This window comes from Nocardia vaccinii NBRC 15922, assembly GCF_001613305.1.
Taxonomy (GTDB): Bacteria; Actinomycetota; Actinomycetes; order Mycobacteriales; family Mycobacteriaceae; genus Nocardia; species Nocardia vaccinii.
Map to the genome: position 1 here is coordinate 1 of NZ_BDCC01000020.1, position 57671 is coordinate 57671.

The window sequence follows — 57671 nt, forward strand, 5'->3', positions numbered from 1 at the left end:
TCCTGCTCAAGGAGTTGCAGGCGTTGTGCCTGAACGTGGAGGTGCTCTCCACCGACGGTTCCGCGGTCGAATTGCACCATGACGACGACGATCTCGATCGTACCGCCGCCAATCTCGGAATCACGCTGTCCCGCAACGAATCCGCGACGATCGACGACCTGTCGAGCTGATCGGGCAGGATCGCCGCGCACCCGGTTCTCCGGTGCGCGGCGTTTCCGGCGCTCGACTACCTTACTCGGATTCGATGCGGCCCCAACGGGTTGCGGCTCTCCGTCGGCCTCTGCGCGTCGCCGGCCGGCGGGAACTTTCGATCTCCGGCGCGGGACGAAGGTATGCCCGCGTGAGATGCCGGATCAGTGCCGGTGTGCGCATGGCCGAGAAATCCGGGTCCGCGACGTTCTGTTCGTCGCTCGCGATGACTGCGGCGGCTCGGGCGGCGAGGATCGCGGCCTTCTCGACCAGCGCACCGTAGGCGGCGGGCTTGTGTGCGGGTGGCGGTCGGCCCGGACACGACGCGCGGCCGTCGGCCGGACTGCTGATCGCCGGACTGCGCCGAGTGGACCGAGTACCGGGTCGGGCCGAGCGGCCGGCCGGAAAACGTCGACGGCGGCCTCCGCGTGGGAGACCGCCGTCGACGTCGGTTCGACAGACTGTGTCGTCAGCCGGCCGGGCTGATCACCAGGATCTGAGCCCAGCGGGTGGCCTCTTCGGGGCCGAGCAACGGCAACAGGTAGTCGTAGACGATGGACGACATACGGTACGGAACTCCTCATGTTTCGGCAGTGCGGTATCGCATTCGGACATAGTGGGGCAGACAGGGCGGCCCCGCGAATACCTGCGCCACAGTAACAGCGCGCAGCCGTCCGTGCAGAAAGGTGCTGGAATCGGGTGGGAAATAGCTGATTTCGGCAGCGAAGAGCGTCCGGACTGTATGGTCTGTTCTTCTGGCCGGTGATATCGATCGGCTCTCGCGGACGAGGGCGCCGCCGCGGGCGCCACGCCGATCCGGCCGTCCCGTATGCGACGGCGCGCCGCTCGGCCGCACGGCCTCGGACCGAGGCGGGGAAATGTGACCGGAAGTCACTGGGAATGTGCCGAACTCGCAGGCACCTGAGGCTGTGTGGTTCGAACGAATGCGCGAAACTCCGGATTCGGGACGTCCCGAATCCGGCGGATCGGGCCGATATTCGATCGTTATCGGCGTGTCTGGCGCGGCGATCCGCTCTGAACTGGCCGGAACCGTGACTGACGTCATAAAGTGTTCCGCGTTGGATGTTTCCCCGTAGGGGGTGGCGGTGAAATCAAAGGGTGTCAACGAACGTCGGAAAGCAGGTTCTGTTTATATGCGTGTAGTTCGCAAGTTGGTGGCCGGTGCATTGATCGCCGGGGCCGCTTCGGTATTGGCCGTGATGGGCGCGGGGTCCGCCTCCGCATTCGCGCTCACGCCGCTACCCGGTGGGGTCCAGGTGGACCTCACCCCGGGTGACACCCAGTGGGTGCACCAGACCCACATCGGGCAGACGATCGGGATTCTTCCCCATCCGTCCGCGGCCTCCTTCGGTCAGGCGCTCGATTCGGCGGCGGATCTGTCATCGCAGTATCCGGACGGGCGGGTCGTGTTCACCGTCTACGGGCCGATGGATCAACTCAACGGTTCCATGCTGGCATTGCAGTAAGCACGAACCGAATTCGGGCCGACCTCGGACCACTGGTCCCGGGTCGGCCCGAAAGGTTCGGGACGTCGTCAACCCTTGTCTCGCTGCCGGACGAAATCGGCTGCGGCGGAATATTGTTCGAGGGCCTTTCGGGCCGCCACCGCCTCGCATTCGTAGAGGTGGTCGAAGGGGGAAGTATCGGGGGCTCCGGAGTGGTCAGCGGCGGCCCGGATGGCCGCCATGGCCTCGACGGCATCGCGGTGATCGCCGAGCACCGACTGTAATTTCTTGGCGCGCAAGGCCAATTCGGCCGCGGGACCGCCGAGTACGTCGGCGGCTGCCTCGGAGCAGTAGCGTAATCGCTTGGCGGACTTGCGGATCTCATGCAGGTGCTCGATGCGCTCGTCCTCGCTGATCGCCGGATCGGCACGCATCGTCGTTTCCCGGTCGACCAGCAGACGCAGTTGCTCGAAGTCGGCGCGCAGCACCTTGCCGAACGCCCGGCTCGCCTCGGCGTCGGCGTGGGCCGCCACCAGCGGGGGAGTGCTGCGCAGGTCCAGCAGCGCCTGACGCAGGCTCGCGTACCGGTCACCGTCGAGTTCGCGCAGTACGGCCGCGTGTGCGGCGGTGTAGGCGGCGCGTTCGTTCGCGACGAGTTCGGACACCGTGCGCCGCAGGGCCGCGGTCGGGTCGTCCGGTCGGTCCGCGTCCGGCGTGCTGCGGTGCTGTTCGAGCAGGGCCGCGAAACGGTCACCGCGGACCTCGGCATCCCGGGCGACCCCGAGAACCCCTGCAAGCCAGCGTAATTCGTCTCGCAGCTCGCGGACGCGACCGGACTCGAGGAGTTTGCGATAGGACCGCAGCACACTGCGCAGTCGACGGGTGGACACCCGCATCGCGTGCACCGAATCCGGTGCGTCCCGGCGTACCGCCGGTTCGGCGCGCAACAGACGCTCGACGTCGTCGTCGAGAACGGTGGTGAGAGCGGAACCGGCGGTGCCGACCATCAGACCCCCCGAAACTTGTCGGTGGCTTCGATGAGGTGATGGGCTATCCCCGGCTCGCTGGCCGCGTGACCGGCGTCGGCGACGATGTGCAGTTGTGAACCCGGCCAGGCCCGGTGCAGATCCCAGGCGCTCACCGCCGGACAGACGATGTCGTGACGACCCTGCACGATGACGCCGGGAATATCGGCGATGCGGTCGACATCGCGCAACAGCTGTCCCTCGTCGAAGAATCCGCCGTTCACGAAATAGTGGTTCTCGATGCGGGCGAACGCCAGCGCGAACCGCGGCTCGGCGGTCTCGGCGACCCGATCCGGTTGCGGCAGCAGCGCGCTGGTGGAGCTCTCCCAGGTGGTCCAGGCGATCGCGGCGGCGGTGGCCACGGCCTCGTCGGGGGAGTGCAGCAAGCGGTGGTAGGCGCCCACCAGGTCACCGGCGCGCTCGTCCGGCGGCATCGGGGCGAGGAACTTCTCCCACTCGTCCGGGTAGACGTATCCGGCCGCGCCGTTGTAGTACCAGTCGATCTCTTTGCGCCGCAACAGGAATATTCCGCGCAGCACGAGTTCGGTGACGCGATCGGGGTGGGTCTGCGCATAGGCCAGCGCGAGCGTCGAACCCCACGATCCACCGAATACCTGCCAGCGTTCGACGCCCAGATGGGTGCGGAGTTTCTCGATATCGGCGACCAGATTCCCGGTGGTGTTGGTCTCCAGGCTCGCGCCGTCGGCGATATGCGGTGTGGAGCGACCGCAGCCGCGCTGATCGAACAGCACGATCCGGTACGCCTGCGGATCGAAGAACTGCCGGTGGAAAGGCGCGCTCGCACCGCCGGGGCCGCCGTGCAGGAAGACCACCGGTTTGCCGTCCGGGTTGCCGCTCTCCTCCCAGTACAGCTGCTGGCCGTCGCCGACGTCCAGCCGGCCGTGCCGGTTGGCTTCCAGGGGCGGGTACAGGGTGCGCATCAGAACAGGATGCCCGAGGCGAAGTTCGGCAGGTTCAGTGCCTGCAGCGCTTCGGTGCGGACGTTGGGGCAGGTCTTGCTGGTGATGCGATCGATCATCGCCTTGTCGCCCAGGACGCGGGCGCTCAGCTGGAGTCCGCCGTTGCGCAGGGCCCATTCGTGCACCGCGATATTGAGCGCCGTGCCGCTCAGCGAGGGCCCTTGCACCCGCCAGTCCGACAGCTGCGGTTCGATCTCGTCGCACAGCTTCTGGGCGATCGGATCAGCCGGGTCGGGCTGTGCGGAGGTGGTGACGGCCGAGCTCGCCGTCCCGGTGGCCGAGGCCGAGGCCGAGGTGGACGAGGCCGGACCGCTGGACCCCGCCGGGGCCGGCGTGCCACTCGACCCGCATCCGGCGGTCAGCATCACCAGCACGGCGATTCCCATGGACCCGAGCGTCCCGCGAGTCATCCAACGGCTCTGCGACATCTGCACCCTTTACTCATGTTCGTTTTGTTCGAAATTCGTATCCGTCGGCATCGAGTGTGCCACCGTGAGCGAACTCCTCACCACCTCCGAGCCGTCATCCGTTCTCGGAGCGCGGAATTCGCGGTTTCGTAGCCGTGGGTCCGCGGGCCGCCGCTCACGCCGACAGACCCGACCACTGGGTAGCGGTGTAGGGCCGGTGGCCGCCGGTGCCGTCCCAGGCGCTGATGATCAACGTCAGATTCGACGGATCGGCGCTGCCCGGATGGATGTAACCGCCGTAGAGGTTCTTCAGCACCGGCAGTCGCCATCGTGACGGTGATATCCCGCGATCGCCGACCACCTGTGTCTTCGGCTCGGACCAGACCCGGTCCGGTCGGGAGGCGGTGCGCGTGCGGATGCTGTAGTCGGTGGTGTCGAAATAGCTCATCACATAGGTCTCGCCGATCCGCTTCACCGAGAATTCGCCGATACCGTTGCCGGGGGCGAAGATCGGGGTCGGCTCGGCGGTCGCGGCGGGCAGCCACTGCCAGGTGTCGCCTCGATGGACCCAGTTCTCCCGCGCGCCGAAATCGCCGTCGAAGAAATCCGCCGGCCGGAGCCGGAACAGCTGGACCCGGCCGCCGTCGCCGGCGTAGTTGTGGCTGCCGTTCCAGGCCTTGCTGAAGATGTAGAGATAGCCGTCGGGGTCGACACCGGCGAAGCTCCACATCAGCTCCGGGTTGCCGTTGCTGCCCTGGGCGCTGCCCGGCCAGTGCTGGTCGAAGTCACGCCAGCCGGCGCCGCCGTCGTCGGAGTACGCGACGCCGCCCCGCAGTGACCCGTCGTCTGCGCTGCCCGGCGCGACCCACTGGGCGACCGAGGTGTACTGGATGAACAGCCGGGTTCTGCTACCCTGGCTCAAACTTATTGCGTCGTTGGGGATTCGGCTGACTTCGTAACCGAATCCGTTGTCCGCGCGGTGCCGATAGCTGAACAGCTGAGCGACCGTCGGGCTCGGCTGTGATCCGGTGAACGTGATCGGCGTCTGCCCGGAATCGTCGAATGTGTTCTGGTACAGCATCACCGGGCTGCCGATATACGGATCGGTCGCCTCCTGTCCGGTGAAACAGTCACCGAATACGTAACCCCATGTCCCATCCGGTAATTGGAACGGAATACCCAGGTCCCCCGAGCCCAGCCCGAAGCCGGCGGCCGAATCACCTTGGTTGTCACACAGATACGTGCCGTTCTGGGCCATGGCTCGCCCCCTCCTTCATCGGGTCCGACAGACCGGACTTCCCCGGGGGAAGCGCCGCGAAACCCGGCGGCCCGCTACCGGGCGTCACGATCACGGCCGGGACCGGGCGGTCCGCCGATCGCGCACGGACCGTCCGGAGGGGTGGCGAAGATCAGAAGGTGTGCTCGGGCCCCGGGAACACCCCGCGGCGCACCTCGTCGGCGTAGTCGGCCGCGGCGCTGCGTAGCTGGTCGCCGACCTGGGCGAACTGCTTGACGAAACGTGCCGTCTTACCGCTGGTGTAGCCGGCCATGTCCTGCCAGACCAGCACCTGGGCGTCGCAGTCCGCGCCGGCGCCGATGCCGACGGTGGGGATGGTCAGCTTGCGGGTGACCTGCCCGGCCAGTTCGGCGGGCACCATCTCCATGACCACCGAGAATGCGCCGGCCTCCTGAACCGCGATCGCGTCGGCGATGAGCTGTTCGGCGGCGTCGCCGCGGCCCTGCACCCGGAATCCGCCCAGGGTGTTGACGCTCTGCGGGGTGAACCCGATATGCGCCATCACTGGGATACCGGCGGCCACGAGGGTGGCGATGGTGTCCGAAACACGTTCGCCGCCTTCGAGTTTGACCGCGTGCGCGCCGCCCTCCTTCATGAACCGGATGGCCGTGGCGAGAGCCTGCTGCGGCGAGCCCTCGTAGCTGCCGAACGGCAGATCCGCGACCACCAGTGCATGCGGTGCGCCGCGGACCACGCCGCGCACCAACGGGATCAACTCGTCCACGCTGATCGGCACGGTGGTGTCGTAGCCGTAGACGACGTTGGCCGCCGAATCGCCGACCAGAAGTACCGGAATTCCGGCCGCTTCGAACAGTTTCGCCGTGGAGTAGTCGTAGGCGGTGAGCATCGCCCACTTGTCCCCGGCGGATTTCATCTGCTGCAGGTGCTGCACTCGCGTCTTCCGTCGAGAAGTCTGCGGCGCGGCGCCGTAAGCAGGGGTTTCCGCATCGGTTGTGGACATCATCGTCCCTTTCGTCGGTTCCTCGAGGCCCATCGGGTCCCCGGGTTGATATGACCTCCCCAGCATGCCACCGGGCCGACATCCCGCGAAGGCCGCTGCACCATGGACTTCATCACACAGGTAGAGATGCAAGGATCGTCGCCATGTCGTTGTTGCGATCCGGTCGTGCCGCGGCGGTACTGGCCCTGGTTTGTGTGGCTGCCGCCTGCTCCACGTCGTCCAAGGAGCAGTCCGTTCAATCCTCGTCGACGCCTTCGGCGGCGGCTCTGGAGAAGTTCTACGAGCAGACCCCGAAGTGGGGCAGCTGTGCCGGATTCGGCAGCGCGGACGAGCGCATGCCCAAGGCCGCAGAGTGCACGCACATCAGCGTTCCGGTCGATTACGGCAATCCCGGGGGAGCCACCGCGCAGATCGCGGTGTCGCGGATCAAGGCGACGGGCCCGAAGATCGGTTCGCTGATGTTCAATCCGGGCGGCCCGGGCGAATCCGGGCTCTGGATGGTGCAGCAGGGCCAGGACACCGCGCTGGCACAGCGTTTCGATCGGATCGGCTTCGATCCGCGCGGCACCGGCAATTCGACGCCGCCGATCAAATGTCTGACCGGTAAGGAGTGGGACGAGCAGCGCGCCGAAGCGCCCAAGGAGAACAACGCCGCCGGGATCGCCGCGCAGGAGACCGAGGACAAGCAGTTCGCTGCACACTGCACCCAGCGCACGGGCAACGACTTCCTGGCCCACGTCGGCACCCGCGAGGTGGTGCAGGACATGGACATCATCCGGAGTGTGCTGGGCGATCCGAAGCTGACCTACGTCGGCTACTCCTACGGCACCCGCCTCGGCTACAGCTACGCGGAGAAGTTCCCGGACAAGGTGCGCGCGATGGTGCTGGACGGCGCGGTCGATCCGGAGCAGCAGCCGCAACAGGAGTCGATCGACCAGGCCGCGGGCTTCCAGAAGGCCTTCGACATGTATGTGCAGAGTTGCGTGAAGAAGTCCGACTGTCCGCTGGGCGACGATCCGGCGCAGGCCACCACGCAATTCCAGAAGCTCGTCGCTCCGCTGTGGGATCACCCGGTGCCCACCAAGGAGAGCCGCACCCTGACCTACGGCGACGCGATCACCGGTGTGCAGAACACCCTCTACGCCAGCGACAACTGGGATCTGCTCACCGCCGGACTCATCCAGCTGCGCAACGGTCAGGGTGATGTTCTGCTGCGACTGGCCGATCTGTACGACGGCCGCAGCAAGGACGGCAGCTACGACAATTCCCAGGACGCGTTCCTGGCCATCCACTGCGTCGACGACCCGGCGGTCAAGGATCGCACCGTGGCCGCGCAGGAGGACGCCCAGTACCGCAAGGTCGCGCCGTTCCTGGACGACGGGCACGGCACCAGCCAGGCGCCGCTGGAGATGTGCGCGTTCTGGCCGGTTCCCAATACCGAGAACCCGCACAAGCTCTCGATTCCGGGTCTGGCCAAGACGGTGGTCATCTCCACCACCAACGACCCGGCGACTCCTTACCAGGCGGGCGTGGACCTGGCCCAGCAGCTCGGCGCGGACCTGATCACCAACCGCGGCACCAGGCACACGGTGTTCCTGTCCGGCGGCGTGCCGTGCGTGGACGACGCCGTCGCCGGCTACCTGATCGACCTGAAGGAGCCCGCCCAGGGCCTCACCTGCGGATGACCATTTCGCTACCCGACACTCCGAGTCGGATCACTTTCAGGTGAAACATACGTTGCGTGCATAGCCGACCCGCACGGAGCGAGCCTTCGAGCGACCGTTCGCGGCCGGCTCGCCGATGAGCACTCGAAGCGCATGGGCGAAGCCCGAGTCTCGAGTGCTCATCGGCGAGCCTTCGGGGCCGCGAACACGCCGGAGCGGAGCGGAGGCAATCAAACACAGCTCAGCCATGTAACACGGATTTAACGCCGGATGCTTACGCTCGCGCTTATGGATCGCCAGAAGGAATTCGTGCTGCGCACGCTGGAGGAACGGGACATCCGGTTCGTGCGACTCTGGTTCACCGATGTGCTGGGGTATCTGAAGTCGGTGGCGATCGCTCCCGCCGAACTCGAGGGCGCCTTCGAGGAGGGCATCGGGTTCGACGGTTCGGCCATCGAGGGGTTCGCCCGGGTGTCGGAGGCCGATATGGTCGCCAAGCCGGATCCGTCCACGTTCCAGGTGCTGCCCTGGTCGACGAGCAAGGGCCATCAGCATTCGGCGCGGATGTTCTGCGATATCGCGATGCCGGACGGCTCGCCGTCCTGGGCCGATCCGCGCCACGTGCTGCGCCGGCAGCTGAACAAGGCCGGTGACCTCGGCTTCAGCTGCTATGTGCATCCGGAGATCGAATTCTTCCTGTTGCAGGACAGCCCGCAGGACGGCACCGCGCCGGTTCCCGCGGACACCGGCGGCTTCTTCGATCAGGCGGTGCACGATTCCGCGCCGAACTTCCGTCGGCACGCGATCGATGCGCTGGAGTCGATGGGGATCTCGGTGGAGTTCAGCCATCACGAGGGCGCGCCCGGCCAGCAGGAGATCGACCTGCGCTACGCCGACGCGCTGTCCATGGCGGACAACGTGATGACCTTCCGCTACCTGATCAAGGAGGTGGCGATCGACGAGGGCGTGCGCGCGACGTTCATGCCCAAGCCGTTCCCCGAACATCCCGGTTCGGCCATGCACACGCATATGAGCCTGTTCGAGGGCGAGGCCAACGCCTTCGCCGATCCCGACGATCCGAACAACCTGTCCGAGACCGCGCGGGCGTTCATCGCGGGCATCCTCGAGCACGCGCCGGAGATCAGCGCGGTCACCAACCAGTGGGTGAACTCGTACAAGCGCCTCGTGCACGGCGGCGAGGCGCCCACCGCGGCCTCCTGGGGACGGTCGAATCGTTCTGCGCTGGTTCGGGTTCCGATGTACACCCCGAACAAGTCCTCGTCCCGGCGGGTCGAGATCCGCAGCCCCGATTCGGCCTGCAATCCGTATCTGACCTTCGCGGTGTTGCTGGCCGCCGGGCTGCGCGGCATCGAGAAGGGCTACAACCTGCCGCCGGAGGCGGAGGACGACGTGTGGGCGCTGACCGCCGCCGAGCGCCGCGCGATGGGCTTCAAGGAGCTGCCCACCAGTCTGGAGGACGCGCTGCGGGTGATGGAACGCTCCGAGCTGGTCGCCGAGACGCTCGGTGAGCACGTGTTCGACTTCTTCCTGCGCAACAAGCGCCGGGAGTGGGCCGGATATCGCGCGCAGGTGACGCCCTTCGAGCTCAAGGAATACCTCGGGCTGTAGTCGGCGTGCCGGGTCCGGATGCGGGAGGTTCGCCGGTCGCACCGGCCGCGGCACGAAGCGAGAACAATTTCTCGGAACCGGGGTACGGGCCTCCGGTGCTCCGGTGTGACCGTGTAATTTTGGCAGCATGGTACGGCCACCGACCGCCCGTCCGGTAGTGCCCGGCGTCGGTCGGCTCGGACTTCTCGAGCCGACGGCGGCGCAGTCACTGCGAGAGTTGGCGTGGGACAACGTCGAAAGCATTCCCGTGTTGTGGGCGCTGTCCCGGTCGCCCGATGCCGACCTGGCGCTGCTGACCCTGATCCGGTTGCGTGAGAAGCTCGGAACGCGTTGGGCGGCACTGGATTCGGTCTTGCGTACCGACACCTCGGTGCGGGGTAGGTTGTTCTCGCTGATCGGTTCGTCCAGTGCGTTCGCCGATCACCTGGTGGCCGACCCCGAATGCTGGCAGCTGTTCCAGCGCAAGGAGCTGCCCGGTCGCGAGGAGTTGATCGCCGATCTGCTCGATGCGGTGCGGGCGGTCGCGGAGACCGGGGACTACGCCGGGCCGATGCTGTATCGCGCGGGGGTCTCGGGCCCGGAGGCGGTCGCGTTGCTGCGCAAGCGTTATCGCGATCAGCTGATGTTGCTGGCGGCGATCGACCTGGCCGCCACCGTGGAGAACGAATTGGTGCTGCCGTATCAGCAGGTGGGCAGGCAGCTGACCGATCTGGCCGATGCCGCGCTGACCGCGGCGTTGTCGGTCGCGGTGGCGCGGGTGTGCCCGGAACAACCGGTGCCGGTGCGGCTCGCGGTGGTCGCGATGGGCAAATGCGGTGCGCGTGAACTGAATTACGTCTCCGATGTGGATGTCATCTTCGTCGCCGAACCCGCCGACGCCACCGCGAGCCGGTTGGCCGCGGAGATGATGTCGGTGGCCTCGAGCGCTTTCTTCGAGGTGGACGCGGCGCTACGGCCCGAGGGTAAGGCCGGTGCGCTGGTGCGCACGCTGGACTCGCACATCGCGTACTACAAGCGCTGGGCGCGCACCTGGGAGTTCCAGGCGTTGTTGAAGAATCGTCCCGCCACGGGTGATCTGGAATTGGGCGAGCAGTATCGCGACGCGCTGATGCCGATGGTCTGGACCGCCTCGGAGCGGCCCGATTTCGTCGCCGACGTGCAGGCGATGCGGCGTCGGGTGGAGGATCTGGTTCCCGAGGATCTGCGCGAGCGCGAACTCAAACTCGGTCACGGCAGTCTGCGCGATGTCGAGTTCGCGGTGCAGCTGTTGCAGCTGGTGCACGGTAAGGCCGATGAATCGCTGCACGTGCAGGGCACCGTGGAGGCGCTGACCGCGCTGGCCGATCGTGGTTATGTGGGCCGCGACGATGCCGCCAATCTCACCGCCTCGTACGAATTCCTGCGATTGCTCGAGCATTGCCTGCAATTGCAGCGGCTCAAACGCACCCACACCCTGCCCGCGTTCGACGACGAGGAGGGCATGCGCTGGCTGGCTCGCGCGGCGCATATGCGCCCGGACGGGCGGCAGGACGCGGTCGGCGTGCTGGCCAGCGAGATCAAACGCAATGCGGTGCGGGTGCGCCGGCTGCACGCGAAGTTGTTCTACCGGCCGCTGCTGGACTCGGTCGCGCGGCTCGATGCCGACGCGTTGCGCCTGAGTCCCGCCGCGGCGGTCCGCCAGCTCGCCGCGCTCGGATATGCGGACCCCGAGAACGCCCTGAGCCATCTCAAGGCGCTGACCGGTGAGATCGGCCGCAAGGGACGCATCCAGGCGCTGCTGCTGCCGACGCTGCTGGAGTGGCTGGGCGAGACGCCGAATCCCGATCAGGGCCTGCTGGCCTATCGCCGGGTGTCCGAGGGCCTGGACGATCAGACCTGGTTCCTGCGCGAGCTGCGGGACGAGGGCGCGATCGCGCAGCGGCTGATGATCGTGCTCGGTTCCTCGGCCTACCTGCCCGATCTGCTGATCAACGCGCCGGAGACGATCCGCATGTTCGCCGACGGTCCGAGCGGCCCGCTGTTGCTGAGCCCGAAGGCCGCGGACGTGCGCGGCGGGATAATGTCCGGCGCGGCACGTTACGAGGATCCCAAACGCGCTGTGGCGACGGCTCGTTCGCTGCGCCGGCACGAACTGGCCCGGGTCGCCTCGGCCGATGTGCTGGGCATGCTCGAGGTGCCCCAGGTGTGTTCGGCACTGTCCTCGGTGTGGGTGGCGGTGCTGGAGGCGTCACTGCGCGCGGTGATCCGCGCCAGTGAGGCCGAGATGGGTCACGAAGCCCCGGCGGATTTCGCGGTGATCGGGATGGGTCGCCTCGGCGGTCTGGAACTGGGCTACGGCTCGGACGCCGACGTGCTGTTCGTCTGCGATCCGCGTCCCGGTGCGGACGAGACGGTAGCGGTGAAATGGTCGATCGGGATCGCCGACCAGGTCCAGCGACTGCTGGGCGCACCGAGTACCGATCCGCCGCTGCAGGTCGACGCCGGTTTGCGTCCCGAGGGACGGAACGGCGCCCTGGTGCGCACGCTGGCCGCGTACGAGGCCTATTACCGCCATTGGGCCCAGCCTTGGGAGGTGCAGGCTCTGCTGCGCGCCCATCAGGTCGCCGGGGATCAGCAGCTGGGACTGCGATTCCTGCACGTCGTCGATGCGGTGCGGTATCCGGCCGGTGGCGTTTCGGCCGACGCGGTCCGCGAGATCCGCCGGATCAAGGCGCGCGTCGACTCCGAACGTCTGCCGCGCGGCGCGAATCCGGCCACGCACACCAAGCTCGGCCGCGGCGGCCTGGCCGATATCGAATGGACGGTCCAGCTGATGCAGCTGCGCCACGCCCACGAGGTCGGGTCCCTGCACAACACGTCGACACTGCAAACCCTCGAAGCCATCGAACAAGCCGACCTCCTGGATTCCACCGACGTGGCGCTGCTCCGCGATGCCTGGCTCACCGCCACCAAGGCCCGCAACGCCCTGGTCCTGGTCCGCGGCAAATCCGCGGACCAACTCCCGGGCCCGGGCCGCCTGCTCTCGGCGGTGGCGCGGGTCGCGGGCTGGCCCAACGACGACGGCAGCGAATTCCTGGACCACTACATGCGTGTGACCAGGCGAGCGAAGACGGTCGTGGAGCGGGTGTTCGGCGGAGAGTGAGGTCACCGCGCAGGCCGATATCGCGCAAGAGCTATGAGATGAAGCTCACAGGGCTGCGTTTCGCTCGAGTTCCCGGGCGGTCGGATCGCTGTCCGCCGGCTGCTTCGGCAGATGGCCGACGGGTGGCGATCCGGTCTCTGTTCGATATCGGGTGGACTGCCCGAGAATTTGCTGAAATCGCAGGTGGGCCCGGTCCGGGGGCGGATTGTGGACGCGGCGGCGGGACGTGCGAACAAGCCTGGATTGCCCGATATTTGCTGTTTTACAATCGTACTTGTATTGCCGTGTGGGGCAACACGTAAACCTATTGCGGGGAACAAGTTTCTCGCGGTATCGGTTATTGAGATGCGCATACGACTGCGCCGCCGAGTCATGTCCGGATCGGCGGGTAGGCCGAGACGAGGGAACACCGGGATCGACGGGCGGTGCCGGCCGCCGTGCCGCCGGATCGGTGGGGTCCAGCGACCCGGAACCTGCGTTCCGCATAGTGTGTCCGTCAGGACGCGAACCATCGGGAGGACCGCCATGTCGAGGATGTTCGTGGACGTGCAACACGCCCACCAGCGCGAATTCCTGCCCCAGCGGGGGTTGTGACGTGGCGGATCTCAACTCGGCGGTCGCCGGTTATCGCACGTACCGGCAGGTCGTCCTCACCCCCACCCGAGCAGTGCGGCTCCCGCTGATCGTGGTGCTGCTGCTGGTCGGCGTGGTGCTGGTGTACGCGGCGGACCGGGCCTCGCGCGAGGGCGTGGATCGCGGCTGGTTCGTGGCCGCCTCGCTGTCGGGGCTGTTCGTGGCGCGCGGACTGCATCTGCGGCGACCGATCACGCTGCCGCACGCCACCGTCGCCGTGATCGTCCTCGGCATGTCCAACATCGCCTATCGCGCGGAGCATCCGGCGGTCGGGTTCGTCTTCCTGGCCTCGACCGGATTCATCATGATGTTGCCGCAGAGCTCACGTCCGCAGCCGGAACATCAACTCAGGATTGCGGCGCTGGTCGACACGACCGCGGGCGATCCGCTCGCACCGTTCGCGCTGCACTCGTCCAAGTCCTATTTCTTCGACGCGACCTCCGCCGCGGCCATCGGTTACCGCACCCGGTTCGGGATCGCGGTGGTGGCGGGCGATCCGGTCGGCGACCGCGCCGTCTACGGGACGCTCATCGCGGAATTCTCCGCATTCGCCATGGCGCACGGCTGGCGGATCGCCGTGCTGGGCGCGAGCCCGGAGGTGTGCGAGCTGTGGCGCACCCGGGCCGCGGAACATCGTGGGCTGCACTCGATTCCGATCGGCCGCGATGTGGTCGTCGAGGTCGACTGCTTCGATATGGTGGGCCGCAAATTCCGCAATCTGCGTCAGGCGGTCAGCCGCACTCGCAACTTCGGCGTGAGCACCGAGATCGTCCCCGAGCGGGAGTTGAGCGAATCGCTGCGCCGGACCCTGTTCGCGATCGTCGACGAATGGCATCACGGCCGCCAGACCCGTGGATTCTCGATGATCCTGGACCATCTGCTGGATGGCCGTCATCCGGGCATGCTGGTGGTGATCGCCCGCGACAGCGACGGCCGGGTCGTCGGATTCCAGCGGTACGGCGAGGCCAATCACGGCAGTGAATTGAGCCTGGACGTGCCGTGGCGTCGCAAGGACGCGCCGAACGGCCTGGACGAGCGCATGATCGTGGATTTGGTCGATTACGGTCGCGAACACGGCGTGCATCGCATTTCGCTGGCCTTCGCCGCGTTCCCGGAGTTGTACAGCGATAAGGAGCGCACGCGTACGCGCCAGGCGCTGTATCTACTCGCCCGCGTGCTGGACCCGATGATCCGGCTCGAATCGCTGTACCGATTCCTGCGCAAGTTCAACTCCTTCGGCAATCAGCGTTACGTGCTGATCCGCTGGCGCGAGATCGTGTTCACGGCTGTGGCGCTGCTGACCCTCGAGTTCGTGCCGCATCGCAAGCAGATCTGAGCGGGGCGGGCCGCGACCCGCCGCCTGATCAGAATCGGCCGATCGCCACCAGCACGGCGATGACGAACAGCACGAGGTTGGACGGCGTGCGCGAATATTCGGCGCGCCGGGCGTGGGTGAGGAATCCACCCACCATCACCAAGGCCAGACCGACCGCGGCGATCGGGGTCAGAACCGGCGCGATACCCGTCGCCCAGGGCAGTACGACCCCGGCTCCGCCGATAACCTCGATCGCGCCGATGCCGCGCACGGCATTGGACGACATGTCCTCGACCCAGGGCATCATCGGATGCAGCTTGTCCTTCGGCAGCGCGATCTTCACGCCACCGCCGAGGACGAACGCGGCGGCCAGAATGATCTGCCCCGCCCACAACCAGCCGTTCATATCTTCTTCCCTTCGTTGATCCACGTCGCGTACACCGCGTCCGCGACCCGGTCGATCAGTGCGGCGTCGCCGTGACCGCCGAGCAGGTACAGCCACAGGAACACCGGGCCGGAGAACTGCGCGTGCGCCCAGCGCACATCCGGGACGGCGGTGAGTTCGCCGCGTTCGACCGCGCGTTCGGCGGTCCGCTGGACGAGGTCCTGTTCGGGGCGGATGCATGCCTCCTCGAAAACGCTCTGCAGCACCTGTTCGTGCAGGAGGTCGGCGAAGATCTCCGGCAGTACGGCCCGCACCCGGGGGTTCGCCATCCGGGCGACGAAATCCGCCGACACCTCGCGCAGATCGGCGTGCAGGCTGCCGGTGTCGCGATAAGTCCGAGGCGCCAGATCGCCGATCAGGTGGTGCATCGCCAGCGCGGCCTTGGACGGCCAGCGCCGGTAGAGCGCGGCCTTGCCGACGCCCGCGCGGGTGGCCACGTCCTGTACCCGCAGACCCGCGTACCCGACTTCGTCGAGGAGGGCGAGGGTGGCTGCCCGTACGGCGCGGTCGGTCTCGGCGGACAGCGGCCTGCCGAGTCGGGATTCGGTGGTTCCGGAACTCACGGTTCCGAATATAACAGATTACGGAACTGTTGGTTCCGTATATTCGCGGCAAGGGCGCGACGGATCCGGGTTCGGGTCGTCCGGGGTGGAGTACCTGCGGCGCATGGGATTTGCCGTCGAACGCTTCGACCACATCGTCCTGAACTGCCGGGACGTCGCGGCCACCGCCGCCTGGTACGAGCGGGTCCTGGGAATGCGGGTGGAGACGTTCGGGGCGGCCGGGCGGATAGCGCTGGTATTCGGGCAGCAGAAGATCAATCTGCGGCCGGTGGCGATGGCCGCGGACGATCCGGCGTGGCTGACCGGCGCGGTGGCCGCGGCCGGGTCGGCGGATCTGTGCTTCATCAGCAACGCCGCGCCCGAACAGGTGCACGGACAGCTCATCGCGTGCGGAGTGGAAATCACCGAAGGGCCCGTGGTGAAGATCGGCGCGCTGGGGGAGATGATTTCGCACTACTGTCGCGACCTGGACGGCAACCTCGTCGAGATCGCGGTCTACCCGGCCGGATGAGCCCGCGCGCCTTGACATCCGGCAATCCGGACACGACAGTACGCAGGTGTTCGAAGCCACCGATGTCTCCCGGACCACGCTGCGCAAGGTCGGCCTGCGCCTCGTGCCGTTCCTGGGTCTGCTGTATTTCGTGAACTATCTGGACCGGGTGAACATCGGCTTCGCCGGTCCCAGCGGGATGAAACACGATCTCGCTCTGTCCGAGACGGTGTTCGGATTCGCCTCGGGCATCTTCTTTCTCGGTTATCTGGTGCTCGAGGTGCCGAGCAATCTGGCGTTGCACCGGTTCGGCGCACGGCGCTGGATGGCGCGAATCATGCTCAGCTGGGGCGTGATCGCGACCGCGATGGTGTTCGTGCCGAACGCCACCGTGCTGATCGTGCTGCGATTCCTGCTCGGCGTGGCGGAGGCCGGCTTCTTTCCCGGCATCCTGCTGTATCTGACCTACTGGTTCCCGCGGCGGTATCGGGCACGGATCGTCGCGATGTTCATGGTGGCGGTGCCGATCTCCACGGCGGTCGGCTCCACGCTGTCGAGTCTGGTGATCCAGTACGGAAATGGCGTATTCGGGCTGAGCGGCTGGCGGTTCATGTTCCTGGTCGAGGGCGTGCCCGCGCTGATTCTGGCCGTGCTCACCTGGTTCCATCTGACCGACCGGCCCGAGCAGGCCCGCTGGCTGACCGCACCCGAGCGTGAGTGGCTGGCAACCGAACTCGCGCGTGAGGAGGCCGAGCTGGCCCAGGCCGAGCACTGGACGTTGCGCCGGGCGCTGACCCATCCGCGCATCCTGGGCCTCGCCGCGATCTACGGCGGCATCGCCTATGGGCTGTATGCCCTGGGATTCTTCCTGCCGACGATCATCGCCGGATTCCAGCAGCAGTACGGCAGCCATTATTCGGTGGTGCAGCGCGGTCTGATCACGGCGGTGCCGTATGTAATCGGCGCGGTCGCGATGGTGTGGTGGGGCAGGCACGGCGACCGGACGGGGGAGCGGCGGTGGCATGTCGCGTTGCCGTCGATCATCGGCGGTCTGGCCATTCCCGTCGCGCTCTACCTGGGCAACCCGTTCGCGGCGATGACCGCGGTGACCGTCTGCGCGGTCGGCGTGCTCGCGGCGCTGCCGACCTTCTGGGCGTTGCCGAGCACCTTCCTGTCCGGCGCCGCCGCGGCGGGCGGTATCGCCCTGATCAACTCGCTGGGCAATATCAGCGGATTCGCGGCTCCCTACATCACCGGCTGGCTGAAGGATCTGACCGGAACTCAGCGTGCCGGTCTGTGGGTGGTCGGGGTGTACATGGTGGTCGCGGGCCTGGGAGCGCTGGCGCTGCGCCGACGGGAATAACCGCTCGCCCGCCCGGTTGACGCTCACGACGGTGCAGGGAAAGGAGCTGTTGTGGCGAACGGGTTTTCGGCCGATGGCCTGGGATTGCTGAGCGAGACGCTGACGGGGTACGCGGACCGCGGCGAGGTCGCGGGCCTGGTCGCCATGATCCACCGGCGCGGGGAAGTGGTTCAGGTGGACACCGCGGGCCGGCAGGATCGCGAGGGGCGGCGGCCGATGCGGCGCGACGCGCTGTTCCGGATGGCGTCGATGACCAAACCGGTCACGGCGGTGGCCGCCCTGCAACTCGTGGAACAGGGGCTGATCGGGCTGCCCGATCCGGTGGATCCCTGGCTGCCCGAACTCGCCGATCGCAAGGTCATGCGCGACCCGCTGGGCCCGCCCGAGGACGTCGTGCCCGCGTCCCGGCCGATCACCCTGGAGGATCTGCTCACCTATCGGTTCGGCCTGGGCTGGGGACGATCCGGCCTTGCCCCGCAACTGTTCTCACTCACCGCCGACCCGGTCGCCACCGCCCTGGCCATACCGGGCTGCGAGCCGTTGGACCCCGACGCGTGGATGCGCCGTCTCGGCGAACTGCCGCTCATCGCCCAGCCCGGTGAGCTGTGGCGATACCACACCGCCTCGGATGTGCTCGGCGTGCTGATCAGCCGGATCACCGGTCAGCCGCTCGAAACGGCACTGGCCGAACGGATCTTCGAGCCGCTGGGCATGGTGGACACCGGTTTCGTGGTGCCCGAATCCGCCCGCGAACGTCTCACGGTCCTGTACTCGCGCGAGGGCGAGGTCCTCGACCATCCGGACGCCACGGCGTGGGCGCGGCGTCCGCTGTTCGCGTCCGGCGGCGCGGGTCTGGTCTCCACCGTCGACGACTACGCGCGTTTCGCCCGGATGATTCTCGGCCGCGGCGAACTCGACGGCACCCGGATCCTGACCGGGGACACGGTGGACGCGATGACGCGCGATCGCCTCACCCCCGCGCAGCACGCCGACCCGCCGTTCAACCCGCCGCTGGGGCAAACCATGTGGGAGGAACAAGGTTTCGGATACGGCGTACAGGTCCGCATTCGGCAGGACGGCATCGGTCCGGGAGTCGGTGCGGTGTCCTGGCCGGGCGGCTTCGGCACCTTCTGGATCGCCGACCCGCGGCACGACCTCGTCGCGCTGTTGTTCGTGCAGACCAGCAACATCATCGTGGCCGGGGACTGGCAGGTCCCGCTGGGCGACGACTTCCTGACCCTGACCTATCGAGCGTTGCGGGACTGACCGTTCCGGGGGGCCTTCGGCGGCGATTTCGGCGCAATCCGGGGAATCGGCGAAGGGATGTCCGAGAATGGACAGCGGCTTCGACGTACCTGGTGACAGCGCCACAGGGGTGCTGATCGGAAGGAGTTCGCCGTGAAGTACATGATTCTGAGCTACGGATCGCAGCGGGACTACGACGGGATGGGCGGGGCCGGGGAGTCCACCTGGTCACCGCAGGATTTCGCCGAGTTGCACGCATTCATGACCAAGTTCAATCAGGAGCTGGAGGCGTCCGGGGAACTGGTGGAGACGCGTGGGCTGACCGCGCCCGTGCACACCCGCCGGGTGGGCAATCGCAACGGGAAGCCGTTCGTGACCGACGGGCCGTTCGCGGAGACCGAGGAGGTGCTGGCCGGATACTGGGTGGTCGACTGCGTCAGCTTCGACCGCGCCACCGAGATCGCCGAGCGGCTGCGGGACTGTCCTGGTCCGCCGGAGGCCGTCGCCCACGCCTATGCCGATATCCGCCCCATCGCGGAGTCTGTCGACGAATTGTGAACCTGCGCACCGAGATCGAGGACCTGCTGCGTCACCTGGCGCCGCGGGTCCTCGGCGCGCTGGTCCGCCGCTACGGGCATTTCGACGCCGCCGAGGACGCGGTGCAGGAGGCGCTGCTCGCCGCCGCCACGCAGTGGCCGGGTGAGGGAATCCCCGAGGAGCCGCTGAGCTGGCTGATCGCGGTCGCGGCCCGGCGGCTGACCGATCTGCTGCGCCGGGATCAGGCGCGGCGGCGGCGCGAGGACGTGGTCGCGAGTTGGCGCTCACCGCGGGATCTGGTGGCCCCGCCCGCGGATCGCGTGCCCGGCGACGCCGATGACACGCTCATCCTGCTGTTCATGTGCTGCCACCCGGCGTTGTCGCCGCCGTCGCAGGTCGCCCTGACACTGCGGGCGGTCGGCGGGCTGTCCACCAGCGAGATCGCTCGTGCGTTCCTGGTGTCGGAGGCGACCATGACCCGGCGCATCACCCGGGCCAAGACAACGATCCAGGAAAGCGGTGTCCGGTTCGCGCCCCCGTCGGGGGCCGAGCGCGACGAGCGGCTGGCCGCCGTACTGCACACGCTGTATCTGATCTTCACCGAGGGCTATTCGACGACCGCGGGCGCGCTGCTGTATCGGGCCGAATTATCCAGCGAGGCAATCCGATTGGCTCGCCTGACGCATCGTCTGCTGCCAGGTGACGGTGAGGTCGCCGGACTGCTGGCGCTGATGTTGCTCACCGACGCGCGTCGCCCGGCCCGGATCGGCGAGGGTGGTGAGCTGATCCCGATGGCCGACCAGGACCGGAGTCTGTGGCGCGCGGACGATATCGCCGAAGGGATCGAGCTGATCACCGCCACCGCGCCGCGCGGGGATGTCGGGCCGTATCGGTTGCAGGCCGCGATCGCCGCCCTGCACGACGAGGCCGCCGACTACGCCGCGACCGACTGGCCGCGGATCACCGCACTGTACGAACGGCTGCTCGCATTCGGCGACAATCCGGTCGTGGCCTTGAATCATGCTGTCGCCGTAGCGATGTCACGTGGCCCTCGGGCCGGGTTGGCGCTGGTCGACGGCCTCGCTTCGCGTCTGCCGGGTGATCACCGCGTCGATGCCGTGCGGGCGCACCTGCTGGAGTTGCTCGGTGACCGCGACGCCGCGCGCGAGGCTTACCGGGACGCCGCGAATCGAGCCGAAACCTTACCGCGGCAACGATATCTGAATGCCCGCGCCGACCGTCTCGCCGGACCTGCGGCGGTGACTGCCGACGCCGCCGACCCGTGATCCCGCCGACCCGGAAACCCATGCGCCACAGCGTCATTGCTACGGGCAGAGGCGAAATACGTTATCTCAGTTCACCGGCAGGCCGCGCAGCGAGCTGAGCGTGGTGGCGAGCGCGCGGGCGGCCTCGGCGCCCTTGGTGACGAAATGCTCGGTGAAGTAGTTCACGTGCTCACTGTGCTCGTGGAAGTGATGCGGGGTCAGCACCACCGAGAACACCGGCACGTCGTTGTCGAGTTGCACCCGCATGAGCCCGTCGATGACGGCCGAGGCGACGAATTCGTGGCGGTAGATGCCGCCGTCGACGACCAGGGCCGAGGCGACGATCGCGCCGTAGCGGCCGGTGCGGGCCAGCCGCTGCGCGTGCAGCGGGATCTCGAACGCCCCGGGTACGTCGAAGACCTCGACGCTCGCCGGATCGAAGCCGAGGTCGCGGTACTCGGCCAGAAAACCCTCATACGCCTGCGTCACGATCGGGCGATGCCAGCTGGCGCGGATGAAGGCGACGCGGCTCTCGGTGGGAGTGCTCATGGCCGGATGCTACCCGGTGGCCGAATGCTTCTCCAGCCAGCCGACCAGGTCGCCGAGCACCGCATCCCGCTCGGGTTCGTTGAAAATCTCGTGGTAGAGGCCCGGGTAGCGGGTGACGGTGAGATCCCTCGCACCCGCGCGCTGTTCGATGGTGTCCGCGCTGGACGGGGCGGCCAGCGCGTCGGCGGTGCCGTGCAGGACCAGGGTCGGGACGGTCAGCCGGTCCAGCCGGGCGGTGACGGTCCCGGTGGCCTCCAGGATCTCCGCGCCGGTGCGTGCGGGGAGTTTGCCGCGAAAGACCAGGGGATCGGTGTCGTAGGCGCGAACAACCTCGGGGTCGCGGCTGATCATGGCGGAATCCAGCTGTAGGACACCGAGATTCGGGGTCCAGCGGCTCAATGCGGGGGCGAGTGCGCGTTGCAGGGCGCTGCCCGCGGAGATATCCAGCGGCGGCGCGGAGATCGCGACTCCGGCCACGTCCAGCGGGGCGCGGGTGGCCAGGTGGAGAGTGACGAGGCTGCCCATGCTGTGCCCGAGGACGAAGCGGGGCACGCCGGTATGACGTTGCGAGGCCAGCTCGAGCACCGCGGCGACATTGTCGGCCGCGCCATCGATCGAGTCGATGTTCGCCTTGCGCCCGGCCGAACGCCCGTGTCCGATGTGATCGAGTGCGTAGACCGCGAAACCGCTGTCCGCCAAGCGTTTCCCGACGTGTTCGTATCGTCCGGAGTGCTCGGCGACGCCGTGCACGAGGGCGATCACCCCGCGCAACCGGTCCCCTGGGACCCAGGCGCGCCAGAAGACCCGTCCGCCCCGTCCGTCGAACTCACCGGTATCGGCCTGCACCATCGTGCTCCCTTCACAGCGGCGGCCTCCGGCCGCCCGTGTCCAATTTATCCGTGCGGTGGCCGTGGCGAGGAGATACCGCGTTGCGAACTCGGCTACCCGAACCGGGGCGATGTCCGATTGGAACGGGGGACGCATCGGACCGCCGCAGCCTCCGACGATGGCGGCACGCCGAATTCTCGACTCCTGTCGTCCAGGGGAAGAGGCCGTCGGCAGCACGGTTGCTGCGGAAACCCGGGCGATGTGGGACGCGGCCGATTCGAATCGGACGGCCGTGGGAACCCCGCTGCCGGACGCGCGGTGAAACAGTGGGCCCGCGGCGGGCGATACCCTGCGGTGAACTCGGCAGTACGGTACTACGAACCACTCGGGGTGGGGAGCGTTGATGTGATGGGGCTACGGGCCGGACGACCTTGGGGCGCTGGCGTGCGGCCGCACGCCGATCAGCCGGGGCAACCACGAAGGCACTCGACCCGGCCTGACCGGTACCATACGGCACGGTGAGAACGAATACAGGGCGTCAGCAGTCGCGCGGAAATCGTCGGCGGGGGAGTGTGCTTTTTCCGAGCCTGCTCACCGCGGCCGTGGAGTACGCGGCCGACGCCGTCGCGATCCGTTTCAGTGCGTCCGGTGATCCGGCCGACGCCCGGCAGCTGACCTATCGCGAGCTGGACGAGTCGTCCTCTCGCCTGGCCCGCGAGCTCATCGCGCGAGGGATCGGCGCCGACGACGCGGTGGCGGTCGGTATCGCGCGCAGTATCGAATCGGTGCTCGCCGTCTGGGCGATCGCCAAGACCGGTGCGGCGTTCGTCCCGGTGGACCCGGCCTATCCGGCCGAGCGCATCGAGCACATCCTGTCCGATTCCGGAGCCGTGCTCGGCTTGACCACGACCGCCCACCGCGCCGCGTTCGCCGCTGGTCCGGAGTGGATCGAACTGGACGATGCGGCACATGCCGAGCGGATCGCCACACACCCCGCGCACCCGGTCTCCTATGCCGATCGGGTGCGGACGGTGTCCGAACTGCATCCGGCCTACTACATCTATACGTCGGGCTCGACCGGCCGGCCCAAGGGCGTCGTGGTCGGCCACGGCGGTCTGGGCAGCCTGGTGACCGCGATGCGGGAGTCGTTCGGGGTCGGCCGGGAGTCCCGGGTGGCGCATGTCTGCTCGCCCAATTTCGACGTCTCCGTCCTGGAGCTGATGCTGGCCTTCTCCTCGGGTGCGACACTGGTCGTGTCGCCGCCGCAGGTGTTCGGCGGACATGAGCTGGCCGAGCTGCTGCGGCGCGAGCGTGTGACGCACATGCTGATCACCCCGGGCGCGCTGGAGTCGGTGGATTCGACCGGATTGGACGACCTTCGGACCGTCATGGTCGCCGGCGACCGGTTCGGCCCGGAACTGGTCGGCCGCTGGGCCCGCGACGGCCGCTCGTTCCTCAACGGTTACGGGCCGACCGAAGCCACGATTCTGGCGACCGCCACCGGCGCACTGCGCTCGGACGAGCTGGTCACCATCGGCACCGCGGTTCCCGGGATGGGCGCGTTCGTTCTCGACGCGAGGCTGCGTCCGGTTCCGGCGGGCACCACCGGTGAGTTGTATCTGTCCGGCCCGGCGCTGGCGCGCGGGTATCTGGGCCGTCCCGGCCTGACCTCGGAGCGTTTCGTCGCCAGCCCGTTCGACGCCGAGACCGGGAAGCCGGGGGCGCGGCTGTACCGGACCGGAGATCTGGTGCGCCGCAGCGAATCCGGCACGATCGAATATCTGGGCCGGACCGATTTCCAGGTGAAGATCCGCGGTGTGCGCATCGAACTCGGCGAGATCGACAACGCGCTCACCGCGCATCCGGACATCGACTACGCGGCCACGCTCGACCGCACGCTGCCCTCGGGTTCCAAGGCGCTGGTGTCGTACGTCCTGCCGCGTGCGGGAACCGCCGTGGACACCGGCCGGCTGGCCGAGTTCCTCGCGGAATCGTTGCCCGCGTACATGATTCCGACCCTCATCATGGTGCTCGACCAGATCCCGCTGACCCCGGTCGGCAAGCTGGACCGCGCGGCGCTGCCCGAGCCGGTCTTCGAGGCGGCCGAATTCCGCGCGCCGGTCACCGAGAACGAAATCCTGATCGCCGAACTCTTCGCCGGGCTGCTCGGTGTCGAGCGGGTGGGTCTGGATGACTCGTTCTTCGGGCTGGGCGGCGATTCCATCCTGTCGATTCAGCTGGTCTCGCGCGCCAAGGCCCGCGGGCTCGCTTTCACCGCGCAGGACGTGTTCAACCACCGCACGGTCGCCGGACTGGCCGAAATCGCTTCCGCCGTCGGCGAATCCGCGCGGGAACAGCTCGCCGAGCTGCCCGGCGGCGGGGTGGGGGAGATGCCGCTGACGCCGCTGATGGCGGCGACGCTGGCCAAGGGGCCGGCATATCGGCGCTACTCCCAGTCGATGACGCTGCGGCTGCCCGATGAACTCGACGACGAGACGTTGCTCGCCACGCTGAACGCCGTCCTGGATCACCACGACGTGCTGCGTTCGCGGCTGCACGGAAATGCCGAGCAGGGCTGGACATTCGAGGCACTGGCCCCGGGCGCGGTCGACGCGGCCGCACTGGTGCGTCGCGTGGACCTTCCGGCCGATATCGACGAGGCCGAGCTGAGCCGAAGGGCGAGTGCGGAATTCGATGCGGCGCTGGGCCGATTGGATCCCGCGGGCGCGGCCATGGTGCAGTTCGTCCGGTTCGCTTTCCAGGGCGAACCGGACGCTCAGGCGCCCGGCCGCCACGACATCCTGCTCGTCGTCGCGCATCACTTCGTGATCGACGGGGTGTCCTGGCGCATCCTCATCCCGGACCTGATGGTGGCGTGGCTGCAGATCGCGGCCGGGCAGCCGGTGGCGCTGCCCGCGGTCGGCACCTCGATGCGGCGCTGGGCGCACGCCCTGGCCGATGCGGCGCGCCGGCCGGAAGTGGTCGCGGAACTGGCTCTGTGGCAAGAGATTTCGCAGACCGAAGATCCACAGCTCGGTGTCCGCGCGTTCGATCCCGCCATCGACACCCTGGCCACCGTCGAGCGGCTGCGGGTGACGGTGCCGCCGGAGGTGACCGAGGCGGCGCTGGCCACGATTCCCGCGAAGTTCCGCGGCGGCGCCAACGACGCGCTGCTGTCGGCGCTGGCATTGGCGGTGAGCCGGTGGCGCGGCGACGCGGCGGGCGGCGCGGTGCTGGTCCGGCTCGAGGGGCACGGTCGCGAGGACGATTTCGTGCCGGGCGCGGACCTGTCGCATACCGTCGGTTGGTTCACCAGTGCGTATCCCGTCCGGCTCGATCTCGCGGATGCCGATTTCGCGGCGGTGCTCGACGGCGGCCCGGCCGCCGGTGATCTACTCAAGGCCATCAAGGAACAGCTGCTGGCGGTGCCGGGCCGGGGGCTGGGATTCGGCCTGCTGAGCCACTTCAATCCCGAAACCTCCGGACAGCTGCGGGATCTCGGCCAGATCACCTTCAACTATCTGGGCCGGATCGCGGCCGGTGGCGAGGCCGCGGAGCTCGCCGAATCGGGTTGGGCGCCGACCGGTGAGCTGGGCGATTTCGACGCCGAACTGGATCGTGACATGCCTGCCAACGGGGCGATCGATATCAACGCGATCGTCACCGACGGTCCGGACGGACCGCAGTTGGGCGCGTCGTTCGCCTTCCCGGCCGGTCTGCTGTCCCGCGAGCGGGTGCAGGAACTCGCCGACCTGTGGGTCACCGCGTTGACCGCGCTGGCCGGACACGCGCAACGTCCGGACGCGGGCGGGCTGACCCCGTCGGATCTGCCGCTGGTGCGGGCCGCGCAATCCGATATCGCGGTGTGGGAGCGCAATTATCCGGCGTTGTCGGAGATCTGGCCGCTCTCACCGCTGCAGTCCGGACTGTTGTTCCACACGATGCTGACGCAGACCACGGTCGACGTGTACACCATTCAGGCCCGGGTGGATCTCGGCGGCACGGTGGACACGTCCCGGTTGCGCACGGCCGCGCAGGCGATCGTGGATCGCTATCCGAGCCTGCGCGCAGCCTTCGCCACCGGCGCCGAGGGGCAGTCGGTGCAGGTGGTCCTGGATCGGGTCACCGTACCGTGGCGCGAGGAGGACCTGACCGCGCTGCCCGAGTCCGAGCGCGAACCCGAATTGCGGCGGCGGATAGCCGCCGACCGCGCAACGCATTTCGACCCGTCCACCGCGCCACTGCTGCGATTCACGGTGTACCGCACCGCATCCGACCGGTGCCATCTGGCGATCACCACGCACCACATCCTGCTCGACGGCTGGTCCATGCCGGTGCTGCTGCGAGATCTGTTGCTGCTGTACGCCACTCGTGGCGACGCGTCCGCACTCCCGCGCCCGGAGTCCTACCGGAACTTCCTGACCTGGTTGTCCCATCGGGACCGCGACGAATCGCTGCGACTGTGGGGCGAGGCGCTCGCGGGCGTGGACGAGCCGACTTTGCTCGCCCCGCAGCCGAGGACGGCCGAGAACTACGAAATCGGCAAGGTCGTCACCGGATTCGACGCCGAGGCCACCCGGCGGATCACCGACTTCGCCGCGGAACTCGGTGTCACGGTGAACACCGTGGTTCAGGCCGCCTGGGGCATCCTGTTGGGACGGCTCGTCGGCCGCGACGACGTGGTATTCGGGGCCGCGGTCTCCGGCCGCCCTGCGGATCTGCCGGGCGTGGAATCGATGGTGGGCCTGTTCGTCAACACCGTGCCGGTGCGGGTCCGGGCCGAGGGCGGGGTCTCGGTCGCCGAACTGCTGCGCGAGTTGCAGCGTGCGCAGGTGGCCCTGTTCGAGCACCATCACGTGGGGCTGACCGATATCCAGCGGATCGCCGGTGACGCAACGCAATTCGACAGCCTGCTGGTATTCGAGTCGTATCCGCTGAACGAGGAGGCGATCGCCGCCGCCAGCTCCATCGACGGGATGACCGTCACCGGGGTAGGCATGCTGGACGATTCGCACTATCCGCTGACGCTGGTGGTGCTGGCCGAATCGACGCTCGAGGTGACCTGGAAGTACCTGCGCAGCCGCTTCTCCGACGATGAGGTGGAAACCCTTGCCGCGCGGATGGTCCGGATGCTGGACGCCCTCGTGGCGAATCCGCGGATGGCGGTCGAGAGCATCGATGTGCTCGACGCGGCCGAACGGGAACGCATCCTGCACGAGTGGAACGACACCGCCCACCCGATCGATCCGGAGCTGTTGCAGTCGGGGTTCCGCCGCGCGGTCCAGGAATACCCGGATCGGACGGCACTGGTCTACGAGGGTACCGAGCTGACCTACCGCGAGTTCGGTGAGCGCGTCAATCGGCTTGCCCGCCTGTTGATCTCGCGGGGCGTGGGCGCGGATTCGGTGGTGGGCATCGCGATCCGGCGGTCGCCGGAACTGATGATCGCCATCTACGCGGTCCGTAGCGCCGGTGGTGCGTACACGCCCGTCGACCCGGATCACCCGGCCGAGCGCATCGAGTACGTCTTCCGCACCGCGCGACCGGTCTGCGTGCTCACCACCACCGCGGACGCCGTGCCGGTGCCCGACGGCGTCGAGGTGCTGGCCATCGATGCCGTGGACACCCGTGATCTGGACGGCGGCCCGCTGGCCGCCGAGGAGCTGTTGCGGCCGGTACGCCCGGAGAACCTGGCGTACGTGATGTTCACCTCGGGCTCCACCGGGCGGCCCAAGGGCGTCGCGGTGTCGCAGGGCGCGCTGGTCAACCACATGACCTGGATGCAGGCCGAGTACCCGGTGCGCCCCGACGACGTCTACCTGCTCAAGGCCGCGGTCACCTTCGACTCGATCTGGGGCTACTACCTGCCGCTGCGCGTCGGGGCCACGCTCGTCCTGGCCACCCACGACGGCCACCGCGACGCACAGTACATCGCGGAAACCATTGCGGCACAACGGGTCACCGTCACCGACTTCGTGCCGTCGATGCTGTCGGTCTTTGTCTCGCACGCCGCGGCGGGATCGTTGCCGTCGCTGCGTCTGGTGATCTCCGGCGGAGAGCTGCTGCCCTCGGAGACCGTGGCCGCACTGCGGGAACTCGGCGCGGTGGACACGCTGAACGTGTACGGCCCCACCGAAACCACGATCGCGGTGACCACGTTGCTCGCGACCGGAAACGAACAGGGCGGGCTGCCGATCGGCTCGCCCGGCTGGAACAGCCGTGTCTACGTGCTGGATTCGCGGCTGCGGCCGGTACCCGCCGGGGTGACCGGTGAGCTCTACATCGCCGGTGATCAGCTGGCCCGCGGCTACATCGGGCGCGAGGAGCTGACCGCGGAACGTTTCGTCGCGGACCCGTTCGGCACGGGCGGGCGGATGTACCGCACCGGCGACCTGGCCGCCTGGTCGTCGCCGGGCGTGCTGAAGTATCTGGGCCGCAGCGACTTCCAGGTGAAGCTGCGGGGCCAGCGCATCGAACTCGGCGAGATCGAGTCGGCCCTGTCCGCGCAGCCGGAGGTCGCGCACGCCGCGGTGGCGGTGACCGCCTCCGAGATCGGCGACCAGCTGGTGGGCTACGCGGTGGCGGCGCCGGGCGCTCGGATCGAACCGGATCGGCTGCGCGCCGCGCTGGGCCGGATCCTGCCCTCCTACATGGTTCCGGTGACCGTGATGGAGCTGGATGCGTTGCCGCTCAACCAGAGTGGCAAGTTGGATCGCAAGGCGTTGCCGCGGCCGACGTTCGCCGCCCGCGAGTTCCGCGCGCCCTCGACCCCGATCGAGGAGATCGTGGCCCGGGTGTTCGCCGAGGTGCTCGGCGTGGACCGGGTGGGCGCGGACGACGACTTCTTCGGTCTCGGCGGCAACTCCCTGATCGCCACGCAGGTGGTGGCGCGGCTGGGCGCGGCGCTGAACGCGCGGGTCTCCGTGCGTGCGCTCTTCGACACCCCGACGGTGGCCGCGCTCGCGGCCGGAATCGTGCCGGGCGCGGGCGATGCCGCGCAGCGCCCGCCTCTGGTCCGTGCCGAGCGACCGGCGATCGTGCCGCTCTCGCTGGCGCAGCAGCGGATGTGGCTGCTCAACCAGATCGATCCGGAATCGCCGGTCTACAACCTGCCGTTCGCGATTCGCCTCACCGGTGAGCTGAACGTCGAGGCGATCCGCAATGCCGTCCTCGACGTGCTGGAACGGCACGAATCGTTGCGTACCCGATTCCCGCTGTCCGGACCCGGCGGTGAGCCGCAGCAGGAGATCCTCTCGGTCGGCGAGACGCTGCCGGACGGTGTGCTGGTCGAGACCGCCACGGCCGAGGACCTCGGCCGGGTGAGCGAGGTGATGGCCACCGGATTCGACGTGACCACCCATCCGCCGGTGCGGGCCCGCCTCTATGCCGATCCGGCCACGGGCGATCACCTGCTCGTCGTTGTCGTGCACCATATTTCGGCCGACGGCGTATCGCTGGCCCCGCTGGCCCGCGATCTGGTCACCGCCTATCTCGCGCGGCTCGAGGGCAATGCGCCGGGCTGGGCGCCGTTGCCGGTGCAGTACGCGGACTTCACCCTCTGGCAGCGCGCGGCAATCGGCACCGACGATGACGAGAATTCCGTTGCCGCACAGCAATTGACGTACTGGCGGGGACAGCTCGCGGGTATCGCGGAAGCGCCGAGGTTGCCGCTGGACCATCCGCGTCCGCCGCGGCCGTCCGGTCGCGGTGCGCTGGCGACCGTGACGGTGCCCGCCGCGGTGCATGCCGGACTCACCGACCTTGCGCGAGAGCATCATTCGTCGCTGTTCATGGTGGTGCACGCGGCGCTGGCGGCACTGCTGGCGCGGCTGTCCGGCGGATCGGACATCGCGATCGGCACACCGATCGCGGGCCGCGGCGCGGCAGCGCTGGACGATCTGGTCGGCATGTTCGTCAACACCCTGACCCTGCGCCTGGACGTCGACCGTTCCGGCCCGTTCGCGGCCCTGATCGAACGGGCTCGCGAGACCGATCTTTCGGCCTTCGCCCATGCGGATATTCCGTTCGAGCGGGTGGCCGAGGCGGTTCGGCCGACCTCGACCGGTGGCGATCCGCTGTTCCAGGTCGTGCTGGCATTCCAGAACGTGGAACAACCGACGCTCGAGCTGCCCGGCCTGACCGTGGCGGCGATGGACACCGGTGCGGTCACCGCCAAATTCGATCTGCTGGTCACGGTCGAGCCGCACTACGCCGCGGACGGCACATTTGACGTGCTCGTCGCCGGATTCACCTATGCCACCGATGTTTTCGACGAGGCCACGGTGAACGGGATCGCGCGGCGGTTCGAGCGATTCGTCACGGCCGTGGCCGCCGACCCGGGCATCGTCGTCGGCGACGTGGACCTGCTGGACGCCGGCGAACGCGACCGCGGTCCGGTCGTCCCGTCCGCACCGGTCGCCTCGCCGCCGGAGGACTCGGTGCGGGTGCCGACGCTGCCGGACCTGATGTCCGCGGCCGTGGACAACAATCCGGACGGTGTCGCGGTGATCTTCGCCGATGCCACCGAGCAGCTGTCCGAACTCGAGTACCTCGACCTGGACGAACGTTCGACGCAGCTGGCCCGCGTGCTGATCGATCGCGGTATCGGACCGGAGGATCTGGTCGCGATCGGCATCCCGCGGTCGCCGGAATCGGTGCTCGCGGTATGGGCGATCGCCAAGTCCGGCGCCGGATTCGTGCCGGTCGATCCGAACTACCCCGCCGATCGTGTCGCGCATATGCTGGCCGATTCCCATGCGGTGCTGGGGTTGACCGTCGAGTCGGTGCGCGCAGATCTGCCCGCGCAGGTGGAGTGGCTGGTCCTCGACGACGTCGAGACCGAGCGGCTGATCGATGCGAGCTCGGCCGATCCGGTGACCGACGCCGATCGGCGTCGCCCGCTGCGCGCGGCGCATCCGGCGTACGTCATCTACACCTCGGGTTCGACCGGTCTGCCCAAGGGCGTGGTCGTCACGCACGCCGGACTGGCGAGCTTCTGCGAGGAGCAGCGCGAGCGCTACCGGGTGACGAGTAGTTCGCGCGCACTGCATTTCGCCTCGCCGTCGTTCGACGCGTCGATCCTGGAACTGCTGCTGGCGCTCGGCGGCGGCGCGACCATGGTGGTCGCCGCGCCGACCGTCTACGGTGGCGCGGAACTGGCCGCACTGCTGGCCCGCGAACGGGTGACCCACGCCTTCATCACGCCGTCCGCGCTGGCCTCGGTCGATCCCAAGGGACTGGACAAGCTGCGCGTGGTGATCGCCGGTGGCGAGGCGTGCCCGCCGGACCTGGTGCAGCGCTGGGCGATTCCGATCGGAGGCCGGCGCACCCGCGAGTTCTACAACGGGTACGGGCCCACCGAGACCACCATCATGACCAATATCAGCGCCCCGCTGGTTCCCGGTGAGACGGTGACCCTGGGCGGTCCGATCCGCGCCATCACCGAATACGTGCTGGACGAGCGGATGTCGCCGGTGCCGGACCGGGCCGTCGGCGAGCTGTACATCACCGGTGCGCAGCAGGCCCGCGGCTATCACGAACGTCCCGCGCTGACCGCGGCCCGCTTCGTGGCGAATCCGTTCGACCCCAGCGGCTCCCGGCTTTACCGGACCGGCGATCTGGTCCGGCGCACCTTCGACGGTGAGCTGGAATACCTGGGCCGCAACGACTTCCAGGTGAAGATCCGCGGATTCCGGATCGAGCTCGGCGAGATCGACGCCGTGCTCGCCGGACAGGACGGTATCGACTTCGCTGTCACCATCGGACACGAACTGCCTACCGGCGCAACCATTCTCGTGTCCTACGTGCATGCGGCGGACGGCGCCGTGGCCGATGCGGACGAGCTGGTCGCGGTTGCCGAACGGCGGTTGCCCGCCCATATGGTGCCGACCACCGTCATGGTGCTCGACCGGATCCCGCTCACCCCGGTCGGCAAGCTCGACCGCGCCGCACTGCCCGCACCGCGACTGCACACCCGGGAATTCCGCGCTCCGTCCGGGCGGCTGGAAGAACTGGTCGCGGAGGCGTTCACCGAATTGCTCGCTCCCGCAACGCCGGTCGGCGCCGATGACGACTTCTTCGAACTCGGCGGCAACTCGCTGATCGCGACCCGGCTCATGGCCCGCGTGGGCGCGGCGCTGGACGCGCGGGTCCCGGTGCGGCTGCTGTTCGAGGCCTCGACGGTGGCCGCCCTGGCGGCACGCCTCGCCGACCACGCCGTCGCCGACGATCGCCCGGCGCTGGTGGCCGGTCCGCGGCCGGAACGGATTCCGCTGTCTCCGGCTCAGCGCGGGATGTGGCTGCTCAACCGCTTCGACACCGCGTCGGTGGCGTACAACGTGCCGATGGCGGTGCGTCTGCGCGGCAGGCTCGACGTGGACGCGTTGCGGGCGGCGATCGCGGATCTGGTGGCCCGGCACGAGATTCTGCGCACGGTGTATCCGCTCGCGGCGGATGCGGGGACCTCCGGTGCGGATTCCGCTACCCCGGACGACGGTCCGGTGCAGGTGATTCTGCCTGTGGCGCAGGCGGTTCCACCATTGCGGGTGCAGCCGGTCGAACCGTCCGCGATCGCGGCGGCGGTTGCCGAGCTCGCGCGCACGGAATTCGACCTCACCGAGCGGGTGCCGTTGGTGGTCGCGCTGTTCGACCTGGGTGCGGCCGAACCGGACGAGCACGAGTACGTACTGGCCGTGGTGGTGAATCACATTGCCGCCGACGGCTCCTCGATCGGCCCGCTGGCCCGGGATCTGATGCTGGCGTACGCCGCGCGCAGCGCCGGAGACGCTCCCCGGTGGGAGCCGCTGCCGGTGCAGTACGCGGACTACAGCATCTGGCAGCGCACCGTGCTCGGTTCCGAGGACGATCCGGAATCGCTTGCCGCTCAGCAGATTTCCTATTGGCGAACCGCGCTGGCGGGTCTGCCGGACCAGCTCGACCTGCCCTCGGATCGCCCGCGACCGCTGCTGCGTTCCTACACCGGCGGCCGGGTCGAGGTCCGTGTCGACGCCGACACCCATCGCGCCCTCGCGGAACTGTCGCGCACGCACGGCGCGACGCTGTTCATGACCGTGCACACCGCGCTCGCGGTGCTGCTGGCGCGGTTGTCGGGCACCGACGACATCGCGATCGGGTCCCCGGTCGCCGGTCGTGGTGACGCGGCGCTGGACGATTTGATCGGCATGTTCATCAACACGCTGGTCTTCCGCACCCGCTACGACGCCCGAGCGACGTTCAGCGAACTGCTCGCGCGTCAGCGGGAGGAGGACATCCGCGCCTTCGCCAATGCGGACGTGCCGTTCGAACGGCTGGTCGGCGTGCTGGATCCGGTGCGTTCACCGGCCCGGCATCCGCTCTACCAGGTGGCGCTGTCGTTCCAGAACCTCGCGCCGGTGGCCCTGGAAATGCCCGGACTGGGCGTGTCGGGCCTGGATATCGGCGTGGAGGTCTCGCAGTTCGATCTGCACTGGATGATCGGTGATTCCTATGACGCCGAGGGGGCGCCGCAGGGGATCGGCGGCATCGTCACGTACGCATCGGACATGTTCGAGCACGACACCGTGCAGGGGTTCGTGGATCGTTTCGTCCGGCTGCTCGGCACGCTGGCCCGCGATTCCGATGCGGTGCTGGGTGATATCGATGTGATCGATGCGGCCGAGCGCGCGGCGCTGCTGAGCGATGCGGCCGATACCGCGCATCCGATTGCCGACGAGGTGTTGCTGAGCGGATACCGCCGCGCGGTCGCGGCGGCGCCGGACGCGGTGGCCGTGGTGCACGACGAGACGGTGTGGACCTATCGAGAGTTCGACGAGCGCGTCAACCGGCTCGCCCGATACCTGATCGGTCAGGGCGTCGGTCCGGAATCGGTTGTCGCACTGGCTATTCCGCGTTCGGCCGAACTCATGGTGGCGATGTACGCGGTGCTGAGCGCGGGCGGGGCCTACCTGCCGCTGGATCTCGAGCATCCGGCCGGGCGGATCGCGTATGTGCTGGAGACCGCCGAGCCCGCGTTGGTACTGACCACCGGCGGCGCCGAGGTGCCGGGCGCTCGCGGGGGCGACCTGGACACACTCGAGTTGTCGGAATACTCCGCCGAACCGGTCGGCGCGAGCGAACTGCGCACCCCGCTGCGTGCGGATCATCCGGCGTACGTCCTGTTCACCTCCGGGTCCACGGGCCGCCCGAAGGGGGTGCTGGTCCCGCACGGCGCGATCACCAATCAGATCGCCTGGATGGCCGAGCACTACTCGATCGCGCCGCGGGATGTGTACCTGCAGAAGACGGCGACGACGTTCGACGTCTCGCTGTGGGGTTACTTCGTGCCGCTGTGGGCGGGCGCGCGGGTGGTGCTCGCCGCACCCGCCGGACAGCGCGACCCGCGCTACCTCGCCGAGCTGATCGATGCGCATCAGGTGACGGTCACCGATTTCGTGCCCTCGGTACTGCAGGTGTTCCTGGCCGCCGCGCAGCCCGCACAGGTGGCCTCGTTGCGTGCGGTGTTCGCCATCGGCGAGGCGCTGCCGCCCGGCACCGTCGCCGAATTCGCCGCTTTGTCCTCGGCCGGGCTGCACAATCTGTACGGCCCGACCGAGGCCGCGGTCTCGGTGACGTACCGGCCCGCATCCACCGGCGACCGGACGACGGTACCGATCGGTGTGGCGCAATGGAATACGCGCACCTATGTGCTCGACTCCCGGTTGCGGCTCACTCCGGCCGGCGTGGTCGGCGAATTGTATCTGGCGGGAACCCAATTGGCGCGCGGCTATCTGCGCCGACCGGATCTGAGCGCCGACCGGTTCGTCGCGGATCCGTACGGCCCGCCCGGATCGCGGATGTACCGGACAGGTGACCTGGTGCGGCGGCGGCCGGACGGCGTGCTGGAGTACCTGGGCCGCAGCGACTTCCAGGCGAAGATCCGGGGCCACCGGATCGAGCTGGGCGAGATCGAGACCGCGCTGCTGGCCGAATCCACGGTCGCCCAGACGGTCGTGGTGGTGGCGCCCTCGGAGATCGGCGATCAACTCGTCGCCTACGTGGTTCCGGCGGTCGAGGACCTGTCGGTCGATGCCCTGCGGGCGTCGCTGAGCCAGGTGCTGCCCTCGTACATGGTGCCCTCGGCGATCATGGTGCTCGATGCCATGCCGATGAACGCCAGCGGTAAGGCCGACCGCAAAGCCCTGCCGCGGCCGGTGTTGCGGACGCGCGAATTCGTCGCGCCCGCCACCGAAACCGAGCGATCGGTCGCCGAGGTCTTCACCGAGGTGTTGCAGGTCGATCGCGTCGGCGCCGAGGACGACTTCTTCGCCCTCGGCGGCAGTTCGCTGCTGGCCTTCACACTGCAGCGGGCACTGAACAGTCGGCTCGGCATCGATGTGCCGATGGCGGCGCTGTTCACCGCGCCCACCGTGCGTGCCCTCGCGGCCCGGATCGACGATCCGGGTGAGTCGGCGGTCGCGGTGACCGATCCACGGCCCTCGATGGCCGCCGACGCGGTGCTCGAATCGGAGATCGACGGCGCCGGTGTGCTGCCCGCGCGCGCGGACGCGCCGCAGGACGTACTGCTCACCGGCGCAACCGGTTTCGTGGGCGCGCATCTGCTGCGCGAACTGCTGGACAGCACTTCCGCGCGGGTGTGGTGCCTGGTGCGCGGTGACGACGACGGCCAGGCGGAGAAGCGAATTCGTGATTCGCTGGAGCACTACCGGCTCTGGCAGGATTCGTACCGCTCCCGGATCGTCGCTGTCGCAGGCGATCTGGCCGCACCCAGGTTCGGGCTGGATCAGGCGGGTTACACCCGGCTGGCCGAGCGGGTCGATGTGATCTTCCACAACGGCGCCCGGGTCAACCACATCGAGCCCTACGCGCGGTTGCGTGCGGCCAATGTGTCGGGTACCCGGGAGGTGCTGCGCCTGGCCACCAACGGCCGGATCAAGCCGGTGCACTACATCTCCACGGCCAATACGGTGATCCCCGTCGCGCTCACACCGGATTTCGCGGGTGCGGAGGATACCGAGCTGAGCGTCGCGGAGGTGTCCGACAACGGGTACGTGGCCAGTAAATGGGTTGCCGAGCAACTGGTCCGGCAGGCCGGTGAGCGTGGTGTGCCGGTGCGCATCTACCGGCCCGGCCTGGTGTCCGGTGCTCCGCACACTGGTGTGAACAGCGCCGACGACTCGTTCTGGAACATGATCCGGGCCGCGGCCATCCTCGGACTGGCGCCCGACACCGGCGATGCGGCGATGCCGTTGGTCCCGGTGAACTACGTCGTCGCGGCGATCGTGGCGCTGGCGGCCGAACCGGCCGACGGTACGGCCTACCATCTGGTGAATCGGAACGCGGTGCGGATAGGTGAGATCTTCCAGGCCCTGAGCCGCAACGGAATTCCGATCGAGATCGCCCCGGTGGAGCAGATCGCCGTCCGGCTGGCCGAGGAGGCGGCCGCCCGCGATGCCGCGGGTGACGACTCGCTGGTACGTGCGGCCCTGGTCAGCGGCAACTACGGCGGTTCGCCGATCACCGTCGAGGACACCCGCACCCGGACGGCCCTCGCGCGGTACGGGATCGCTTGTCCGCCGGTCGATTCCGCGGTACTGGACGCGTATGTAACGGCCTTCGTCGAGTCGGGATTCTTTCCCGCACCGGCCGGGGAGCGCGTGCGACACGACTGATCGATCGTCCGGGTGTCATTGCCGCACAGCTGATCACGTGTCGCGGCGACACCCGGACGGACCGGTCGGGGGCCCCGGACCTGCTCGGAGGTAGGTCGAGTCCGTTGCGCGTGTCGTCGGCGCACGGGTGGTCGGACGCCGCGACGGCACCCGGATGGGCCCGCCGGGTCCGCGGTTCGGATCGCATCAGGGGTAGGTCGAGTCCGTGATGCGGTAGCGCCCGACACGGTTCACCCGGGGCCGGAGTTCTCGCCTGCGCCGACCGAGATGGGGCGGCGCGACAGATCGTCCGGGTGTCACCCGGCTGCGCAGGCAATCATCTGCCGAACGACAGCCGGGCGGGTCGACGGTTCGCGGGGATCAGATCGGGCGCAGGTCGATCTTCTTGCGCAGGCGGGCGCGATCGCGTTCGAGGCGGCGGGCCTCGTAGGCGATCGGGAAGTAGCGCAGGCGTTCGGGGAGCAGCGGGACGGTGCGCCCGACCAGCCAGCCGAGGGCACGCAGGGTCGCCTCATCGGTGGACGACCAGCTCAGGCCCAGTTTCTCGCGGGCGCTCCCGGGAGTGGTGCCCACGGTGAAGAAGTACTGCAGGCGGCTCACCGGTGCTGTGGCGGCCCGCCATATCGGTGCGAGCGGACGGGGCAGGAAGGTCGGCGGGGCGATCCGCCGACTCACCTTCAGGAAGTCGTACGCGACGGGGGTCGCGAGCAGATGGTTTTCCAGCTTGTCGTGGAAGTAGTCCAGCCATTCGCGGTAGGTCGGCGGAATCTCCTTGGGCGCCACCGAGAAGTTGCGCATCAGTTGCACGACCTCCTGGTAGTACTCCTCCTTGTCGGCTTCGCTCAGCGGCGTGCGGGTGAAGGGTTTCGCGCCCTCGGTGTAGGCGTAGACCGCGGTGTGCAGCACCCAGGCCCACGGTCCGGACGACAGCGCGGTATGCCGAACACCCTGTGCGTCAACGGTATTGAGCGTGGTGTGCATCTTGCGGAGGCGATCCGCCTCGGCCAGCGCCTCGTCCCCGGCGTAGATCCACATCATCACCGAGGCGATACTGCGAAAGGCCCGGCCCATCGGATCGGTGCGGAAGGTCGAATGTTCGTCGACCACCGCCGCGATGGACGGCTCCATCGTCTGCAGCAGAAAGGCGGACCCCGAGGTGAACGGAAAGGTGATCAACCCGACCTCGTCCCACATCCGGCTCTCGGATGTGAACGGCCGACGGGCCGGAAGTTCGCGGTCGGCGGGCTCGATTCGTGTGGACGCGGTCACGGGATCTCCTTTGATCGCACAGGCAGCGCGGCTTACCCACTCGGCAGTGAGAAGGTTATTGTAAAAGTCTCTCATCATGTCGTCGTGCTGGCAAGGGCGAGGCCGTATCCCGCACGGATCCGCTCCGGCCCGATGATCGTCCGGTCCGAAGTAAGGATCGCGTGAATATCGACGCCGATGCCGACGATCCGGTGGAAGAATGGGACTCTCACCTGGAATCCGAGAAGGGAGAGTGATGGCGATGATCCACCTGCGCCGCCCCGCCCATCGCCCCCTGCTGCCGAAGTTGCGCGCCTGCCTTCACCACCCCATGAGGCGTCACGACCTCACCCGCGAGGAGCGCCGCAACCTGGCCGCATCCGACGCTCACCCCGCGGTCTACAGCGCCTCCCTCGGCTGCCATCCGCACCTGTGACCCGCTGACTCGTCTGGTGTGTCGGCCACGTGGGCGGAAGCCTGCGACCGTGCCGGAGGATTCGTCGACGGCAAAGACGAGGGCTCGGCTCCCGATCTCCTTGACAGCCGACACGGTCTCCGGCGCCGCGCGCACGCCCCGGTGTTGCGCGCTACTCGGCTTGATGTCGCGGCCCAGCTCGGCGCAATAGTGGTCCGGCCCGCATGCGTGAAGCCGGGGCGCAGATGTACGGCCTTCAGGCGATGGCGCGGCGGATCGCGGCGCGATAGCGAGCCCTGATCACGAGAGCCCGGTGCGTGCCTGGGGGATTGGAAGTGGTCGATGGATGGGCCGCCGCTACGGTGCGGTGGTTTCGGCGTGCGCCCGGTCGGCGCCTGCCTTGCTCGCGCGCTGGTTCCCGTAACTGCGTGACCGGGCTCTCGAGCATGACCTGATGTGACAGGCCGTGAAATAAAAGTTTCTGATTTCACTATGCCGCATGGTCGTGCAGCCGAGGGAGCGGAAACGGATTTCAAGCAGCTCACCGCACTGGTGACGGTGGCGGAGGCGGGCAGCGTGACCCGGGCGGCGCAGCTCCTGCATCTCGTGCAGCCGGCGGTGACGCGCCAGATCAAGACGCTGGAGGAAGAACTCGGGATATCGCTGTTCGAGCGGACGCGGCACGGAATGCGGCCGACCGATGCCGGTGCGGTGCTGGTCGACCGCGCCCGACGCGCCCTCGCCGAGCTGGAACGGGCTCGCGCCGAGGTCCGGCCCCAGGGCGCGTCGGTGTCGGGCATCGTCACCGTGGGATTGCTGGAGAGTTCCGTCGACATCGTCGCCGCGCCGCTCGTGCGGCGGCTGCGGGAACGGCACCCCGGTATCCGCCTTCGGCCTGCTCAGCGCCTATTCCGGTGACCTCCAGCGATGGCTCGACATCGCACGGCCGCATGGCCGCATCACAAAATTCTATTTCAGGTTGATTCATATCATCAGTCACGATGGCTATCGGGAGTCGAAGTACGGCAGAGCGGACGACTGGAGCAGAGGATGTACGAACTCAATGAGAACGAGCGCGAGATCGTCGCTCTGGTCGCGGATTTCGTGGACCGCGAGGTACGGCCGGTGGCTCGGGAACTCGAGCATACGAACACGTATCCCGAGACGCTGATCGAGCAGATGAAGCAGATCGGGATCTTCGGTCTGGCGATCCCGGAGCCGTGGGGCGAGGCCGCGGTGTCGACACCGTGCTACGCGGCGGTGACCGAGGAGCTGGCGCGGGGGTGGATGAGCCTGGCCGGCGCGATGGGCGGGCACACCGTCGTGTCCAAGCTGCTGCTCACGTTCGGCACGCGGGAACAGAAGGACCGTTACCTGCCGCGAATGGCAACCGGTGAGATCCGGGCGACGATGGCGCTGACGGAGCCGAGCGGCGGCTCGGATCTGCAGGCGATGCGCACGTGGGCGCGCCGGGACGGCGGCGAGTACGTGGTGAACGGCGCGAAGACGTGGATCACGAACGCTCGCCGGTCGGACCTGGTCGCGCTGCTGTGCAAGACGGACCGGGAGGCGGAGCCGGCGCACAAGGGGGTGAGCATCCTGCTGGTGGAGAAGGGGCCGGGGTTCGAGGTGTCCCGTGATCTGCCGAAGTTGGGCTACAAGGGCGTGGAGAGCTGCGAGTTGTCGTTCACGGATTTCCGGGTGCCGGCGACGGCGCTGCTCGGCACGCAGGAGGGGCGGGGGTTCTCGCAGATGATGCGCGGGCTGGAGATCGGCCGCATCCAGGTCGCGAGCCGGGCGCTGGGGGTCGGGCGCGCGGCGCTGGACGACGCGCTGCGTTACGCGCAGGAGCGGGAGAGTTTCGGCAAGCCGATCTGGCAGCACCAGTCGGTGGGCAACTACCTGGCGGATATGGCGACGTCGCTGACCGCGGCGCGGCAGCTGGTGCAGTTCGCCGCGCGGCGGTACGAGTCCGGCGAGCGCGCGGATATGGAGGCCGGGATGGCGAAGCTGTTCGCGTCGGAGACGGCGATGAAGATCGCACTGGACGCGGTGCGGATCCACGGCGGGTTCGGCTACTCCACGGAGTTCGATGTCGAGCGCTACTTCCGCGACGCCCCGCTGATGATCGTCGGCGAGGGCACCAACGAGATCCAGAAGGATGTCATCACGAAGCAGCTGATCAAGCGGAATCCGGTGCGCCGATGAGTGTCTCGATTGCCCTCACGTGGTTGTTCGTGCCCGGTGACCGGCCCGAACGGTTCGAGAAGGCCGGCGCGGTGTCGGTGGACGGAATGGTGATCGACCGTCCGGTGCTGGCCGGATCGCCCCGACAGCGAGGAGCTGATCGATGAATAGTCTTGCGCTGGAAGGGATTACCGTCGTCTCGCTGGAGCAGGCAGTGGCGGCCCCGTTCGCCGGCCGCCAGCTCGCGGACCTCGGGGCCCGGGTGATCAAGGTGGAGCGCCCGGGGACAGGCGATTTCGCCCGCGGGTACGACCGCACGGTGCACGGCGAATCGAGCTACTTCGTGTGGCTCAACCGGGGCAAGGAGAGCGTCGAGCTGGACATCAAGGAGCCCGCCGACCGGGCGGTGCTCGACGCGATGATCGCCGGCGCGGACGTGCTGGTGCAGAACTTGATCCCGGGTTCGATGGACCGCCTCGGCCTCGGCCCGGACGCGGTACGGGAACGTCACCCCGGGCTGATCTACTGCTCGATCTCCGGCTACGGTCCGGACGGCCCCTACCGCGACAAGAAGGCCTACGACCTGCTGGTCCAATGCGAGACCGGTGTCGTCGCCTCGACCGGCACCGCGGACGAGCCGGCGAAGGCGGGGATCTCGATCGCGGACATCGCGACCGGCATGTACGCGTACGCCGGGATCCTCGCCGCGCTGTACGAGCGCGAGCGCACCGGTATCGGCGCAACCCTCGACGTCGCGATGCTGGACGCGTTGGGCGAGTGGGCGATGCAGCCCGCGTACTACGGCATGTACGGCCCGCAGGAGCCGCGTCGCACCGGCGCCCGGCATGCGTCCATCGCCCCGTACGGGCCGTACCGGACGGGTGCGGGCGTCGTCTTCCTCGGCATCCAGAACGACCGCGAATGGAAGACCTTCTGCACCACCGTGATCGGCCGGCCCGAGCTGACCGACGATCCTCGATTCGCACACAACCCCGAGCGAGTCGCCAACGACGCGCAGATCACCGAGATCCTCGAGCAAGCGTTCTCCACCTGCACCGCGGACGCGCTGGTGGCGACCCTCGACGCCGCCGGCATCGCGTGCGCCCGGATGCGCACCCCCGCCGAGTTCGTCGCCCACCCACAGCTCGCCGCCCGGGACCGCTGGCGCACCGTCGATACCCCCGGCGGTCCTGTGCGCGCCCTGCTCCCACCCGTCACCGTCCGCGGCCGCGAAGCGGCCATGCGGGACGTGCCCCGCCTCGGCCGGCACAACGAATCGATCCGCGCCGAATTCGGCGACGCACGAGAGGGCCTCCGATGACGACCGTCGAACGCACCGAGACTCTCACCGCCGGCCCCGCCGAGGGCCTTGCCGGGCTACTCGGCGTCACCACGCCCGATTTGGAGGGGGCGGAGGGGCTGCCGCTGACCTGGCACTGGGTGTACCTGCTCGATCGGCCGTCGCAGGCCGACCTCGGCCCCGACGGCCACCCCGTCCGCAACACCGTGCCGACCCCGCCGGAACCAGGTCGCCGGCGCATGTGGGCCGGTGGCCAGGTCCGCTCCCTCGCGCCGCTACGGATCGGCGTGCTCGCGACGCGCCGCACCTCCGTCGAGGCCGTCACCGAGAAGCAGGGCAGGACGGGGCGACTGACGTTCGTCACCGTCCGCCACCACATCCTGCAATGCGGCGACGTCGTCGTCGACGAACGTCAGGACATCGTCTACCGCGACGTGCCCGCAATCACGCAACCCCCGGCGACCGAGACGGGACCCGAGGTCCCCGCCGCGGATGGCGAGTGGCAGATCCCCGTCAGCCCCACCCTGCTGTTCCGCTACTCGGCGTTGACCTACAACGGGCACCGCATCCACTACGACCGCGAGTACGCCCGCGAGACCGAAGGCTATCCGGGCCTGCTCACGCACGGCCCGCTGCAAGCCACCGCGATGGCCGAGGCCGCCCGTGCCCGCGGCGCCGCGGGCACCGTCTTCGACTACCGTCTGCAGTCACCGCTGTACGACTTCCAGGGCCTGGTGGTCGCGGCGAACGCGGGCGACGACCACACCTGGCAGGTCGCAGCCCGCGACCTCGCCGGTCGGCGGACCGCAACCGGCACAGTTCGCTGACGATCGGGCGGCTCGGATGCCGCGTCGCCGCAGCGCGGGCGGCATTCGTGCGAGCACCTCTCCGCCGAAGATCGCCGCGATGCGTCGATGGTTCGACGAGCCGACCTGATCCGACAGTGAAGCCGATCCACCGGTGTGCGCAGGCCCGCCGAATCGCGGGGTGCGAACCTCTCACCGGCCGCAGACGACTCGACCCGCACCGCGATGATCACAGCGATCATTGCGGTGCGGGTCGTGGTCCGTGTGCCTACTGCGGACCGGGAATCCGAACCCGCAGGTCAGCCACACAAAGGCTTACACGTCGTAGTACAGCTCGAACTCGTAGGGGTGCGGGCGCAGGTTGATCGGGGCGATCTCCTGGGTGCGCTTGATGTCGATCCAGGTCTCGATGAGGTCCTCGGTGAAGACGTTGCCCTCCGTGAGGTACTCGTGGTCGGCCTCGAGCTTGTCGATGACCGACGCCAGGCTGGTGGGGGCCTGCGCGATGTTCTTGGCCTCCTCCGGCGGGAGCTCGTAGAGGTCCTTGTCGACCGGGGCGGCGGGCTCGAGCTTGCGCTTGATGCCGTCCAGGCCGGCCATCATCATGGCGGCGAAGGCCAGGTACGGGTTGCCCGACGAGTCCGGGGCGCGGAACTCGAGGCGCTTGGCCTTGGGGTTGTTGCCGGTGACCGGGATGCGCACGGCGGCAGAGCGGTTGCGCTGCGAGTACACCAGGTTGATCGGGGCCTCGAAGCCCGGGACCAGGCGGTGGTAGGAGTTCACCGTCGGGTTGGTGAACGCCAGCAGCGACGGCGCGTGGTACAGGATTCCGCCGATGTAGTGGCGGGCCAGGTCGGACAGACCCCCGTAGCCGGCCTCGTCGTGGAACAGCGGCTTGCCGTCCTTCCACAGCGACTGGTGCACGTGCATACCCGAGCCGTTGTCGCCGAACAGCGGCTTGGGCATGAAGGTGACGGTCTTGCCCTCCTGCCACGCGGTGTTCTTGACGATGTACTTGAACAGCTGCAGATCGTCGGCCGCGGCGAGCAGGGTGTTGAACTTGTAGTTGATCTCGGCCTGGCCGGCGGTCCCGACCTCGTGGTGGCCGCGCTCCAGTTCGAAACCGGCGTTCTGCAGGTTGGTCGAGATCTTGTCGCGCAGGTCGACGTAGTGGTCGTACGGGGCGACGGGGAAGTAACCGCCCTTGTTGCGGACCTTGTAGCCCCGGTTGGGGGTGCCGTCCGGGTTGAACTCAGCGCCGGTGTTCCAGGAGCCCGAGACCGAGTCGATCTCGTAGAAGGCGCCGTTCATGGCCGAGTCGTAGCGGATCGAGTCGAAGACGTAGAACTCCGCCTCGGGGCCGAAGAACGCGGTGTCCGCGATGCCGGTCGAGCGCAGGTACTCCTCCGCCTTGCGGGCGATGTTGCGCGGGTCGCGGCTGTAGGCCTCGCGGGTGAACGGGTCGTGCACGAAGAAGTTCATGTTCAGCGTCTTGGCGGCGCGGAACGGGTCGATCCGGGCGGTGCTGAAGTCGGGCAGGAGCAGCATGTCCGACTCGTCGATCGACTGGAAACCACGCACCGAGGAGCCGTCGAACGCCAGCCCCTCCTCGGCCAGATCGGCCGTGAACGCCTTCGCCGGGATCGAGAAGTGCTGCTGCACACCCGGGAGGTCGGTGAACCGAATATCGACGTATTCGAGCTCCTGCTCCTTGATGTAACTGATGACCTCGTCGGCCGTGCTGAACGCCACTTGTACTCCTTACGGATCGGTTCCCAGCCCGTACCGATTGCTGGGTATCGCTGCTTGACGGTATGGATGCGGTGTTTCCCGACAATCAAGGCTGTGTTTCGCCAGTGTTACACGTACTGCTGGGCGGCCTGCGCGCCTCCCCGGCATACCGGGTGGTACGGATATCGCACGGCTGTGCGCGACCAGCAGGAATATCCTGCCATCGCGGGCTGGGGTGCGGGTGTACCGGTTGCGGAAAAATGTGGCCGATCTCTCGGCGGGAAAATATTGTGTCCGGCGAGGGGATTTCCGGCAAACTCCGCGTGGTACCGGCGGTAGCGGCAGGTCCGGGCCGCCGGTACCGCGGGCGGGGCCGTGGCTACGCTGAATACATGGCACGTATCACCGGTTCCTGGCTTTCGGGGCCCCACGCGGCGGACTCCGGGCGGCCGCTGCCGGACGAATATCCGGGCAAGCTGCTGGGACTGCCGAAATCCGGTGTGGGCTCGCTGGCGCCGATGTCGCGACGCATCGTGGGCATGTTCGTCGACTGGATCATCGCCACCGGTATCGCGGCGCTGATCGTCCGGCCCGATCCCGCGCGCATCATCGCCCGCGCACATGTCGCTGCCGGCCAGCAGCCGCCGACGAACTTCGAGGCCGTCACCAGCGCCCTGTCCACGCCGACCTTCCTGGTGTGGTTCGTCCTCGGCGTCGCCACGGTGACGCTGTTCGGCTTCACCCCGGGGCAGTACTTCCTGCGGATGCGGGTGGTGCGCGTCGACGTCATCGAGGCGCTCGCGGAGCAGGGCAAGAAGGGCGCCGACTCTCGCGGCGAAACCAAGCCGCCCGGTTTCGATGCCGCCGTCGGCTTCGTGCGCGCCCTGGTCCGTCAGGTGCTGCTCATCTTCGTGGTTCCGGCGCTCTTCGCCGACTCGGACGGCCGCGGCATGCACGACCGCGCCACCGGAACGGGTCTGGCGCGTTCCCGTTGAGCGACTTCCCGTTGAGCGACTGAGCGCCCCGACGGACGACTCAGCTGCGGCGGCGGACGGTGCGCTGGACGCCGCGCATCTTCGCGCCGCCGGGCAGCGGGCCCTTGGGCAGGGCCGGGCCGCCGCGGGTGGCCAGGGCCGACAGACGGCCCTCGATCAGGTCCATGCGCTTGGGGTCGATGTTGCGGGGGAGTTTGGTGAGGTAGCGCTGCAGGTTCTTGAGCGGGACCTGGCCCTCCTCGTTACCGATGACGACGTCGTAGATCGGGGTGTCGCCGACCAGGCGGGCGGTCTTCTTCTTCTCCTGGGCGAGCAGCGATTTGATCCGATGCGGGGAGCCCTCGGCGACCAGGATGACGCCGGGCAGGCCGATCACCCGGTGCACCGCGTCGAGCTGCGCGGTGGCGGCGACGGCCTGGGTGGGCCGCCACTTACCCTGCAGGTTGTCCAGCACCCACCACGCCGCACCGGGTTGATCGTCCATCCGGGCGTACGCGTTCTTCTGGGCGCGGCGGCCGAAGATGATGAACGCCACCAGACCGCCCAGCACGAGGCCGATCGGCAACAGATACCACTGCATGTGCACGAGCAGGCCGATGACCAGCAGGATCACGGTGATGCCGACGAAGGCGCCGATCATCAGGGGCAGCAGCAGCTTGTCTTCCTTGCGCTGCATCTGGAACACCTGCCAGAGCTGCTTGCGTCGCTCCTTGGACGCCTGCTTGCGCGCCGCCTTCTCCGCGGCCTTCGCTTCCTTCGACGGCTTGGCGCCGCCCTTGCCTGCTGCCATGGTTCTCAGAATAGTGTGCGGTGATCGGCGATGACGCACCGGTGAGCGGGGCGCGGGCGGGAGTGCATCGGTGCGGCCCGGTTCACCCGGTGCTCACGCCGAGACGTGCGCCTGCGTGCGGATCGAGTCCGCCAGCTGATGGGGCATCGCCTCGTGCCGGGCGTAGCCGCGAGTGAACTGCGCCGCGCCGTGCGCGAGGGAGCGCAGATCGATGGCGTACCGGTCGAGTTCGAGTTCGGGAACCTCGGCGCGGATCACCGTGCGCGCACCGGACGTCGGTTCGGTACCCAGCACGCGGCCGCGGCGGCTGGACAGATCGCTCAGGACCGTGCCGACATGCTCGTCCGGAACCGTGACGCTCACCTCGGCGATCGGTTCGAGCAGATCCAGCCGGGCGGCGGCCGCGGCTTCGCGCAGGGCCAGCGCGCCGGCGGTCTGGAAGGCCGCATCGGAGGAGTCGACCGAATGCGCCTTACCGTCGAACAACGTCACCCGCACATCCACCAGCGGATAACCGGTCGTCACACCGCGTGCCGCTTGCGCCCGGACTCCCTTCTCCACCGACGGAATGAACTGTCGCGGAACCACTCCGCCCACGACCTTGTCGACGAACTCGATTCCCGAACCCTCCGGCAGCGGATCCACCTCGATCTCACAGATCGCGTACTGGCCGTGTCCGCCGGACTGTTTGACGTGCCGCCCGCGCCCGGGTGCGCTGGAGGCGAACGTCTCCCGCAGCGCCACCTGGTGATCAATGAGATCCACCTGCACCCCGAATCGCGACCGCAGCCGCTCCAGCGCGACGTCGCGGTGCGCCTCGCCGAGACACCACAGCACCAGCTGGTGGGTGTGGCCGTTCTGTTCCAGGTGGATCGCCGGATCCTCGGCCACGAGCCGGGCCAGCCCCTGCGAGAGTTTGTCCTCGTCGGCCTTGCTGTGCGCCCGCACCGCGACCGGCAGCAGCGGCTCGGGCATCGGCCACGGCTCGATCAGCAGCGGAGAATCCTTCTGCGACAGCGTATCTCCGGTCTCGGCATGCCCGAGTTTGGTGACGCAGGCGATATCGCCGGCCACCGCCTCCCCGACCGGGCGCTGCTGCTTGCCGAACGGGGCCGAGATCGCGCCGACCCGCTCGTCCGCATCGTGATCGGGTTCGGGCTCGCCGTGCCCGCCGGGGGTGTGGCCCCAGACGTGCACCGTCTCGTCCGGGCGCAGCGTGCCCGCGAACACTCGCACCAGCGAGAGCCTGCCGACGTACGGATCGGAGGTCGTGCGGATCACCTCCGCGGCCAGTGGCGCGGTGGGATCGCAGGACAGCGGCGTGGGTGCGGAACCGTTGCCCGGACATGCCGCCGCCACCGGATGTTCCGCGGGCGTCGGGAATCCGCGGGTGATCAGATCGAGCACCTCGACCATGCCCAGTCCCTCGCGCGCCCCCTCGGGTGGCGGCGCGGCGATCAGGATCGGATGGAAGGTGCCGCGCGCCACCGCTCGCTCCAGATCGGGGACGAGGGTGTCGAGATCGATCTCCTCACCCTCCAGGTAGCGGTTCATCAGGGTCTCGTCCTCGCTCTCGGCGATGATCCCCTCGATGAGTTGCCCGCGCGCCTGTTCGATCAACGCCGCCTGCTCCGGGGTGGCCTCGGCGCGGGTGTGCTCGCCCGCGGAATAGTCGAAGACCCGCTGGGTGAGCAGATCGATCAGGCCGGTCACCGGGCGGTGCCCGTCCGCTCCGGCCTTCCCGTATACCGGAAGATGCAGGGGCAGAACGCTTTCGGTCACACCGCCGCCGAGCATTTCGCGGCAGGTGCGCGTCATGTCGTCGAAATCGGCGCGGGCGGCATCCAGATGGGTGATCACCAGGGCGCGAGGCATGCCGACGGCCGCGCACTCCTCCCACAGTGCCAAGGTCTGCCCGCCGACGCCCTCGGCTCCCGCGGCGGCCGAGACTATGAAAAGGGCCGCGTCCGCTGCGCGCAGACCGGCCCTCAACTCGCCGACGAAATCGGCATATCCCGGTGTGTCCACCAGGTTCACCTTGATCCCGTCCCAGGCGACCGGCACCACCGACAGCTGCACCGACCGGTGCTGGCGTTGTTCGATGTCGTCATAGTCCGAGACACAGGTGCCGTCCTCGACCCGACCCGCCCGGGTGAGCGCGCCGGTGGCGACTGCGAGCGCCTCCACCAGCGTCGTCTTCCCGGAACCCGGATGCCCGACCAGCACCACATTGCGAATGTCCTCGGGCCGGTCGGCGGTGACCGCTTTGCCATTGGACCCGGCGGTTGTGCTCGCTCTCTCGACCATCTGTGCTCCCGGAGTCGACACGTGTGGTTGATTTGAGCTTCCCACCGGGAACCACGATGTGTCACCCATTCGACAGATCAATCGAGTTCTCGCACCATTTCCTGCGCGATGTACGCTGCGGCCGGAGTCGCTGGTTTTCGGGCACGTGGTCCAGTGCGTTCGTCCCACCGGACCGACAGCCTCGCCTCCCGAACCGCGCTACCGGGGCGGTCGGACAATTCTCCGGCGGAACCGATGGCGGTCATGCGCCGATCACCCCCGTCTGGTCACCGCCTGCGCCATATATCAGCGGCGCCGGCTTCTCCCCGCCCGCACGTTGGGTATTCTGCGTAGTTCCGCTGCACCCCAACGACTTCCGGAATATTGCCGGCCCGGGCGTCGACTCGCCACTGTGCGGAATGGCTCATCGGTTCATCGACTCGAGCACTGGTGCCGTGCTGGAGTCGGGTCACCGAAGATCAGTCTTGGTGGGGGGATTCGCCTGTGGTGCAGGCACATTCGACCTGTCGAAGTTGCTGGTCCATATCTGGGCGTTGGGTGAACAGATGCATATTCGGGGTGTGATCACAGGACTTGCCGGTGTGCTGGCAGTCGTTCTGATGGCTGTTGTGGCCGACGGCACCGCTGCCGCAGACCCACTGGCCGACAAGTCTCGGGAGATCACTACGGACGACGGCTGGCACATTCGAATAACGAAGACCGACGAAAATCTCGACAGATACCCGAATCTCGCCGCCACATTATTCACCCGTGAAGGATTCGTCACGCTCAAAGCGGCCGCTGACGTAAGCGGTAGCGGCTCCGCCCCGGTGAATTCCGGCAGCATCTCCCTCGGCTACCAGATCGGTTGCCAAGCGGATGTCACCAGCGGTGCGGCCATCGGACTGGCTATCGGGCCGACCGTGAGCATCGGCGTCTTCTCCAGCATCGGCGGTAGCGCGATGCTGTCGCCGACGGTATATATCAAGCCCGGCACGATCACCGACATCCCTTTCGGAACAAAAGCTTTGACCGGGCGCCACGGTTCGATCACCGCCGACCAGGTGCATATCAAGATCGATGGCTGCCTGGGCCCCGTCAGTCTGCGGTCCTACGCCCAGGTCAAAATCACCACTCCGACCGCGGACAACTCGCTGGCCGTCTACGGCGACCCGATCTACCTGTGAGATGACCGATGGCTCCGAATTGGATGCCGCCACGGTTCGCACGGCAACGTCTCGGAATCGGTTTCGTCGCCGCGGTGATGGTTGTCGCCGCCGGCCTGGTGGCAGTGACTCGCGGAACTGCCGATGCCAGACCGATCAACCCATACATTCCGTGTGACCAGTGGCAGCAGATGCACCCCGGCTGGCCGTGCTGGGGAAATTTCCCGGAAATCGAGGAACCCACCGTCCCGGGACTTCCGCCCGGGGCTCCTCCGCCGTCGTCGCCGCAGACTCCACAGTCGGCTGTCCCTGCCACCCCACTGCCGGCAACCCAGGCATCGCCGCCGGCCGCGGCGCTGACACCGCCGTCTTCGCCCCCTGTCCTCGATCCGTGTAAGGCGATCATCCCGGTGCCCGGGTAAATCCCGCCCGCCTTGCCCGGACATCGGGCCAACGCCCCCTGCTCGTCGGGCGGCTCCGCGGAAGGCGGTGCACCGGCACCGATCATCATTCCCGCACCGCATCTCATCGACTCCGGCTATCCGTTGAACGAGATTCTCATGAAACCGCCCGATACGCTGGGTGATGAGATTCCGCTTCGGCGCGGATACTACGATCCGGCGACGAACACCGGCTTCGGGTTCGACAAGATGTTCCATAAGCATGGCATTACGAATCCGAACGTATTCGACGACGTAATTCGGCACACCCCTCCGACGTATCAGATCGATCCGGAGTCCGGGCAGATGAGGCGTATATACCGCACTCAGATTCAGCGTTGGCGCTGCGGATCATTCTTGGGGATTCCCACTTCCTGCCGGAATACCGGTGAATCCGTTTGGATTCGCGCCGTTGTCGATGTCGAGGACGAGAAGCCTGATGGTCACCCGCTCGGGCTGATCACGATGTACTGTGAAAAGGGTGGGTCTGGTATCACCCTGAATCAATGGGGAACCGGTACCCTCTGTCCGAACTGGGTGAACACCAACGTACCGATCAACTGAGAATGCGAGATCCATGGGTGCATCAAGCGGTTCCGACTTTGCAAAACAGGTGATTTCGGAATTGGTCCGCCTTGCGGATGCGTCCGATCCACTCCGCGAGGTAACGATAGAGCCGGTTGCGGCCTGGACCGCCGACTCGTGGATGTACTTCGTTTACCAGACAGGCGAATCGTCGTTGACGTTCGGGATCGTGAAGGACACCAGCAGTCCGGACAAGCAGTCACCGTGGCGTAGTGCGGCAGATGCGGCCGGCTGGTATCTCCTGGCTGATATATACGGAGTCCCGTACTCCCTGCATACCGGTGATCCCGATCGCATCATATGGCTGCTGGGTCGGCTCGACGATGAGCTTCCTCGCCGGGTTGCAGAAGCGGAGGCTCGAAATGAGCTGTGAAAATGCCGTAGAGCCGGTCGGAATCCGCGGCCGACAACGACGCGGGTCTTCACCGATCTTCGCGGTCGTTATCTCGGTGGCCTGCCTGGCAATGGTTTCGCTGAGTAGCTGCTCCGGGGGAACGCAGCCTGATTCGCAGCAAAGCGCAGCAAGTGTCACCAGCACTGCCGCGCATCATGCGGACTACACCTCGGCTCTCGAAGCCGTAATAACGGCTGATCCCGGTACTACGTACGCCGAGATGATGAATCTCACCTGCGGAAAACTCCACGATCAGCTGGCTGCTATGACCGAATCAGGAGAACGTTACGCAGGGGGAGCGTACGCCGGGCAATACGGAAAGGTCCGCGTCGCCGCCGTCGAGCAGATCCGAGAATCTTCCGATAAGCGTGCCACGGCCGTCGTCACCGTACAAGCAGAGCGGTCCGAGGGTTCCGAACAGCCTCTGACAAGAAAGGCGCGCGCGGAATTCGACACATCTGCCACGCCATGGAAGATATGCGACCTCGTACCGGTATCGTGACGCCTCTCGCGTAATCCGTCGCCGTGCCGGTTTCGAGGTAGCGCGTGGACGCGGCGATCTACCGGTGCGAGGGCGCTTCCACCTATCGGACGCGGTCAACGGAGGGAAGGCTGGCTAGGAGCCGAAGCGGGCCAAGACGGAGGTTGCCTCCTGGGAGGCGGAGCCTTCGGCGGCCAGATGCGCCATCTCCGGAGCGATCTCGCGGCCGTGGTGGGCCATGGCCTGCGCGTACAACCGGCCGGCGCGGTAGGAGGAGCGGACCAGGGGGCCCGCCATCACGCCGGCGAAACCGATCTCTTCGGCGACGCGGGAGTGCTCCACGAACTCCTCGGGCCTGACCCAGCGATCCACCGGATGATGCCGCGGCGAGGGACGCAAGTACTGGGTGATGGTCAGGATGTCGCACCCGGCCTCGTGCAGATCGCGCATCGCCTGGGTGACCTCCTCGGGCGTTTCGCCCATGCCCAGGATCAGATTGGACTTGGTCACCAGACCGGCCTCACGGGCCGCGGTCAGCACCGCCAGCGAACGCTCGTAGCGGAACGCGGGGCGGATCCGCTTGAAGATGCGCGGCACCGTTTCCAGATTGTGCGCCAGCACCTCGGGGCGAGAGGCGAACACTTCGGCCAGCTGATCGGGATCGGCGTTGAAATCCGGAATCAGCAGCTCCACACCGGTATTCGGGTTGAGTCGCTTGATCGCGCGCACCGTCTCCGCGTATAGCCAGGCGCCGCCGTCATCCAGATCGTCGCGAGCGACACCGGTCACCGTCGAATACCGCAGGCCCATCGCCTGCACACTCTCGGCCACCCGGCGCGGTTCGTCGCGATCCAGCGCGGCGGGCTTGCCGGTATCGATCTGGCAGAAATCGCAGCGGCGGGTGCACTGCTCACCACCGATCAGGAAGGTGGCCTCGCGGTCCTCCCAGCATTCGAAGATGTTCGGGCAGCCCGCCTCCTCGCAGACCGTGTGCAGCCCTTCACGTTTCACCAGGCCCTTGAGCTCGGAGTATTCCGGGCCCATGGTCGCGCGGGTGCGAATCCACGCGGGTTTGCGCTCGATCGGTGTCTCGGCGTTACGTGCCTCGATGCGAAGCAGCTTGCGGCCGTTGGCCAATGGCACACCCGGCGCGGGAGCGGGGGTCGCGGTGGGCTCCGAGCCGGACGGGGTGGTGCCGGTCGGATCGGTCGATGTCGGGGTGTCGACGGAGGTCACTCGACCGATGCTACGCCCGCGCGATCAGGCGCACGGCGCCGCTCCGGCGGGTGTGACATGCGCAATATCATGATCGGAGATCGGCAACCGGCCGTCGAGGGCGCGCGCGATCGAATCGGCCACCGACGGAAGCACCTCGACCACCGTGATGTGGGCGTCCAATTCGCGGCTGAGGGTCGTCACTCCCGCGTCGCGGATACCGCAGGGCACGATCACGTCGTAGGCGTCCAGGGACGAATCGCAGTTGAGCGAGATGCCGTGCAGGGCGACACCGCGTTCGACGCGCACGCCGATCGCAGCAACCTTGCGTGCGGGTTGCCAAGCGTTCGCCGGAACCCAGACACCGGAGCGTCCGCGAACCCGGCCGCAGGCCAGGCCCAGGTCGGTACAGACCGCGATGAGCGCCTCTTCGAGGCGGCGCACGTAGTCGATCACGTCGACCGGTTCGGCCAGGCGCACGATCGGATAGCCGACCAGCTGGCCCGGCCCATGCCAGGTGATCTTGCCGCCGCGGTCGGTGGGCAGCACCGGACTGCCATCGGTCGGCATGTCCTGCGGTTCGGTGCGGCGGCCCGCGGTGTAGACCGGCGGATGCTCCAGTAGCAGCAGGTGATCGCTGCCCCGACCCGCGGCCCGTTCTGCCGCGATACCGCGCTGCACGTCCCGGGCGTGGTCGTAGTCGACCACACCCAGATAGTCGATCTCGATCGGTGAGTCGTCCATGCGGGCGGAATCGGTGCTTCGGCGGGCCGGTGGGATCACCGGAAGCGCGGAGGTCTCGGTCACGCCGTCATCGAGCGGGTCCGGGGTGTTCACATGCTCGCCCCGTAAGGCTGCGCTGGCGGGCTCGGTCATCGTGGGGACGCTACGCTATCGTGATCCGCGTCCGCGACTTCCGCGGTACCCAATGTGAGCTGCATCAATGTCAGGTCCATCCATCCGCCGAATTTATGTCCTACTTCCGGTAGTACCCCGACCGTGCGGAATCCGAACTTCTCGTGCAGTGTGATCGAGGTCGTATTGGAGGATTCGATCGCGGCGATCACCGCGTGCACGGTCCCGGCGCGTTCGGCTCGCGCCAGCAGTTCGGTCAGCAGTGCGGTGGCGATTCCGCGACGATGGAACCGGTCGGCCACGTACACCGAATTCTCCACGGTGAAGCGGTATCCCGACTTGGGCCGCCACTGCCCGTAACTCGCGTATCCGGCCACCGCGCCGTCGATTTCGGCGACCAGCACCGGGAATCCGCCCGCAGTGCGCGCCCGCCACCAGGCCAGCCGCTCGGACAGGTCGACGGGTGCGGTGTCCCAGATCGCGGTCGTCTCCGCGATCGCGGTGTTGTGGATCGCCAGGATCGCAGGCAGATCCGTCTCACGCGCATCGCGGATCAGCGGTTCGGGCGGGCGGCTATCGGTCACCAGGTCACGGTAACCGGCGACAAGTCCGCGGCCGAGTGGTCGCGATTGTGATATTCGCCCAGCCCGGTTCCGTTGCGTGCCGCGATTCGGCGGCGGTCAGGCCTCGAAGACGGAGGCCAGGGCCTGGCCGATCGTGTGATGCCGAAAAGGATAGCCCGCTTCCTCCAGGGCGGTGGGAATGGCCCTGGGGCCGTGCAGGATCGCCTCCTCGGCGAATTCACCGATCAGCAGGCGCAACGCCATGGAGGGCACCACCATCGGGGCGGGACGATGCAGGGCGCGAGCCAGGGCGCGGCTGAATTCGGCGTTGGTGACCGGCGCGGGTCCGGCCATGTTGACCGGGCCGCGCAGCGTGTCGTTGGTCAATGCGAAGGTGATCGCGCCGATCTCGTCGGCGAGGGAGATCCACGGGACGTACTGGCGGCCGTTGCCCAGGCGTCCGCCCAGACCGAGCGAGTACAGCGGTTCGAGCAGTTTCAATAGTCCGCCGTGCCGAGACAGCACCAGCGCGCTGCGGATGTGCACCACGCGTACGCCCGCGTCGTCGGCGGGTTTGGTCGCGGCCTCCCAGTCGCGGCACAGCCTGCCCAGGAAACCCGTTCCCGCGGGGGAGGTTTCGGTGACGACCCGGTCACCGGTCGCGCCGCCGTAGTAGTGCACCCCGCTGGCATTGATCAGCAGCGGCACCCCGGCGGCAGCGACCGCGGTGGCCAGTACGTCGGTCGGGGTGATCCGGCTGTCCCGTAACTCCTGTTTGTAGCTGCCGTTCCAGCGTCTGCTGCCGACCCCGGCGCCGCACAGGTTGATCGCCGCGTCCGACCCCCGCAGGGCGCGCTCGGGCACCTGAGCGCGAATCGGATCCCAGCTGAACTCGTCGCGGGCGGCGGCGGGCCGCCGCACCAGCCGGACCACCTCGTGCCCGTCCCGGCGCAGCGCCGCCACCAGTGCCGTTCCGATCGAACCGGACGAACCGGCGATCACAACCCTCATGCGGTGTTACCGAATTTTCTGGTTACAGACCGAGATCCGCCTCGAACGCGGCCTCTTCCAGCCGATGCCGGATGGTGGTGAGGAAACGTCCGGCATCGGCGCCGTCGATGAGCCGGTGATCGTAGGTCAGCGGCAGGTAGCACATCGAGCGGATGCCGATGAACTCGTTGCCGTTGTCGGCGATCACGATGGGGCGCTTGACGATCGCGCCGGTACCCAGCATCGCCGACTGCGGCGGGACCAGAATCGGGGTGTCGAACAATGCGCCCTGGCTGCCGATGTTGGTGATGGTGAAGGTGCCACCGGCCAGTTCGTCCGGCTTGAGGCCGCCGCTGCGGGCACGGTTGGCGATATCGGCGATCGCGCGGGCCAGGCCGGCCAGCGACAGGTCGCTGGCGTTGTGGATGACCGGGGACAGCAGACCCTGTTCGGTATCCACCGCGATGCCCAGGTGCACCGACGAGTGGTAGGTGATCTCCTTGGTGTCCTCGTTGTAGGAGGCGTTGATATTGGGGTGTACGCCCAGCGCCTCCACGGCCGCTTTCGCGAAGAACGGCAGGAAGGTCAGGTTCACGCCCTCGCGGTTGGCGAAAGCGGTCTTGGCCTTGGCCCGCAGTGCCGCGATCTTGGTGACGTCGGCCTCGTGGGTCTGGGTCAGCTGCGCGGTGGCCTGCAGCGATTCACGGGTCTTGGTCGCGGTGATCTGCCGGATGCGGCTGGCCTTCTGCGTGGTGCCGCGCAGCGCCTGCAACTGCGGGCGGACTCCGGCGGGCGCCGTGCTCGCAGCTGCTGCCGGGGCGGCTGCGGGAGCTGCCGCGGGCGCGGGCTCGGGCGCCTTGGTGGCCTCGGCGGCGGCGAGGACGTCCTGCTTGCGGATCCGTCCGCCGACACCCGACCCCTTGACGGAAGCCAGGTCGACGTTGTTCTCCGCGGCGAGCTTGCGAACCAGCGGGGTCACGTAGGGGGCATCGCCGTTACCGGAGGAAGGGGCGGCGTGGGCCGGTGCCGCGGCGGGCGCGGGAGCTGTGGCGACGGGGGCCGGTGCCGGTGCGGCGGGCTGCGGGGCCGGGGCCGGGGCGGGTGCCGGAGCTGCGGCGGCCGGGGCCGGGGCGGGCGCCGGGGCCGGAGCAGGTGCGGGGGCCGGTGCCGGGGTCGGCGCGGGAGTCGCGGCGGGGGCGCCGCTGCCGATCACGCCGAGCTGGCCGCCGACGGCGATCACGTCGTCCTCGTTGGCGTTGATCTCCAGCAGGGTGCCCGCGACGGGCGAGGGGATCTCGGTGTCGACCTTGTCGGTGGATACCTCGAGCAGCGGCTCGTCGACCTCGACCGAATCGCCGACCTGCTTGAGCCAGCGGGTGACGGTTCCCTCGGTGACGGACTCGCCCAGCTCGGGCATCTTGACCGGGGTGCCGGACGCGGCCGGGGCCGGAGCGGCGGCCGCCGGAGCGGGGGCGGGGGCTGCGGGCTGCGGTGCGGGCGCCGCGGGCTGCGGGGCCGGAGCGGATTCGGTCGGGGCGGGCGCGGGGGCCGGAGCTGCGGCGGGCGCCTCATTGGCGGCGCCGATCACGCCCAGCTCGCCGCCGACCTCGACGACGTCGTCTTCCTTGGCCACGATCTTGGTGAGCACACCGGCGGCGGGCGAGGGGATCTCGGTGTCGACCTTGTCGGTGGATACCTCGAGCAGTGGCTCGTCGACCTCGACCGTGTCTCCTTCCTGCTTCAGCCACCTGGTCACGGTTCCCTCGGTGACACTCTCACCAAGGGCCGGCATCTGGACGGAGAAGGCCATGTCCGTTGACTCCTATAACTGCTCGACGGGTCTACAACAGTTGTCTCTCGGCGGGCGCCCACCGCGGGTCGCGGCGGATGTCCGAGTCTATTCGGCAGGTGCGCCGGGCCCTCGGCGGTGATGGGAACTCCGCCTCCGCGCCCTGGCCGCACGGGCCGCCGACCGCCACCGAACATTCTGTGTGGCACCGGAGATCCGTGTGGGGGTTCTTGTTCCGACTGTCCATCCTTGCACTCGCCGTCGCGCCGTGTACCACAGGGCGGCTCGTGTCCGGTGGTTGCGCCATGCCGCCCGGCGCTTCCGGCACGTCGTCGCGACGGCTGGCACTATCGATGAATCGGGTCTGTTCGAACCCGATATCTCGAACTGGAGGTCGGCGGGGGATGGGTTTGCTGGATCGTTTCCGCCAGTCGGTGGATCGTGTCCGGACATCGAGTGGCGGGGGAGCCGCGACCGATGCCCGGTATCTGGACGAGTGGGTGCGTTCCCACGTCGGCGTCGAGGCATACGTGGAGCCGAAGACGACGGTGACCGATGTCACCGTCGTGCTCGTGGCGCACGATGGTGAATGGACCCGTCGGACCGTGGGCGAGCGAGGCGCGCAGCGCTTGTCCGGCCGCCTCGGCATTCCGGTGTACGACGTGCGGCGGACGGGCTACCCCCAGCGCATGCGCGACTTCGACGCGCGTCGCCGTATCGAACGCAAGCGAGCCGCCGAGCGGGAACTGCGCGGAATCGAGGATTGACCCGCCGCG

General features: G+C 68.1%; 42 protein-coding genes. 23 read left to right on the forward strand and 19 right to left on the reverse strand.

Going from position 1 to position 57671, the window contains the following annotated elements; genetic code table 11:
- Positions 1-1343: 1343 nt before the first annotated feature.
- On the forward strand, positions 1344-1676 hold the full coding sequence (locus NV1_RS16105; protein ID WP_067892010.1) for a hypothetical protein: 333 nt from the start codon (positions 1344-1346) through the stop codon (positions 1674-1676).
- 68 nt (positions 1677-1744) lie between these two features.
- On the opposite strand, the gene NV1_RS16110 is transcribed toward NV1_RS16105, so the two are convergent.
- The 5 genes from NV1_RS16110 to panB all read right to left on the reverse strand — a co-directional run bounded on the left by NV1_RS16110 (position 1745) and on the right by panB (position 6325).
- Positions 1745-2662: a CHAD domain-containing protein gene (locus NV1_RS16110; RefSeq protein WP_067892013.1), complete on the reverse strand. Its 918-nt coding sequence runs from the start codon at positions 2660-2662 to the stop codon at positions 1745-1747.
- Positions 2662-3621 carry a prolyl aminopeptidase gene (pip, locus tag NV1_RS16115; protein ID WP_067892015.1) on the reverse strand — a complete coding sequence of 320 codons (960 nt, stop codon included), beginning with the start codon at positions 3619-3621 and terminating at the stop codon, positions 2662-2664. Before pip ends, NV1_RS16110 begins: the two co-directional genes overlap by 1 nt.
- Positions 3621-4088: a hypothetical protein gene (locus NV1_RS45695; RefSeq protein WP_067892217.1), complete on the reverse strand. Its 468-nt coding sequence runs from the start codon at positions 4086-4088 to the stop codon at positions 3621-3623. The genes pip and NV1_RS45695 overlap by 1 nt, the downstream gene beginning before the upstream one ends.
- 154 nt (positions 4089-4242) lie before the next feature.
- Positions 4243-5325, reverse strand: a complete 1083-nt coding sequence (locus NV1_RS16125) for a DUF4185 domain-containing protein (RefSeq protein WP_067892017.1) — start codon at positions 5323-5325, stop codon at positions 4243-4245.
- Positions 5326-5476: 151 nt separating this feature from the next.
- The gene (gene panB, locus NV1_RS16130) at positions 5477-6325 is read right to left on the reverse strand and encodes a 3-methyl-2-oxobutanoate hydroxymethyltransferase (protein ID WP_067892219.1); all 849 of its coding nucleotides are present in this window, start codon (positions 6323-6325) and stop codon (positions 5477-5479) included.
- Positions 6326-6468: 143 nt separating this feature from the next.
- Between panB and NV1_RS16135 the strand changes: the two genes are divergently transcribed.
- The 4 genes from NV1_RS16135 to NV1_RS16150 all read left to right on the forward strand — a co-directional run bounded on the left by NV1_RS16135 (position 6469) and on the right by NV1_RS16150 (position 14729).
- The gene (locus NV1_RS16135; RefSeq protein WP_067892019.1) at positions 6469-8010 is read left to right on the forward strand and encodes an alpha/beta hydrolase; all 1542 of its coding nucleotides are present in this window, start codon (positions 6469-6471) and stop codon (positions 8008-8010) included.
- Positions 8011-8277: 267 nt separating this feature from the next.
- A complete protein-coding gene (gene glnA / locus NV1_RS16140) occupies positions 8278-9618 on the forward strand; it encodes a type I glutamate--ammonia ligase (RefSeq protein WP_067892021.1) in 1341 nt (446 codons plus the stop codon).
- Positions 9619-9745: 127 nt separating this feature from the next.
- Positions 9746-12760, forward strand: a complete 3015-nt coding sequence (locus NV1_RS16145; RefSeq protein WP_067892023.1) for a bifunctional [glutamine synthetase] adenylyltransferase/[glutamine synthetase]-adenylyl-L-tyrosine phosphorylase — start codon at positions 9746-9748, stop codon at positions 12758-12760.
- 595 nt (positions 12761-13355) lie between these two features.
- On the forward strand, positions 13356-14729 hold the full coding sequence (locus NV1_RS16150; protein WP_067892025.1) for a bifunctional lysylphosphatidylglycerol flippase/synthetase MprF: 1374 nt from the start codon (positions 13356-13358) through the stop codon (positions 14727-14729).
- 28 nt (positions 14730-14757) lie between these two features.
- Here NV1_RS16150 and NV1_RS16155 read toward each other — a convergent pair whose 3' ends face one another.
- Both NV1_RS16155 and NV1_RS16160 read right to left on the reverse strand, forming a co-directional pair.
- Positions 14758-15114, reverse strand: a complete 357-nt coding sequence (locus NV1_RS16155) for a DoxX family protein (RefSeq protein WP_067892026.1) — start codon at positions 15112-15114, stop codon at positions 14758-14760.
- Entirely contained in the window at positions 15111-15716 is a 606-nt protein-coding gene (locus tag NV1_RS16160; protein WP_067892028.1) for a TetR/AcrR family transcriptional regulator, read from the reverse strand. The genes NV1_RS16155 and NV1_RS16160 overlap by 4 nt, the downstream gene beginning before the upstream one ends.
- A 103-nt stretch (positions 15717-15819) precedes the next feature.
- Here NV1_RS16160 and NV1_RS16165 point away from each other — a divergent pair, with 103 nt between their 5' ends.
- The 5 genes from NV1_RS16165 (at position 15820) to NV1_RS16185 (ending at position 20637) form a co-directional block, all read left to right on the forward strand.
- Positions 15820-16227, forward strand: coding sequence for a VOC family protein (locus NV1_RS16165; RefSeq protein WP_067892221.1), 408 nt, complete (start codon positions 15820-15822; stop codon positions 16225-16227).
- 46 nt (positions 16228-16273) lie between these two features.
- On the forward strand, positions 16274-17569 hold the full coding sequence (locus NV1_RS16170) for an MFS transporter (protein ID WP_067892030.1): 1296 nt from the start codon (positions 16274-16276) through the stop codon (positions 17567-17569).
- Between the two features lie 51 nt (positions 17570-17620).
- A complete protein-coding gene (locus tag NV1_RS16175) occupies positions 17621-18835 on the forward strand; it encodes a serine hydrolase domain-containing protein (protein ID WP_067892032.1) in 1215 nt (404 codons plus the stop codon).
- Between the two features lie 141 nt (positions 18836-18976).
- Positions 18977-19372, forward strand: coding sequence for a YciI family protein (locus NV1_RS16180; protein WP_245713759.1), 396 nt, complete (start codon positions 18977-18979; stop codon positions 19370-19372).
- Positions 19369-20637: an RNA polymerase sigma factor gene (locus tag NV1_RS16185; RefSeq protein WP_245713748.1), complete on the forward strand. Its 1269-nt coding sequence runs from the start codon at positions 19369-19371 to the stop codon at positions 20635-20637. Before NV1_RS16180 ends, NV1_RS16185 begins: the two co-directional genes overlap by 4 nt.
- 66 nt (positions 20638-20703) lie before the next feature.
- Here the strand turns inward: NV1_RS16185 and NV1_RS16190 are convergent, their stop codons facing one another.
- Complete coding sequence (locus NV1_RS16190; RefSeq protein ID WP_067892038.1) at positions 20704-21165, reverse strand: 6,7-dimethyl-8-ribityllumazine synthase; 462 nt, start codon at positions 21163-21165, stop codon at positions 20704-20706.
- A 9-nt stretch (positions 21166-21174) separates the two neighbouring features.
- Entirely contained in the window at positions 21175-22014 is an 840-nt protein-coding gene (locus NV1_RS16195; protein WP_067892040.1) for an alpha/beta hydrolase, read from the reverse strand.
- A 497-nt stretch (positions 22015-22511) separates the two neighbouring features.
- Here NV1_RS16195 and NV1_RS16200 point away from each other — a divergent pair, with 497 nt between their 5' ends.
- Entirely contained in the window at positions 22512-36659 is a 14148-nt protein-coding gene (locus NV1_RS16200) for a non-ribosomal peptide synthetase (protein WP_084525435.1), read from the forward strand.
- Between the two features lie 360 nt (positions 36660-37019).
- On the opposite strand, the gene NV1_RS16205 is transcribed toward NV1_RS16200, so the two are convergent.
- Both NV1_RS16205 and NV1_RS43560 read right to left on the reverse strand, forming a co-directional pair.
- The gene (locus tag NV1_RS16205; RefSeq protein ID WP_067892043.1) at positions 37020-37928 is read right to left on the reverse strand and encodes an oxygenase MpaB family protein; all 909 of its coding nucleotides are present in this window, start codon (positions 37926-37928) and stop codon (positions 37020-37022) included.
- 74 nt (positions 37929-38002) lie between these two features.
- Positions 38003-38140, reverse strand: coding sequence for a hypothetical protein (locus NV1_RS43560; protein WP_157117023.1), 138 nt, complete (start codon positions 38138-38140; stop codon positions 38003-38005).
- A gap of 23 nt (positions 38141-38163) precedes the next feature.
- Here NV1_RS43560 and NV1_RS16210 point away from each other — a divergent pair, with 23 nt between their 5' ends.
- From NV1_RS16210 to NV1_RS16230, 6 genes are all read left to right on the forward strand, one after another.
- Complete coding sequence (locus NV1_RS16210) at positions 38164-38343, forward strand: hypothetical protein (protein WP_067892045.1); 180 nt, start codon at positions 38164-38166, stop codon at positions 38341-38343.
- 435 nt (positions 38344-38778) lie between these two features.
- Positions 38779-39240: a LysR family transcriptional regulator gene (locus NV1_RS44555; RefSeq protein WP_169813337.1), complete on the forward strand. Its 462-nt coding sequence runs from the start codon at positions 38779-38781 to the stop codon at positions 39238-39240.
- Positions 39241-39372: 132 nt separating this feature from the next.
- Positions 39373-40530: an acyl-CoA dehydrogenase family protein gene (locus NV1_RS16220; protein ID WP_067892047.1), complete on the forward strand. Its 1158-nt coding sequence runs from the start codon at positions 39373-39375 to the stop codon at positions 40528-40530.
- Positions 40527-40676, forward strand: coding sequence for a hypothetical protein (locus tag NV1_RS43565; RefSeq protein ID WP_157117025.1), 150 nt, complete (start codon positions 40527-40529; stop codon positions 40674-40676). The genes NV1_RS16220 and NV1_RS43565 overlap by 4 nt, the downstream gene beginning before the upstream one ends.
- On the forward strand, positions 40673-41830 hold the full coding sequence (locus tag NV1_RS16225) for a CaiB/BaiF CoA transferase family protein (RefSeq protein ID WP_067892049.1): 1158 nt from the start codon (positions 40673-40675) through the stop codon (positions 41828-41830). The genes NV1_RS43565 and NV1_RS16225 overlap by 4 nt, the downstream gene beginning before the upstream one ends.
- Positions 41827-42636 carry an HTD2 family dehydratase gene (locus NV1_RS16230; RefSeq protein WP_067892051.1) on the forward strand — a complete coding sequence of 270 codons (810 nt, stop codon included), beginning with the start codon at positions 41827-41829 and terminating at the stop codon, positions 42634-42636. The genes NV1_RS16225 and NV1_RS16230 overlap by 4 nt, the downstream gene beginning before the upstream one ends.
- A gap of 294 nt (positions 42637-42930) precedes the next feature.
- Here the strand turns inward: NV1_RS16230 and glnA (NV1_RS16235) are convergent, their stop codons facing one another.
- Entirely contained in the window at positions 42931-44367 is a 1437-nt protein-coding gene (gene glnA, locus NV1_RS16235; RefSeq protein WP_067892053.1) for a type I glutamate--ammonia ligase, read from the reverse strand.
- A 371-nt stretch (positions 44368-44738) separates the two neighbouring features.
- On the opposite strand from glnA (NV1_RS16235), the gene NV1_RS16240 reads away from it, so the two are divergent.
- The gene (locus NV1_RS16240; RefSeq protein WP_067892224.1) at positions 44739-45341 is read left to right on the forward strand and encodes an RDD family protein; all 603 of its coding nucleotides are present in this window, start codon (positions 44739-44741) and stop codon (positions 45339-45341) included.
- Between the two features lie 40 nt (positions 45342-45381).
- Here NV1_RS16240 and NV1_RS16245 read toward each other — a convergent pair whose 3' ends face one another.
- A complete protein-coding gene (locus tag NV1_RS16245) occupies positions 45382-46131 on the reverse strand; it encodes a DUF4191 domain-containing protein (RefSeq protein ID WP_067892055.1) in 750 nt (249 codons plus the stop codon).
- Between the two features lie 93 nt (positions 46132-46224).
- On the reverse strand, positions 46225-48438 hold the full coding sequence (locus NV1_RS16250) for an elongation factor G-like protein EF-G2 (RefSeq protein ID WP_067892057.1): 2214 nt from the start codon (positions 48436-48438) through the stop codon (positions 46225-46227).
- Positions 48439-48905: 467 nt separating this feature from the next.
- On the opposite strand from NV1_RS16250, the gene NV1_RS16255 reads away from it, so the two are divergent.
- The 4 genes from NV1_RS16255 to NV1_RS43570 all read left to right on the forward strand — a co-directional run bounded on the left by NV1_RS16255 (position 48906) and on the right by NV1_RS43570 (position 51504).
- A complete protein-coding gene (locus NV1_RS16255) occupies positions 48906-49604 on the forward strand; it encodes an MspA family porin (protein WP_245713749.1) in 699 nt (232 codons plus the stop codon).
- A gap of 413 nt (positions 49605-50017) precedes the next feature.
- Positions 50018-50587 carry a hypothetical protein gene (locus NV1_RS16265; RefSeq protein WP_067892061.1) on the forward strand — a complete coding sequence of 190 codons (570 nt, stop codon included), beginning with the start codon at positions 50018-50020 and terminating at the stop codon, positions 50585-50587.
- A gap of 13 nt (positions 50588-50600) precedes the next feature.
- Positions 50601-50981, forward strand: a complete 381-nt coding sequence (locus NV1_RS16270; protein ID WP_157117027.1) for a hypothetical protein — start codon at positions 50601-50603, stop codon at positions 50979-50981.
- Entirely contained in the window at positions 50932-51504 is a 573-nt protein-coding gene (locus tag NV1_RS43570) for a hypothetical protein (RefSeq protein WP_157117029.1), read from the forward strand. Before NV1_RS16270 ends, NV1_RS43570 begins: the two co-directional genes overlap by 50 nt.
- 114 nt (positions 51505-51618) lie before the next feature.
- On the opposite strand, the gene lipA is transcribed toward NV1_RS43570, so the two are convergent.
- The 5 genes from lipA to sucB form a co-directional block, all read right to left on the reverse strand.
- Positions 51619-52626 carry a lipoyl synthase gene (gene lipA, locus NV1_RS16275; protein WP_067892228.1) on the reverse strand — a complete coding sequence of 336 codons (1008 nt, stop codon included), beginning with the start codon at positions 52624-52626 and terminating at the stop codon, positions 51619-51621.
- Between the two features lie 117 nt (positions 52627-52743).
- A complete protein-coding gene (lipB, locus tag NV1_RS16280; protein ID WP_084525436.1) occupies positions 52744-53574 on the reverse strand; it encodes a lipoyl(octanoyl) transferase LipB in 831 nt (276 codons plus the stop codon).
- Positions 53571-54137: a GNAT family N-acetyltransferase gene (locus NV1_RS16285; RefSeq protein WP_245713750.1), complete on the reverse strand. Its 567-nt coding sequence runs from the start codon at positions 54135-54137 to the stop codon at positions 53571-53573. Before NV1_RS16285 ends, lipB begins: the two co-directional genes overlap by 4 nt.
- Before the next feature lie 96 nt (positions 54138-54233).
- A complete protein-coding gene (locus tag NV1_RS16290; RefSeq protein ID WP_067892066.1) occupies positions 54234-55127 on the reverse strand; it encodes a TIGR01777 family oxidoreductase in 894 nt (297 codons plus the stop codon).
- Positions 55128-55149: 22 nt separating this feature from the next.
- Positions 55150-56916 carry a 2-oxoglutarate dehydrogenase, E2 component, dihydrolipoamide succinyltransferase gene (gene sucB / locus NV1_RS16295; protein WP_067892068.1) on the reverse strand — a complete coding sequence of 589 codons (1767 nt, stop codon included), beginning with the start codon at positions 56914-56916 and terminating at the stop codon, positions 55150-55152.
- Between the two features lie 383 nt (positions 56917-57299).
- Here sucB and NV1_RS16300 point away from each other — a divergent pair, with 383 nt between their 5' ends.
- Positions 57300-57662, forward strand: a complete 363-nt coding sequence (locus tag NV1_RS16300) for an oxidoreductase (RefSeq protein ID WP_067892070.1) — start codon at positions 57300-57302, stop codon at positions 57660-57662.
- The last annotated feature ends 9 nt before the right edge of the window (positions 57663-57671 follow it).

What these genes read in the sequence shown, in the direction of transcription:
- NV1_RS16250 (WP_067892057.1), bottom strand. Translation starts at nt 48,438, where the DNA reads ATGGTCGAGAGAGCGAGCACAACCGCCGGGTCCAATGGCAAAGCGGTC.
- NV1_RS16240 (WP_067892224.1), top strand. Translation starts at nt 44,739, where the DNA reads ATGGCACGTATCACCGGTTCCTGGCTTTCGGGGCCCCACGCGGCGGAC.
- NV1_RS16105 (WP_067892010.1), top strand. Translation starts at nt 1,344, where the DNA reads ATGCGTGTAGTTCGCAAGTTGGTGGCCGGTGCATTGATCGCCGGGGCC.
- NV1_RS16300 (WP_067892070.1), top strand. Translation starts at nt 57,300, where the DNA reads ATGGGTTTGCTGGATCGTTTCCGCCAGTCGGTGGATCGTGTCCGGACA.
- NV1_RS16190 (WP_067892038.1), bottom strand. Translation starts at nt 21,165, where the DNA reads ATGAGCACTCCCACCGAGAGCCGCGTCGCCTTCATCCGCGCCAGCTGG.
- NV1_RS43570 (WP_157117029.1), top strand. Translation starts at nt 50,932, where the DNA reads ATGAGCTTCCTCGCCGGGTTGCAGAAGCGGAGGCTCGAAATGAGCTGT.
- NV1_RS16210 (WP_067892045.1), top strand. Translation starts at nt 38,164, where the DNA reads ATGGCGATGATCCACCTGCGCCGCCCCGCCCATCGCCCCCTGCTGCCG.
- pip (WP_067892015.1), bottom strand. Translation starts at nt 3,621, where the DNA reads ATGCGCACCCTGTACCCGCCCCTGGAAGCCAACCGGCACGGCCGGCTG.
- NV1_RS16220 (WP_067892047.1), top strand. Translation starts at nt 39,373, where the DNA reads ATGTACGAACTCAATGAGAACGAGCGCGAGATCGTCGCTCTGGTCGCG.
- NV1_RS16225 (WP_067892049.1), top strand. Translation starts at nt 40,673, where the DNA reads ATGAATAGTCTTGCGCTGGAAGGGATTACCGTCGTCTCGCTGGAGCAG.
- NV1_RS16135 (WP_067892019.1), top strand. Translation starts at nt 6,469, where the DNA reads ATGTCGTTGTTGCGATCCGGTCGTGCCGCGGCGGTACTGGCCCTGGTT.
- panB (WP_067892219.1), bottom strand. Translation starts at nt 6,325, where the DNA reads ATGTCCACAACCGATGCGGAAACCCCTGCTTACGGCGCCGCGCCGCAG.
- NV1_RS16195 (WP_067892040.1), bottom strand. Translation starts at nt 22,014, where the DNA reads ATGGTGCAGGCCGATACCGGTGAGTTCGACGGACGGGGCGGACGGGTC.
- NV1_RS16245 (WP_067892055.1), bottom strand. Translation starts at nt 46,131, where the DNA reads ATGGCAGCAGGCAAGGGCGGCGCCAAGCCGTCGAAGGAAGCGAAGGCC.
- NV1_RS16290 (WP_067892066.1), bottom strand. Translation starts at nt 55,127, where the DNA reads ATGAGGGTTGTGATCGCCGGTTCGTCCGGTTCGATCGGAACGGCACTG.
- NV1_RS16180 (WP_245713759.1), top strand. Translation starts at nt 18,977, where the DNA reads ATGATTCTGAGCTACGGATCGCAGCGGGACTACGACGGGATGGGCGGG.
- NV1_RS45695 (WP_067892217.1), bottom strand. Translation starts at nt 4,088, where the DNA reads ATGTCGCAGAGCCGTTGGATGACTCGCGGGACGCTCGGGTCCATGGGA.
- NV1_RS16155 (WP_067892026.1), bottom strand. Translation starts at nt 15,114, where the DNA reads ATGAACGGCTGGTTGTGGGCGGGGCAGATCATTCTGGCCGCCGCGTTC.
- NV1_RS43565 (WP_157117025.1), top strand. Translation starts at nt 40,527, where the DNA reads ATGAGTGTCTCGATTGCCCTCACGTGGTTGTTCGTGCCCGGTGACCGG.
- NV1_RS16165 (WP_067892221.1), top strand. Translation starts at nt 15,820, where the DNA reads ATGGGATTTGCCGTCGAACGCTTCGACCACATCGTCCTGAACTGCCGG.
- NV1_RS16230 (WP_067892051.1), top strand. Translation starts at nt 41,827, where the DNA reads ATGACGACCGTCGAACGCACCGAGACTCTCACCGCCGGCCCCGCCGAG.
- NV1_RS16125 (WP_067892017.1), bottom strand. Translation starts at nt 5,325, where the DNA reads ATGGCCCAGAACGGCACGTATCTGTGTGACAACCAAGGTGATTCGGCC.
- sucB (WP_067892068.1), bottom strand. Translation starts at nt 56,916, where the DNA reads ATGGCCTTCTCCGTCCAGATGCCGGCCCTTGGTGAGAGTGTCACCGAG.
- NV1_RS16270 (WP_157117027.1), top strand. Translation starts at nt 50,601, where the DNA reads ATGGGTGCATCAAGCGGTTCCGACTTTGCAAAACAGGTGATTTCGGAA.
- NV1_RS16145 (WP_067892023.1), top strand. Translation starts at nt 9,746, where the DNA reads ATGGTACGGCCACCGACCGCCCGTCCGGTAGTGCCCGGCGTCGGTCGG.
- glnA (WP_067892021.1), top strand. Translation starts at nt 8,278, where the DNA reads ATGGATCGCCAGAAGGAATTCGTGCTGCGCACGCTGGAGGAACGGGAC.
- NV1_RS16110 (WP_067892013.1), bottom strand. Translation starts at nt 2,662, where the DNA reads ATGGTCGGCACCGCCGGTTCCGCTCTCACCACCGTTCTCGACGACGAC.
- lipB (WP_084525436.1), bottom strand. Translation starts at nt 53,574, where the DNA reads ATGACCGAGCCCGCCAGCGCAGCCTTACGGGGCGAGCATGTGAACACC.